Origin of the sequence: Thiofilum flexile DSM 14609 (genome assembly GCF_000380185.1) — a bacterium.
Lineage (GTDB): Bacteria > Pseudomonadota > Gammaproteobacteria > Thiotrichales > Thiotrichaceae > Thiofilum > Thiofilum flexile.
In genome coordinates, this window is record NZ_KB904769.1 from 167,345 (window position 1) to 217,439 (window position 50,095).

The following is a 50,095-nucleotide window of genomic DNA, read 5'->3' on the forward strand; positions in this document are numbered from 1 at the left end:
CTAGTGTGTTGCTGGTGTTGATTGTGGAATTATTAAACTCTGCGATTGAGGCTGTGGTGGATCGTATTGGTACAGAGCAGCATGAGTTAGCCGGGCGTGCTAAGGATATGGGATCAGCAGCGGTATTATTGACGATATTCTTGAGTATATTGATCTGGTTAGGGATTTTATTCACTTGATAAAAATCAAGAACAGTTCTGATAAATAAAAACTTGTCAAGTTTCACCCGATTAAGTTGGCATATTAAGATTCTCTTAAATGGGTTTTTGCTGTATCCTTAGGGATAGTTGTGTGTTTTCACACAGGTCATGCATAGGTTAAGGGTAATGCTGTTTTTACAGTAATTATATTTACCGCTAATTGTGTTTCCTACCCAATTCTGTTTTAAATTTTAAGTTAATGTTGAGGGCAAATGATGGCTCATAGTGCAGTAGCTCCATCCGAGCAATATAACTATGAAATCGTGAAGAAATTTGCGATTGCTGCGATTGTCTGGGCTTTGGCAGGTATGACTGCCGGTGTGTATATCGCGTCAGAGCTGGCTTGGCCACTTTTGAATTTCGATATCGCCCAGATTACCTTTGGACGTTTACGTCCAGTCCATACCAGCGGCGTTATTTTTGGATTTGGTGGTAATGCGTTGTTTGCAACGTCTTACTATGTCATCCAACGTACGTGTCAGGTTCGCCTAGCAGGTGGTAATTTCTGGCCTAACTTTACGTTTTGGGGTTGGAATCTGTCGTTAGTGGTGGCAGGTATCGGTTATATGTTTGGTGTTACGCAAGGGCGTGAGTATGCCGAGCCTGAGTGGTATGTTGATATTGCGATTGCAATCGTGTGGGTAACGTATTTCTTTATCTTCACCCTAACACTGATGCGCCGCAACCAACCGCATATCTATGTGGCTAACTGGTTCTATATGTCCTTTATTTTAGCCACAGCATTACTCCATATTTTCAATAACTTGACTATGCCAGTAAGCTTCTTTGGTACTAAATCCTATAGCTTATTCTCTGGTGTGCAAGATGCGATGACGCAATGGTGGTATGGTCACAATGCGGTAGGCTTCTTCTTAACCGCTGCCTTCTTAGGGATGATGTATTACTTCGTACCTAAGCAAGCAGGCCGTCCGGTTTACTCTTATCGTTTATCCATTGTGCATTTCTGGGCGTTAAGCTTTATGTATATGTGGGTAGGTACTCACCATCTCCATTGGACAGCGATCCCTGACTGGACTTCTTCACTTGCAGCAGCTTTCTCGATTCTATTATTAATGCCATCTTGGGGTGGGATGATTAATGGGATTATGACGCTATCGGGTGCTTGGGATAAATTACGTACTGATCCGATTATGCTGTTCTTAATCACTTCATTGTCTTTCTACGGTATGTCGACCTTTGAAGGCCCGATGATGTCCTTAAAAAGTGTGAATGCTTTATCTCACTACACTGACTGGACAGTCGGTCACGTACACTCTGGTGCTTTGGGTTGGGTAGCGATGGTATCGATTGGTTCGTTCTATCATATGATTCCGCGCCTATGGAATACCACGATTTACAGCATTAAACTGATTTATGTACATTTCTTCTTAGCCACTATTGGTACTATTTTATATATTACTGCGATGTGGGTGTCTGGTATTGGTCAAGGTTTAATGCTGCGTGCGTTTGATGAGTTTGGTAACTTGTCTTATTCCTTTATTGAAACGGTTGCCTTTATGCATGGCCCATTAGCTGCGCGTGCGATTGGTGGTATGTTCTTTGTAACCGGTATGATAGTGATGGCTTATAACGTCTATATGACGATTGCCCGCGCTAAACAAGAAGATTCTGTACCTGTTGCTGCTGCCGCTAAAGCCTAAGGAGGGCGATAATGTTTAAACACGAAAGTATTGAAACGAATTCCGGTTTACTTATTGTCCTAACCCTAGTTGCAATCAGTATTGGTGGTTTAGTTGAGATTGTACCGCTGCACTATATCAATGGTACGGTGGAAAAAGTACAAGACCCTCAAACCGGATTGGATATGGTACGCCCTTATACCCCCTTAGAGTTACGGGGACGGGATATTTATATTCGTGAGGGTTGCTATACCTGCCATTCGCAAATGATTCGTCCCTTCCGTGATGAAGATTTGCGTTATGGTCATTATTCTCTGGCAGCAGAGTCTAAATATGATCACCCCTTCCAATGGGGTTCTAAACGGACAGGGCCTGATTTGGCTCGTGTCGGTAAAAAGTACTCCAATGAATGGCATGTGCAGCATTTGATTGCACCTCGTTCAGTAGTACCTGAGTCCATTATGCCTAACTACCCTTGGCTTGCCGAAACGGAACTGGCTTATGACGATATTCAAGATCGAATGATCGCACTCAAGAAAGTGGGTGTACCTTATTCGCTCACTCAAGAAGAATATCAAGCCAATGTGAAGCAATTTGGTGAAGAAGTTGCCAAAAAGTTAAACATTAATGCCGCAGAGAAAACCTTGGTTGCGGATGCCGCTGCCGGTAACTTTGATGGTCAAGCCAACCGTGTGACTGAAATGGAAGCGCTCGTGGCTTACTTACAAGTACTCGGTACGATGGTGGACTTTACCAAGTTTGATGAAGATTATTTCATCCAATTCCGTTAATTAGGACAAGTTTGTGGTCAGTGTAACGACAAGGAGAAAGTAATGTTAACGAATGCTTGGTTATGGCTAATTGATTTAGGAAATAGCAAAGTACTCGCGCTATTAATTTTCTTCTTCACGTTTTTAGGAATTTTGTTTTATGTGTATGGTAGTCGCCGGCGTAGTGAGCGTTTAGAGTCGTATCGGTTCTTGCCACTACAAGATGATGACGCACCCGGAGTTCCTCACACTGAGCAACAACCCAAAGGTGAGAAATAAATTATGGCGAAACCCGTAAAAGATCCCTTGACTGGTGCGGAAACCACTGGTCATGTGTGGGATGAGACCTTACAAGAGTTTAATAATCCACTCCCTACTTGGTGGATATGGACATTCTACGGCACGATTATATTCGCATTAGTGTATTGGATTATTTACCCTAGCTGGCCTATTGCGAGTAGTTATACCAAAGGGATCGGTACCATTGAGTATAAAAATGCTCAAGGCCAAGAAGTCACTAGGCCTTGGAATATGCGCTCATTATTCGTGAAGGATATGCAAGAAAGCGAAAGCGCTCTGAAGCAAAAAGAGTATCTCGCTAAAGTATCAGCAGCCTCTTATGAGCAAATTGCCCAAGACAATAATATGACTGCTTTCGTGCGCTCTTATGGTAAAGGCGTGTTTGGTGATAACTGTGCCGCTTGCCATCAAACGGGTGCTAATGGTGTGGTCGGTTTATTCCCTAATCTAGTCGATGACGATTGGTTATGGGGTGGTAAAACGGAGCAAATTGAGGAGACTATTCGTCAAGGCCGCTTAGGCTTTATGCCCGCCTTTAAGGAAACCTTGAATGATGAGCAAACGACCGATGTTGCTGAGTATGTATTGAGCTTATCCGGTCTTGAGCATAATGCCGAGGCTGCTAAAAAGGGCGAGGTCATTTTCAATGGGCAGACAGGTGGTTGCTATTATTGCCATACTACCGAAGGTAAGGGGCTGTATTCACAAGGTTCGGCTAACTTAACAGATAAAGTGTGGACGATTGCCAATGTTCCTGCTGCGGCAGACACAGAGGCGAAGTTAAAAGCAGTGAAATCTGTGGTGTTAAATGGTGTGAATCGTCAAATGCCCTCTTTCAATCATCGTTTAGACGATACTGAAATTAAGGTATTGGTTGCTTATTTACGTGAGATGTCAGCTACGGATACCAAATAAGGGATTCGGTAGTTAGTCAACTGCAAAAAAGCCGGACTAGTTCCGGCTTTTTTATTTGGCCTTAGCACAAAATAATTCCCCCAACTTTGGAAATTATCATACTTATCATATTAGGAGATGTTAAAATTCCTCGTCCTTCTTCATAGGTTATCCTAGACCCTAATCTATCCAAGTACGACCTACCTCATTGGGAGCTAAGCATTTTTATGAGTAATGAGCAAATTATTCAGCCCCACTCACGAGTACAACCTCGCAGTGTTCATGGGCGCTTTAGAACGATTAAAACCGGCATTTTGATTTTCGCTTATGCCATGTTTTTTATTTTGCCGTGGTTGCGTTGGGAGAGGGCTTATGGTCCAGATCAACTAGTACTGTTTGATATTCCGGCTCGACGTTTTTATATGTTTGATTTAGTCATGCACGCACAAGACGTGTTTTGGCTGACGGCCTTATTGTTCTTAGCTGCGGTATTACTCTTCTTTGTGACGACGCTCTTTGGGCGGGTATTTTGTGGCTACTTTTGTTTTCAGACACTGTGGGTAGATGCCTTTCGCTTTATTGAGAGTAAAATTCAAGGGGATCGTGTTGCCCGTATTCGTCTAGAGCGGCAAGCTTGGAATGGTGAAAAAGTACTTAAAGTCGGCGGCACTCATGCGCTGTGGTTATTACTCTCCTTCTGGACGGGACTAACCTTTGCCTTATATTGGGGCGATGCTTATGAGCTAACAGCCCAATTCTTTACCGGACAAGCCCCCGCAGCCGCCTATGGCACCGCCTTTATTTTAATGGCAACTACTTATTTCGCAGCGGCTTGGATGCAGGAATATATCTGTATTCATATCTGCCCTTACTCTCGTTTTCAGAGTGTCATGTTTGATATTGATACCTTAATTGTGTCGTATGACAAAAAGCGCGGCGAGGGTAGCACGGGACGGGTGAAACCCATTAAGGATTTACGTGAGCACGACACCCGTCTAGCGCAAGGGCATGGGGATTGTATTGATTGCGGCTATTGTGTGCAGGTGTGCCCGACTGGTATTGATATTCGGGATGGTTTACAGATTAGCTGTATTCACTGTGCGCTATGTATTGATGCGTGCGATTCCATTATGGATAAGCAGGGTTGGGAGCGTGGCCTGATTCGTTATACCTCTGAAAATGAATTAGGCGGTAAGAAAACCCAATTCTTAAAATTACGTACCGTCGGCTACGGTATTGCTACTTTATTAGCTACAGCCTATCTCGTATGGATGGTTAGCTCGACTAAACAATTAGAGTTATCCATTGTGCAAGTACGTAATCCGTTATTTGTCACGCTATCCGATGGCAGTATTCGCAATAGCTATGAGATTAAGATTAATAATAAAACCATGTCCCCCGCGCGTTATAAACTGGAACTAGAGGGTTTGGAAGGCGCGAAATTAAGCCTTGGCAGTGAAGTAGGGGATCTGGTTGTGAAGCCTGATAGTAGCCTACGGGTCTTTGCACAGGTAAACTATATGCCCCCTAGTACGGGTATGATCAGCAAGAATCGTGAATTCACCTTTAAATTAACTCCGTTGGAAGGTGAGGTTCAAGAGCCTGAAGTAGTGGTTTCACACTTCATGTTACCTTAAGGTATTGGATAAAAAGGCATGGAAAATCAAAGTTTACTTTTAACCCTAACACTAGGAACAGTGATTTCTTTTGTACTGTTCTTTGTGTTTTATGCGGGTTTAAAGCTCAGTAGTAAATTGTCAGCTTTATTGACTATTTTGGCAGTTGAGATTGTATATATTCCGCTAGTGGCATTTAATTGGCCGGGTTTAGATGTCTTTGCCATTCACTTTGCCTTTTTTACCATGGTGCCTTATGGCCTAGGCATGATTACCAGTCAGCGGGATACCCAACAGCGCTATGATCAACGCCACGGTACGGATAAGCCCGTAGCAAAGTGGCGTTTTCATTGGGCACCCGCTACGATTGTAGGGTTTTTTATTGTCTTAGCCTGTGTCGACGGGCTAATTATTACGCTGGCTAATAAAGGCGCTGATGCGAGTTTTATGCAGCGCTTTTTACCCGAACCGCGCTCAGGTAATACCGCAGTCTCGGCCTTTCCCGGCGTCGTATCCCACGATTTTAAAGAGAAATATGATCAATTTAATAGCTATATTAATCAGCTAAAAGTGCAAAATGATCGCGGATGGAAGCTCACCGAAGGTTGGAAAGCTAAACCTATTGTAGGGCAGGATACCTTGTTTGAGGTAGCCTTAGCCGATCGTGATGGTAAGCCTATTACCCAAGGCCAAGCGACTATCCATTTCCTAAGACCCGCTAATCAAAAATTCGACCAACAGGTTCAGCTTTTAGAAACCGCTCCCGGACATTATGGTAATCAGATTAAATTATCTGAGCCGGGTCTATGGCAGATTGTGATTAAAATTCAACAAGATACTAATCTTCATGAAGTAAAAGGTACGACGTGGGTTCAGCCAGCCTCTTAACTACGGGGTGCTTCCATTGTGGTTTAACCCTGCCTGCGGGTGCCACTTATAGTGCTGAGGTATTGGGTGAGTCGCGTCAGTTTTGCTGTACCGGGTGTCAATCTGTGGCAGAGGCCATTGTCGCCAATGGCCTAGTCGATTTTTATCAGTTTCGCTCAGAAGTGAGCACTAAACCAGAAGCGTTAGTGCCGGATGCTTTGCGCCAATTATTTATCTACGACGAACCGGAACTGCAAAAAAGTTTTGTACAGGTGAAAGTTGGCGATGAGCGCGAAGCATCTCTCATGATGGAGGGCATTGTTTGTGCCGCTTGTGTGTGGCTAAACGAACATCACGTCAAGCAGATTCCCGGCGTGTTGGATTTTAGAGTGAATTACTCTACCCATCGAGCGACGTTGCGCTGGGATAATTCCCGTGTGGTCTTAAGCACGGTGCTTAAGGCTATTGCTGATATGGGGTATCTCGCACATCCCTTTGATCCGGGGCGGATGCAGACCCTGCAAAAGAAAGAAAAGTCTATTGCGCTCAGACGTATTGCTATCGCCGGTTTAGGCATGATGCAAGTCATGATGATTGCAGTAGCAATGTATGTGGGAAGCTATTCGGATATGACGGATAGCATGCGGAGCTTTCTGCGTTGGATTAGTCTGATTATGACTATTCCGGTGGTATTTTACTCGGCTAATGTATTTTTTATCTCCGCATGGCGCGATCTGCGGCGCGGCTACTTTGGCATGGATGTACCCGTTTCCATTGCGATTGGGGTGGCTTTTAGTGCGAGTGTTTGGGCCACTATTCATCACACAGGTGAAGTGTATTTTGACTCGGTCACCATGTTTACCTTCTTTTTACTGACTGGGCGTTTTCTAGAAATGCAGGCTCGGCATAAAGCCGGACAGGTAGCCGAGGCCTTAGTACGCCTTTTACCCGCTACGGCTACGCGTTTACGGGCAGGTCAGGTGGAGGTCGTGGCGGTGAGTGCTTTAGAAAAGCATGATCAGGTATTAATTAAGTCCGGTGAAATCGTGCCTGCGGATGGTATGGTGCTAGAGGGTATTAGTAGTATTAATGAGTCATTGCTGAGCGGCGAGAGTTTGCCTACTAGCAAACAGGTAGGGGATACCCTAGTTGGTGGAACGGTGAATTTAGAAAGTCCACTGGTAATGCAAGTAGAAAAAGTGGGCGATAGCACTGTATTAGCCGCAATTATTCGTTTATTAGAGCGTGCTCAGTCTGAAAAGCCTTACTTAGCACGTTTAGCAGAAAAAGTAGCCTCGCGCTTTGTGCCGCTGATTTTATTAACAGCCATCGCTGTATTTGGCTATTGGTATGCTCAGGGTTCCGAGCATGCATTTTGGATCGCCTTATCGGTATTAGTGATTACTTGCCCGTGTGCTTTTTCTTTGGCAACGCCGGTGGCTTTAACGGTGGCAACGGGTCAATTAACCTCACAGGGCGTACTCACCACACGAGGGCATGCTCTAGAAACCTTAGCTCAGGTAACTCATATTATCTTTGATAAAACAGGGACTTTAACTACCGGACAGCTCGCGTTAACAGCAACCCAACCTTTGAGCCATTTAAGTGCAGATGAGTGTTTAAATGTAGCCGCAGGGCTTGAGCGAGTATCCGAGCATCCTGTCGCGCGGGCATTATTAGCCGCTGCTACGAGTCCAGAGCCACTACAAACTATTCAAGCTTATTCGGGGCGGGGCTTAGAGGGACAGTGGAATAATGTAACGCTGAGGATTGGGGCTGCGGCATTCGTGGCGGAGTTAGTCGGGTCAGAAGTGCCATCACACAAGCTGTTAGCGGATCAGTCTGTAGTCTGGCTGGGGCAAGCGGGGCAGTGGTTGGCACTATTTTATGTACAAGATCATATCCGTCCTGATGCTCAGCATACTGTGCAGATGTTACATCAACAGGGCATTAAGGTCTCGCTACTCAGTGGTGATAATCCCGCCGTGGTGGCGAGTGTGGCGCAAGCCTTATCCATTCAGCAGGCTTTGGGTGCTCAATTGCCCGCTGATAAATTAGCCTATTTACAAGGTTTACAAGCACAGGGCGAGATTGTGGCAATGGTGGGAGATGGGGTGAATGATGCTCCCGTTCTCGCCGCTGCTCAGGTATCGCTGGCAATGGGCAGTGGTTCACAGCTAGCCCAAGCTAGTGCGGATATGGTGTTATTAAGTGAGCACTTAGAGCGTATCCCCTACGCGATCACCACAGCAAAACGCATGCAAACCATTATTAAGCAAAACTTTGCATGGACGATTGGCTATAATCTTATAGCGATTCCCTTGGCTGCCTTAGGTTGGGTTGCCCCTTGGTTAGCAGCGATTGGTATGTCTATGAGTTCGTTAATTGTTGTACTTAATGCCTTAAGGCTTAAGAATTAACGAATGCGCTAGATCCTTATAAATAGTGATAATTTTCACATAAAAAATTGAATAGTAACATTTCATTAATCTCAATTAGATGGTAAATTAATTCCTAACCACTCCTCATAATAAAAGAGTATGACCTATTATGGATGCCCTCTATATGTTGATTCCGATAGCTATTGGGGTCATGATTGTGATTGTGATTGCTTTTATTTATACGGTTAAAAGTGGTCAATATGATGATCTTGAAGGGCCTGCGCATCGTATTTTAATGGATGATGATGATCCACGTATCCCCCATCAGCCTACTAAACCCCAGCCCACTAACCCTTTAGATAAAGGGCAAGCGTAGGCATGATTTTTGTACACTAATGTTTATTTTTAAGCCTTTTGTCAAAAATCTTACTATCTATTACGCATAACTGACCGAGTTGTCCTATTCTCAGTGGTAGATTGTGTATAGAAAGAGTTTATTAATGTGTTGTTTTATCCGTAAACCAATGGTTTATATCCGGTAAGGGATGACTGGACAGCCATAACGTCGCACCATGGGCAGTATTAGGATAGGTGGTAGTGTGCTGGCTAAAAGTCTCAATAAGGAGAATTGTTTTTTATGTCAGATAGAAGGTTACAGGTCTTTCATGCTGTTGCAAGACTCTTAAGTTTCACTAAGGCTGCTGAAGTGTTGCATATGACACAGCCTGCCGTGACTTTCCAGATTCGTCAATTGGAGGACCAATTTGATACGCGATTATTTGATCGCACTCACAATCGTGTGACATTGACCGATGCTGGGCAAATTGTTTTTGAGTATGCCGAAAAGATTTTCGAGCAATATAATGAAATGGAAAATGCCATTCGTGAAATGACCGATGATATCAGTGGCTCACTGACTATTGGTGCAAGCACGACGATTTCAGAGTATATGTTGCCCGCTTTGCTCGGTGATTTTAAGTCTAAAAATACGGATGTAAAACTACGCCTGCGGGTATCTAATACCGAAGGCATTGTGTCAATGGTGGAAAATAACGTCATTGATCTGGGCGTGGTAGAAGGCCCCGTATCTAATAGAAATCTATTAGTGGAAGTCTGCCGTCATGATGAGTTGGTATTAATCGTGCCCCCAAATCACGCATTAGCTAGCTACGATACCGTCTCAGTGAAGGATATACTGAAATATCCTTTTATTTGTCGTGAAGAAGGCTCCGGTACGCGTGAAGTTACGTTAGAGTATATGAACTCACAAGGGGTTGATAAGCACTCTATGAGTAATTGCTTAGAGCTAGGCAGCCCTGAGGCCGTCAAAGGTGCAGTTGAAGCAGGTATGGGGGTATCGATTGTATCGAGTGCCTCGATTAGTAAAGAGCTGCGTTTAGGCAGTTTAGTCCCTGTTAAACTAGACCCACCGCTCGCGCGCGATTTTTCCTTTGTACGTCAGCGCCAAAAGTTCAAAGTGCCTGCTATGGAAGAACTCTTGGAGTTTGCCCGTAATTATTGCCAGAAAACTCAACAAGACGACGCTATTAATCCCACTCCTTTAGCGTAAGCTGAGGGAGTCGTGACAATAATAATGAGATTAAAGGCAGACGAAACTATCAAAGGCTGAATAGTTCTAAGATAATACGTGTGATTTTATTCTCTTTAAGTCGTCGAGATACATGTTATTAGGTTCCCCCCCATCAAAATCGCTCTCGGCTAGAGAGCGTGAGTTATTGGGTCTGTTTCAGACTCTAGAGGAAAGTCATCAAACCACTATCTTGGCGTTTGCGGCATTTTTAGTAAGTCGCCAAACCCCAGTGGTTGCTCCAACTCTACCAGCGCCTCAGTTACTACCAAGACCTGAGCAAGAAAGTGTGGTTAAAGCCCTCAAACGTCTTAAGGCTAGTTATCCTATGCTAGAAAATGAGGTATTACTACACGCATCGACTGCTCTCATGACGGAACATATTATGCAAGGTCGTCCTGCTCCAGAGGTCATTGATGATCTAGAGCAGCTTTTTGCTAATACTTATCAACAATCTATACTGAAATAGAGTGGAAACTGAGGTATGTTGTGCTTAAATTAATTAATGACTGGTATAACCAACATTTTTCTAACCCTCAGGTAGCCATATTAGTTTTAATATTACTGATCGGGTCGAGTGTTATTATTTTTGCCGGAGGTATTCTTACCCCCATTCTAGCAGCCGTAGTATTGGCTTATTTATTAGATGGTGGTGTGGAATGGCTCAGGCAGTTTAAAATCCCGCGTACTATTGCGGTATTAGTGGTTTTTAGTTTGTTTTTACTGTCCATTACTTTGTTATTATTAGTATTGGCTCCTATGCTATTAAAACAAGCCTCACAGTTTGTCGTCGCTGTGCCGAATATGATTTCTAATGGACAACAGGTGTTAATGCTCTTGCCAGAGAAGTATCCTAATATTATTTCTGAGGAAGTAGTATTGGAGATATTAAATTCTCTACGTACCCATGTAACACAAGCATCACAACAAGTATTAAGCTTTTCCATTGCCTCCGTATTTGACTTGATTGCTTTTATGGTTTATCTGGTAGTTGTTCCTTTATTAGTGTTTTTCTTTTTAAAGGATCGCAATAGTATTTTACAATGGTTTAGCAGCTTCCTACCGGCAGATCGTTCCTTAGTATCCAAAGTTTGGAAGGATTTAAATCTTAAAATTGCCGGCTATGTGCGAGGTAAGTTTCTAGAAATACTGATTGTTTGGGTAATTACCTTCGTGACCTTTTTGTTTTTTGGTCTGCAGTACTCAATGCTATTATCCTTTCTAGTCGGTGTTTCGGTTTTGATTCCTTTTGTTGGCGCGGTGATTGTTACTATTCCAGTGGTGGCGGTCGCTTATTTTCAATGGGGTTATACCAATGATTTTATTTATGTGATGATAGCCTTTGCAGTGATTCAATTCTTAGATGGTAATTTATTGGTTCCCTTATTATTCTCCGAAATGGTTAATCTCCATCCGGCGGCTATTATTATTGCGGTATTATTCTTTGGTGCTATTTGGGGGGTATGGGGTGTATTTTTTGCTATTCCCTTAGCCACTTTAATTCATGCCATTATTAATGCGTGGCCTGCGGATGATGCAATTAAGCCCCCTGCGCTAAAGGCTTAATTTGCAGAAACTCAGTGAGATATGGCACAGTCTACATTTGAAGCTTGAGGGACTGAGCATGTCTAATTCTTCGGTAAAAATACCCCTATCCATGCTGGATTTAGTGGCGGTGCGTGAGGGCGGATCGGTTGCAGAGGCATTACAAACCTGTGTAACTACTGCCCAGCATGCTGAAAGCCTTGGCTTTAAGCGCTACTGGTTAGCCGAGCACCATAATATGTCGGGTATTGCCAGCTCAGCGACAGCGGTATTGATTGGGCATATTGCCGGAAAAACTACCACTCTGCGTGTAGGGTCGGGTGGGATTATGCTGCCAAACCATGCGCCCTTGGTAGTGGCCGAGGCGTTCGGTACGCTCGCAGAGCTATACCCTAATCGGATTGATCTGGGGCTAGGGCGAGCGCCCGGAACGGATCAGGCTACCATGCGAGCGCTGCGCCGTCATCGTGCTGAGAGTGAGGCAGATTTTCCGCGTGAAGTCAGCGAGTTGCAGCAGCTACTATCAACCCCGCAACCCGGACAAAGTATTGTAGCAACCCCCGGAGCGGGGACTGAAGTGCCTATTTGGTTATTAGGCAGTAGTCTATTTTCTGCACAATTAGCCGCTGAGCGTGGCTTGCCCTATGCGTTTGCCTCGCATTTTGCCCCGCGTCTATTGTTACAAGCCTTGCAAGTGTATCGTCAAGGATTTAAACCTTCTGCTGTGTTAGCTAAACCCTATGTTATGATTGGGGTGCCACTGATTGCAGCCGAGCGCGATGATGAGGCTGAATTCCTCGCTAGTAGTATCTATCAACGAGTGTTAGGTATCCTAACCGGACAGCGCGGTAAATTGCCTCCGCCCGTGGCAAACTTTAAGCAAAATCTAGATCCACGCGCACAGGCGGCAATCAATGATTTTCTTGCTGCTGCTGTGATCGGTAGTCCTAGCACAGTGGCTAAGGGATTACAGGATTTGCAGGCGCTCACTCAGGCGGATGAGCTGATGTTGGTGTGCGATATATATGACCCTAAGCTCAGATTGCGTTCATTAGAGATTGCAGCACAAGTCGCCTAAATGTATTTATAACAAGGTAAGCGGGTATTTCTGGAGCAGTCTTGGTGGCAGGGATGCCGCCTTGTAGCGTACAGGGATGTATTCACAGCGACTGTGGAGGAAATACCCGCTTACTTTGGCTTAACCTAATCCATCCCAAACACCTGAGCACGCAGAGCGGCTATTTCATCACGCATTTTAGCTGCTTGCTCGAATTCTAAATTGCGAGCGTGAGTAAACATCTTATCTTCCAATAATTTAAGTTGTTTCAAGGCGCGTTCTGGTGATAGGGCACGATAGTCTGCTTGTGTGTCCGCTACCTTTTTATCACCTTTTTTATTGCGACTCGCATTGGCGTAGGCCCCTTCCATGACATCCGCAATCCGCTTTTTAATCGTGGTGGGGGTAATGCCATGTTGCTCATTGTAGGCTAGTTGTTTGTCACGACGGCGCTCGGTTTCGCGCAGCGCGGCTTGAATAGAATTGGTTATTTTATCGGCATATAAAATCGCTTTACCTTCTGAGTTACGTGCAGCCCGCCCAATGGTTTGAATGAGCGAGCGCTCAGAGCGTAGAAAGCCTTCTTTATCCGCATCCATAATCGCGACTAATGTAACTTCGGGTATATCCAGACCTTCCCGTAATAGGTTAATCCCTACTAATACATCAAATTCGCCTTTGCGTAGGTCACGAATAATTTCTACCCGCTCGACAGTATCAATATCCGAGTGTAAATAACGCACCCGAATATCATGCTCCATGAGGTATTCGGTTAAATCTTCAGCCATACGTTTAGTCAAGGTAGTCACCAGTACACGCTCATCCTTTTTAGCGCGTAGGGTAATTTCTGACATAACATCATCAACTTGCGAGGCGATAGGACGGATTTCTACTTGTGGATCGACTAACCCTGTGGGGCGTACTACTTGTTCGGCTACATTATCAGAGTGCTCCATCTCATAGTTTCCCGGAGTAGCCGAGACGTGAATCACTTGAGTGAGTAGCTTTTCAAACTCATCAAAACGTAAGGGGCGATTATCTAAGGCAGAGGGTAAGCGAAAGCCATATTCAACCAGGGTGGTTTTGCGCGAGCGATCACCTTTATACATGCCCCCAAATTGTGGGATCGTGACATGGGATTCGTCGACAAAAATAATGGCATTTTTGGGCAAATAGTCGAATAAGCAAGGCGGTGGCGCACCTTCGGTACGACGGGATAAATAACGCGAATAGTTTTCAATGCCCGCACAATAGCCTGTTTCGAGTATCATCTCCATATCATATTGAGTACGTTGCTCTAAGCGTTGAGCCTCGACTAAACGGTTTTCATTGCGTAGTTGGTCAAGGCGCTCTTTGAGTTCAACTTTAATATGTTCAACGGCATCGAGTAGGATTTCACGCGGTGTGACATAGAGCGTTTTGGGGTAAATGACCGCACGCGGGACTTTGCGGAGTATTTCGCCCGTGAGTGGATCAAAATAGCTAATATTTTCAATTTCATTATCAAATAATTCAACCCGAATCGCTTCACGGTCAGAGTCAGCCGGATGGATATCAATTACCTCGCCGCGCACCCGAAAAGTACCGCGCTGTAGGTCTAGATCATTACGGGTGTATTGCATTTCAGCTAAGCGCCTTAACATAGTACGTTGATCAATGTGATCACCACGCACTAAGATTAAGAGCATTTTCTGATACGACTCCGGATCACCTAAGCCGTAAATCGCTGAAACCGTCGCAACAATAATAGAGTCAGGGCGCTCCAGTAGAGCGCGTGTTGCCGCCATCCGCATTTGTTCAATATGCTCATTCACCGCCGCATCTTTTTCAATAAAGATATCTTTAGAGGGCACATAAGCCTCTGGCTGATAATAATCATAATAAGAGACAAAATACTCGACCGAGTTATTCGGAAAAAATGCTTTCATTTCCCCATAGAGTTGAGCGGCGAGGGTTTTATTATGTGCCAGAATAATCGCCGGGCGTTGGGTGGTCTGAATCACATTCGCCATGGTAAAGGTTTTACCAGAGCCAGTAACACCTAAGAGGGTCTGGTGAAAGAGACCTTGCTGTAGACCGTCTACTAGTGAGGCGATGGCGGTTGGTTGATCACCGGCGGGGGCGTATTGAGTCGCTAATGTGAATGCTTTTGACATAGGATGCACTTTTTCTTTCTATCTAAGGGAGGGTTGCAGTAAAATGCCTGCTGCTTGGCGATCCTTGAGATCAGGGGCAATTGTCACAGTATATCATTCATGTTATTCCCACCAATATTAAACGGTTGTAATAAGAAATTGGACATTCAATTAGCACAACGAGTAGGGCGCGTTAAACCCTCACCGACTCTCGCTATTACCGCATTAGCAGCACAATTAAAGGCACAAGGGCGTGATATTATTGGGCTAGGTGCAGGTGAACCTGATTTTGATACCCCTGATTATATCAAGCAAGCGGGTATTGAGGCGATTAACAAAGGGCAAACCCGCTATACGGCGGTGGATGGTATTCCCGCACTAAAGCAGGCGGTGGTCGATAAGTTTAAGCGTGATAATGGCTTAGACTATGTGACTAAACAGGTCTTAGTCTCCTCTGGCGGCAAGCAAAGTTTTTATAATTTATGCCAAGCTTTTTTAGATAGCGGTGATGAAGTCATTATTCCAGCGCCTTATTGGGTATCGTATCCCGATATGGTGTTATTAGCCGATGGTGTGCCCGTGATTGTGATTGCAGGCCAAGAGAGTCATTTCAAGCTCTCTCCAGAGCAATTAGAAGCGGCGATTACCCCACGCACTAAAATGTTTGTGATTAATAGCCCCTCTAACCCATCCGGTATGGCCTATACCACAACCGAATTAGCCGCGTTAGGTGAAGTATTACGTCGTCATCCGCAAGTGCTAATTGCCTCCGATGATATGTATGAGCATGTCCTGTTTGGCGGTAAGAAATTTGTCAATATTCTCAATGTCTGCCCCGATCTCTATGATCGTACTATCGTATTAAATGGGGTATCTAAAGCGTACTCTATGACCGGCTGGCGGATTGGCTATGCGGCAGGGCCTAAAGCCTTGATTGAAGCGATGACCACGATTCAGTCACAAAGTACCTCTAACCCGACTTCTATTTCTCAAGTGGCTGCGACCGTCGCACTCAATGGCAGTTTGGATTTTACCAATATGATGGTAGCCGAATTTGAGAAGCGCCATGCTTTTGTGTGTAAAGCCTTTAATGCTATGAAGGGCGTGGAGTGCTTACCAGCGGATGGTACCTTCTATAGCCTGCCGAATGTACTAGGCATGATGCAGCGTCTGGATATGAAAACCGATGCAGAACTTTCTAGTTACTTATTAGATAAAGTCGGAGTAGCGGTAGTACCCGGTTCGGCTTTTGGTTTGGATAATCATATTCGTATTTCTTTTGCGACTAGTATGAAAAATCTAGAAGGCGCTATGCAGCGTATTGCTTCGGTTTAATTAAGTAGGTATACCAAAGTAAACGGGTATTTCTGAAGCAGTCTTGGCGGAAGAAATACTCGATTATTTTGGCTCAAGTACTTACAGCATTCGTTTTCATTGATCGCTACCATAAAATAATTAACTACAAGTTTCTCATAGCCATTTTAAGATTAAAGTGGCTGTTTTATTCTTTATCAAAATAAGAGTGTAGTAATGGAGTTTTTATTAGATCCGACGCTGTGGGTTGGATTATTGACATTAGTCGTACTCGAAGTCATTTTGGGTATTGATAACCTAGTCTTTATTGCCATCCTGGCAGATAAATTACCACCTCAACAACGTGATAAAGCACGTGTCATAGGGCTATCCCTCGCTTTAGTCATGCGTTTGATTTTATTATCCATTATGTCTTGGATGATTAAACTCACCGAACCATTAGTGACTATAGGCTCTATTAGCTTATCGGGTCGAGATTTAATTCTAATAACAGGCGGTATCTTTCTTATTTATAAAGCGACAATGGAGTTGCATGAAAAATTAGAAGGGCATACTGAAGGCGAAGCTAAAAGTCGAGTTTATGCAGGATTTTGGGCGGTTGTTGCTCAAATAATTATTCTAGATGCAGTGTTTTCACTAGATGCCGTTATTACCGCTGTTGGTATGGTCGATAATATTTATATTATGATGGCAGCCGTCATTATTGCAATGACTATTATGGTGCTAGCTTCTAAGCCATTAACCCGTTTTGTCAATGCTCATTCTACAGTCGTTATTTTATGCTTAAGCTTTCTATTAATGATTGGCTTTAGCTTATTAACCGAAGGGTTTGGTTTACATCTGCCTAAAGGCTATTTATATGCGGCGATTGGTTTCTCTATTTTAATTGAAGCACTTAATCAATGGCGGATTCGTAATATCTCCAAATATGAAGCCATGCGCCCCCGTCGTGAACGTACAGCGGATGCCATTCTAAAACTCATGGGGGGCAAAGAGGTTCGTGCTCAAGATGAGGGAGAGACTGAGGAGAAGCCAGCAGAGACGTTTAATGAGGATGAGCGTTATATGGTGAGTGGGGTGCTGACTTTAAGTGAGCGCTCGATTAAAACGATTATGACCCCACGTTCTGATATTTCTTGGATTAACCTTAATGATGACCCCGAACATATCCGTCAACAGTTATTAGAAACACCTCATAGCCTATTTCCCGTGTGCCGCGATTATTTAGATCGAGTGGTGGGTGTATTACGCGCTAAAGATATTATTGATGCGTTAGATCATCAAATAGATTGGGCTATGCTATTAAAAGATAAGCGCCCTTTATTTGTGTCAGAAAATTTGCCAGTAATTAAGCTTATTAATATCCTGCGTCATTCCAAAGGGGGGATGGCAATTGTGACGAATGAGTTCGGCTCTATTCAAGGTTTAGTAACACCTTTAGATATATTTGAAGCGATTGCAGGTGAGTTTCCTGATGAGGATGAAACACCGGATATGGTCAAAGAAAATGAGCATACTTGGTTAGTGAAGGGAAGTGCGGATTTATATCAATTAGAATTAACCATGGGAACCAATCATCTTATGGGAGATGAGGGCTATATTACGGTAGCAGGGTTATTAATGAATGAGTTAGAGGGTGTGCCAGAGGTCGGTGCAATCGTCACCCGTGATTCAGTACGTTTTACCGTGCTGGAATTGCAGGGGCATCGGATTACCTTGGTTCGTGTCGAATTAATCGAAGATAGCCCAGAGGAACTAGCCTAAATCAATAATAGTGACTCATGGTTTGAGCAAAAGTCATCGGGTATTTCTGGAGCAGTCTTGGCGGCAAGGATGCCGCCTTGTAGCGTACAGGGCTGTATTATTCGGCGCGTCCTTGCGCCTCCCAAGCTGGCGTGAAAAATCGTTCCTGACGATTTTTTCACAGCGACTGCGGAAGAAATATCCGCTTACTTTGGTATATCTACTTACTTTTGTGGGGCTACTGATTCCATAGGCTAGCTATGCCTTAAATAGAGCGGGAATCAGTGACTCTTTTACGGCGTCGAATGGCGCTAAAAATATGCCAATGCCAAGCGCCTAAGGTTAATACATAGCCTAGGGAAGCTATTAAAAAAGCCTCGACTATTAAACCAAAGATGAGTACCCAAAAAGATTTGAAGTAAACATTATCACTCACCCCTCCCCAATCGGCGCTCAATACCTCGGTAAAAGAGAAAAAGACGGCTTTAATTTCTTCTATACTCAGCATAGGTACATTTAAAATACTAGAACCTAAAAAGTAGCCAAATAATAAAATAGGGATTAGGGTTAAAGGGTTAGAAAAAAAGGTTAATGCGACTGCCAGTGGTAAATTAATACGCCATAAAATCGCTCCCCCCGCAGCTAGTATGCTTTGCATAGGAAGGGGTAATAGGGCACAGAGTAAGCCCCAAAAAACCGATTTTGAGGCAGAGCGTCGGTTTAAATGCCATAAATTGGGGTCAGCTAGGCGTCTACCAATCAGACCAGGACCAAATAACATTTTGATTTTTTCAGGTGTCGGCAGATAACGGCGGATGAGTTGTTTAGGCATTGATACTCCCTGAATAATAGTGTACGAGCCTCTGTTTAGAGCATTATAGGTTAGTATAGTTCGATATCACATGAATACCTAGGTAGCAATGAGAGCAGCAAGATTATTAAACCGATTACCGGATGGCTGTAGCCACCGCTTATGGGGGCGTTGGCTAAATGTCAGTGGGCATGTATTAGGTTTACATGGGCGTGCATTATTTATTCCGCCGAGTTGTAGTGCTTCTAGCTCTGTAGCTAAGGCGTTAGTGTTGTTTATGGGCGGCTCAGCGGATAGTCGGCATAAGGTTATGCTGAATCAGGTATTTAAGCGCTATTATGCTCAATATCATAACCAACAAGCGATTGGCTATGGCACCTTTCATCAGGTAAAGACCTTGATGGAATACGCAAAAAAGGGTTATGAGCAGGGGCAGAAAATTATCTTAGTGGGGCATTCCTATGGCGGCTATGGTGCTATGAGTGTCACGCGCCAGCTCAATGATTTAGGTATTCCGGTTGAATTACTCATTACCCTCGATCCTGTAGCCTGCTCGATTGTGATTTATGATGCGGTATTGGGTGGTCCTGAAACCGCCAGAAATTGGCAGCCTGATCAGAGACTTAAAGAGTGGATTAATGTCTATGTGGATTATGATTATATTCAACAAAATCCCACCCAGATCGGACTCGCTAATGTAGTTGCCCTTAAAGGCGGGCCACTGCAAAGCTGCGTGCATGCCCATACGAATATGAAACTATCGCTAGAGTTATTGGGTCACCAGAGCTATTTAAACGACGCTCATCAGTGGGCAGATACAATGTTTTATGAGACCGGACTCGCTCAGCGAGTAGGCGGGGTTGGAGCTTGTTATGCCAACTATTCGTGAATATCCCATTCCGTCTGTAGCGAGTAAGCCGTTTGCATTGTTTCGTAGTGATCATCTGTTAAAGCAACACCCGACTTATAAAGCGGCTAAGGCTGGAGATGAGCAAGCCGCTTTTGTGCTGATTAAAGAGTTAGCCTTAGAGTTTTTGTATAGTCTGCGCTTACATATCCCTGTTAATGCGATTTTCGTAGCACCATTTGCTCGAGAGGCTAGCGGTGATAATGCTATCCCGCAGGTACTTGCTACTTTCTGTCAGTCTATCTTCAAGGGTGAGGCCGATCAGGATATTGTGCAAATCACGCGCGTCTTTCACACAGGGGCTGACCCGATGGAACGTTTAGCGATGCGTCCTGAGTTTGAGGGTATGGTGATTGCAAATCGTCCGTATGTGCTGGTAGATGATGTGACGAGTATGGGCGGTACATTGGCTGAACTAGCCAATTATATTCAAGGACAAGGCGGTACAATTACAGCTATAATTGTGTTAGTCAATGCGGGACGTTTGGATAATTTTACCGCTGATAAAAAAATCATTAAACTGCTGGAGCAGAGGTATTCTAATGACATCACTCAAATCTTCCATATCCGTCCAGCCGCCCTTACTGCCAACGAAGCCCAATATCTTATTGGTTTCAAGACGGCTGACGAAATCCGAAATCGACTTGCTAAGGCAAAAAAAGAAATCTATCTCCGCCTACGTTCTAAAGGAATTGGAATCACGGAAGATGATGAGTGAACTGGCAAAATATAAGTAAAATATTGCTACTAAAACCTACTCACTCCATTTCCGCTAATAACTCGCGCACTTTCTGCGGTTCAGCCCGGCGTATGCCCTTGCCTGTGATGGGGCTTAAGGCGGCATTGGCAAAGCGGGGATCATCCGGTATGACTAATAACTCCACCTCGATATTATCGACATAGAGGCGAAACAGGGGATAGTAATCCTGTCTCTTGCCATAATTCAGCCGCCGCTCTTGGGTTTGAAAGGGGATTTGGTGATCATCGAGGTGCATCATGACCTCTTCAGGCGCATTGGCTCGTAGCTGTAATGTGACCGCTGATAAGGGTCCCGAAGTGCCCTCTAACGCAGCACCGACTAATACAGGATGAAAAGCTTGCAGAAAATCCATGGCCTCAAGTGCAATTTCACGATGATGGCGCAAAATAGCAGGCTGGGTTTCCGATTCAAATAAGCGAATATGATCTTGTAAAGCCTGTTCAACCTCTTCATTGGTGGGTTGCAAGTAGGATTGTTGTTGCCCAAAGCGTTGGGCGGCTTTGGTTTTGGCTATCCTATAATCACGATAGCCTTCATCATAAATTAACCGAGCCGCTTCTTCTGCGATTTGACGGCGTAAATCTTGAGTAGGTGTATACATTTAGAATATTTGTTCAGGTATTTCGACAGCTTCCGAGCGTGGTTGAACTGGACGCGAGGGTCGAGTTGGGGCAGGTCTCGGACGCCCATTATCAACACTTGCACGCGGTGTGTAAACTGCTGGCGCAGAAGTAGGTGCTGCTTCTGTTAAATGTCGAGTATTTTTATACTCAAAACGTGGGGTCGGTGAGGGGCGGCTATTCGATTGTCCGGCATTGATCACCATTTTATCGGCTGCATTAGCGGGCACATCATCGGCAGTATCACGATTACTAGGTATAGGTTGAGCTAGCTTCATATTTTCGGGTTCTGCCCAAACTATATCCGGGCTATCACCTAAGACCCCAGCCATTAATTGAATCCAAACTGGTAGTGCGGCATTGGTTCCCGTTTCTCCATCGCCCAATTCTTTCATATTATCAAAGCCTATCCAGCTAACGGCACTGTAATCCGGTGTGACGCCACAAAACCAAGCATCTTTTTGGTCATTAGTTGTACCGGTTTTGCCACCTAGTGCCTTACGTTTCAGTACTTTAGAGGCACGGCTGGCAGTACCTTTTTGGACAACTTCTTGCAAGACCTGCATGGTAAAGTAATGCGTGCGCTCATCCATAATACGTTTTGCAGCCGGTTGTACACTTGCTACGAGTAAAGGATTGGTTTGCCCCGTATTCGTAATAGTGCAGTACTCCACATTATCACCACAGGCACGATCAGGACGCGCATTGAGTAATACCTCACCATTGCTATTGGTAATGCGCGTGATGAAATAGGGGTCAACTTTAAAACCCCCGTTGGCAAAAGTGGCGTAAGCGGTTGCCATTTGCAGAGGCGTTGTCATCACTGTACCTAAGGCTAAGGTATAATTATTTGGTAAATCTTGCGGAGCAAAACCAAAACGCATGGCGTAATCAAGCAAGGGTTGAATCCCAATGGTTTTCAATAGGCGCACGGAGACTAAGTTACGTGACTTAGCTAAGGCTTCGCGCAGGGTGGTAGGGCCAATATAACGGCGTCCATAGTTTTGTGGTGTCCAATTACCACTCGATGTTTGAATCGTAATGGGGGCATCGTTCACAATACTATTAGGTGTATACCCTTGGGTAAACGCGGTGGCATATAAAAAGGGTTTAAAGCTAGAGCCGGGTTGGCGACGCGCTTGAATCGCACGATTAAATTTAGATTGGTTATAATCAAATCCACCTACCATTGCCCGCATCGCCCCATCTTTAGCATCTAATAAGAGGGTAGCCCCGCTGACTTTGGGGACTTGACTGAGTTTGAAACTGCCATCCGCTTCAGTGCTGAGGCGGACTAAATCTCCCGCTTTTAAGACATCACTCACATATTTAGGTTTAGAACCACGTCGATCTACTGAAATATAGGGACGTGCCCATTCCACTTGCGGTAGGGTTAAGGTCACCTCATCGTCAGTACTCAGAAGTAGGCGAGCTTGTTGATGGTTGCTTTCTAAGACAATAGCGGGTTGTAAATCGCCTAAGGTCGGATAACTAGAGAGTTCGCTTAAGAGTGCATCATGGCTTTTAAAATCACTTAAATTCAGTTTAACCTCTGCCCCGCGATAGCCATGACGTTTGTCATAGGCGAGTAATTCTGTGCGTAAGGCTTGGGTGGCTTCATGCTGAGCTTTAGAGTCTAGGGTGGTGTAAACATGATAGCCTTGGTTATAAGCATCCTGTTGCCCAAAGCGTTCAATGACGGCTAAACGTACCATTTCCACAAAGTAAGACGCATCCGCATTCATTTCCGTACGGTGTACGGAGGCGGTATTGGGAAGGGCAATCGCCTCTTGATAGGCAGCCTCGGTAATATAGTTTTGTTGCAACATGCGTAATAAAATATAGTCACGTCGCTCCATAGCACGTTTAGGATTAACAATAGGATTATAGGCCGAGGGTGCTTTAGGTAGACCGGCAATCATTGCCATTTCAGCTAAATTTAGTTCCTGTACGGACTTACCATAATAAGTCTCAGCGGCGGCACCAATCCCATAGGCGCGATTACCGAGATAAATTTTATTGAGATAAATTTCTAAAATTTCTTGTTTAGAAAGATTTTCCTCAATCTTTAAAGCTAATAAGGTTTCTTTGAGCTTACGGTCGAAGGTTTTTTGACTATTTAAGAAAGCATTGCGCGCTAACTGCATCGTAATCGTACTCGCCCCTTGACTGGCATTACCCGTGGAGAGCACCCCCTTCATCGCACGGGCAACCCCTGTGAGATCAATGCCACGGTGTTCGTAAAAGCGCGAATCTTCAATCGCTATAAAGGCATTGATGAGCTGAGGCGGAATGGCATTAAAAGAAAGCGGGCGGCGCAATTCATCCCCATATTCTGCGAGTAATTGCTGATTTTGATCATAAATTCGCATCGGTACTTGTAGCTCAATCTGATGTAAGGCGGCTTTATCAGGTAAGCGCGGCGAATAATATAAATACAATAATACCAGACCTAATAGGCCAGTCATGAGGAGTGATAAAAGCGAGCCTAATCCTGCACTCACAAGAAAGGTTAGAAAACGACCGATTAGAATCATTATTATGCCGAGTCCCTATATTAAGAATGATGCCTTACTAGAGCAGTATGCCATGACAGGGGTTAACCGTTGTTGTACGACTGCCTATTCCCTGAGGCTAAAAGCCCACCCTAGGCCGATGACAGGGGATTTTTGGCGTGATTATTAGCCAGTCTGAAGTGGTTTGCTGGTTTCCCGCTCATCAGAAAGAGCGGAACGTTTAGTAGAGTCAAGGTAGACTTTAGTTCATAAACAGTCGCCCTAATTTAAGCTGGCTTACCTTAAAAGCGCTTAAGGCTAATTTTTAATAATAAGAGCGAGATAACCCGTGTTTTCTTTCTATCGTCGTAAAACAAACTTATTAGGCATCGATATCAGCTCCTCAGCCGTTAAGCTGGTTGAAATGAACCGTAAGGGGCGTGAATACCGTATCGAAAGCTATGCGGTAGCAGCCTTACCCGAAGGTGTCTGTAATGAAAAAGACATCGTCGAACCCGAACCGATTGGTGAGGCCATCCGTAAAGTGATTAAGGATAGCCGTACCCGTTTACGTCATTGTGCCCTAGCCATACCCACCTCCATGGCGATTAATAAAATTATCACTATGCCGGCGAGCATTCCTTTGGCTGAAATGGAGACCCAAATCTCCTTAGAAGCCGATCAGCATATTCCCTATGCGATGGAAGAGGTTAATTACGATTTTGAGGTCTTAGGCCCTTCTTTTAATAATCCTAATACGGTCGATGTATTACTCGCCGGCACTCGCACCGAGAATGTCGAGGTTAGAGTCGCAGCGGCTGAAATGGCAGGCTTAACCGTTGATCTTGTCGACACTGAAACCCACGCGCTAGAGCTAGTACTGCGTACCTTAACCGAAGAGCTGAATCAGTATGAGTCGGTCGCCGTGGTGGATTTCGGAGCTACTATGACGGGGATTACGGTGTTTGAAAAAGGCCGCTTAACCTTCTCGCGCGAGCAAGCCTTTGGGGGAAAACAACTGACTGAGCAGATTATGCATCGCTATGGTCTGACCTGGCACGAGGCGGGGTTAGCTAAAAAAGAAGGTAATTTACCCGAAAATTATATTTCTGAAGTATTAGAGCCTTTTAAAGAAAGTATGGTGCGTCATTTACATCGCTTTTTGCAGTTTTATTATGCCTCTAGTCAACGTGATAGCGTGAGCCAGATTTTAATTAGTGGGGGATGCTCACGTATTCCGGGGGTTGATGAACAAATTCAAACCGTTATTGGTACACCCGTTAAAATTGTCAATCCTTTTCAAAAGGTGGCTTTAAGCAGTAAGGTCAGTCCCATCCGTTTTACCAATGATATGCAAACTTTATTAATTGCTGCCGGATTATCCTTAAGAGGGATTGTATAAATGGCTAGTTTAAATTTACTCCCATGGCGTGAACGTGAGCGCGAACGTAAAAAAACCGAGTTTATTGCGCTCTTATTAGGCACACTAGGATTAGGTGCGGGTTTAATATTCTTAGCCAATATGTATATGGATAATGCTATTGCTAATCAAGAAGCCCGCAATAGCTTTTTGCAAAATCAAATCAGCGTATTAGATAAAAATATTGAGAAAATTAAAGCACTAGATGCTACACGTCAGGCTTTATTAGATCGCATGTCGATTATCGAAGATTTACAAGGTAAGCGCCCAGCTATTGTGCATTTATTTGATGAAGTAGCAACGGCTCTACCTCAAGGGATGTATTTAACTAGCCTAACGCAAACCGGTGATTTAATTCGTCTGACCGGCAAAGCAGAGTCTAATGCACGGGTTTCCAGCTATATGAATCGTTTAGATGAATCACAATGGCTCAGCTCCTCTAATTTGAATCTGATTAAAATTGAAAAAGAGCTACAAGATAAAAGTAATAATAGTAAATTACGTGATTTTAGCTTAGATGTGTCGCAAAAAAATCGCCGAGGTGATAAGTCATGAAATTACAAGACTTTAATTACCTAGTAGAAGATCCGGCTAGTGTTTCTTGGTCAGTAAAACTGATCGCTCTTTTGGTTGCTTTAGGTTTAATTTTGTTTGCGGGTTACCATTTTCTGATTGTAGATCGCGTTGAAAACTTAAAAACGGTGGTGGCTAAAGAAGGAGAGCTTAAACAAACCTTAGAGTCACGCCAGCGCCGCGCTAGCCAGCTTGCAAGCTACGAGAAGCAGCTTGAGGAGATGCAGAATTCTTTTGGTAATCTAATTCAACAGTTACCGAGTGATACAGAAATTCCGGCCTTGATTGTCGATATTTCTGAAAAAGGTATTTCTAATGGTTTGGAGATTGAGCTATTTGAACCTACGTCTGAGGTTAAAAAGGAGTTCTATGCAGAAAAACCTATTAAATTAATTGCTTTAGGTAATTACCGTGAATTAGCTATGTTTGTGAGTGATATTTCTGGTTTGCCACGTATTGTCACTATTCATGATATTAAGCTGAGTTTTGCAGAAGATCCTGATAAAGCTAAAGAAAAGAAATCTAGAGGATTGGTACGCTTAGGAGCGGATGAGCAAGCTATGACCCGTTTGAGAATGGAAGCTGTGATTAAGACTTATCGCTATCTAGAAGAAAGTGTTAAGCAAAAGGCTGAAAAGCCTAGTAATGCAAAAAAGGGGTAAGGTGATAATCATGCTTATTAAACATTATCATAAAGGCGCTATTATCTTATTAGCTCTCTTAGCGTTAACAGGATGTTCCAATGATCTGGGAGATTTGGAGTCTTATGTCGAAAAAGTTAAAATGCGTGAACCTGCTCCTATTGAGCCAATACCCACGATAAAACCTTATGTGCGTTTTATTTACCCCAACCATGAAAGTGATCCTTTCAGTATGGCAAATGTAGCACGTGAGGTAGTAGAGCCTACAGCAACAGTAGCAGCAGTTAGTTCGGTTAAAATAGATGAGAATCGTACACCAGAGTTTTTAGAAAGCTATCCCCTTGATGCTTTAAAAATGGTGGGTACGGTACGTCAAAATAATGAGCTGTGGGCCTTAGTACAAATTCCGGGTGGAACTATTCATAGGGTACATCGCGGAAATTATTTAGGTTTAAATCGTGGTAAAATTTTAAGTATCGAAGAGGCGAGAATTAACCTACTAGAGATTGTCGATAATGGTTCTGGTGGTTTTAAAGAGCAAGAAAACTCAATCGCCCTATTTGACCCCAAAAATAAAGGCTAAGAGTGCCGTATAATAAAGGTTAGCTAATAATGAAAACAATAAAGCAACTTTACTTGGTTGCCGTCATGGCGGCAGTACTTGGTTCCACTAGCCCAGTGTTAGCTGCTGCCAACCAGTTGCAAGCAGTGCAGGCCAGTTTAGCCGGTGGCAAGACCGAATTGAGCTTACAATTTAATACCCCAATAAATACCCCTCAAGGATTTATGATGGATAATCCACCGCGCTTAGTCTTTGACTTTGCGGGGGTTGATGTGAATCCTGTGGTGCGCCGTAATCAGGTTAGAGCAGGTGTGGTGCGTAATATTAAGGCGGTTAATAGCAAAGGCCAAACACGGGTTGTTATTGAGCTAGATCATTTTGCTGAGTATAGCGTTAATATGCAGTCAGCTAATCGATTACTGCTAACCTTTAACGGTGGTGGTAATGCACAGGCAGAGACTAGTCGGCGTTTTAGAGCGCCTGATGCGCTACCAGAGGTTCCTTTAGCGGTTGCGGATAATGGTTATTATCAAGATGCGAGCCAATCTGCTCAATTAGCTAGCCAACAATACAGTCAAGACTATTATAATCAGTCAGCACAACAAGCGGCGAGCCAGCAAGCTGCACAACAAACGCAAAGACAGCAAGCCGCACAAGCAGCAAGACAACAGGCCTTAAGGCAGCAAGCCGCAAGACAACAAGCCTTAGCGCGGCAGCGGCAAGCACAATATCGTAATTTGCCACCCACTCAGTCTAGGAATCAATTTCAGCCCTATGCTGCTGCCCCTCAGCCTTATCCCGTCGCGCAAAATGGGCGTTTTGCAACTACACCCACGCTACGTGGTATGGACTTTAGACGTTCACCGAATGGTGGGGCGCGTTTAATCCTCGATTTGCCGAGTGCAGATACTAGAATTCAAGAGGATAAAAGCGGTTCATCACTAACCTTGCGTTTAGATGGTAGTAATATACCTGGAAATTTACGTAATCGCTTAGATGTGACCGATTTTGCGACACCCGTCTCTTATATTCAGGTGAAACAAGAAGGTGATACGGGGGTTATTAGCCTAAATACTAATGGCACTCCTTATACTTACCGTATGGATCGTCAAGGTGCGCGGGTGACGGTACATATTGAGCCGACTCGTAATACACAAGCAACCACCACTGAGATTCAGTTGGATGGGAATGATATTACTAACCCAACACCTGCAACGGCTAAGAAAAAGAAAGAATTCAATGGCGAGAAACTTTCTTTAAACTTCCAAGATATTGAAGTACGAGCCGTCTTACAGTTATTGGCTGACTTTACCGATAAAAATATTGTGGTCAGTGATTCGGTCACCGGCAATATTACTGTGCGCTTGAAAGACGTACCTTGGGATCAAGCCTTAGATATTGTATTAGAAACCAAAAATCTAGGTATGCGTGAAAATGGTAATGTGATCTGGATTGCTCCTCAATCGGAGATGGAAACTAAAGAAGAAAAAGTATTACAGGTCGCTAAGCGTAAAGTGGAATTAGAGCCGTTAACGACAGAATATATTCCGATTAACTTTGCTAAAGCCGCCGATTTAGCTAATTTAATCCAAAAACGTTCTAGTGATAAAAACCACTCCTTATTATCGGATCGCGGTAATGTGTCGGTAGATGACCGTACCAACACCTTATTGATTCAAGATACGGCTACCCGTGTACGTGATATTCGTGAGTTGATTAAAGCCCTTGATATTCCAGTGCAACAGGTTCTGATTGAGTCGCGCATTGTGACGGCAACCGATGAATTTGGTAAGCAGCTTGGCGCTAAATTTGGGGTCAACCCACAGTGGAAAAATAAGGATAGTATGGGTCTAGGTTCGGGTAATCTCAATGCGACCGTGAGTAAAGCCAATGGTGAGAAAATCGCTTTAAATGATTTATTAAGCGTCAATATGCCTGTGACGGGAGCTGCCGGTAGCTATGGCTTTGCCATTTTAGCTAAAGACTTTATGTTGGAGCTAGAACTCTCCGCCTTACAAGCTGAGAGCAAAGGTGAAGTGATTGCAACACCGCGTGTAATTACCTCAAACCAAACTAAAGCCGTGATTGAGCAAGGGGTGGAAATTCCTTACTTACAAGACTCTTCAAGTGGTGCGACTAACGTAGCCTTTAAGAAAGCGGTGTTAAGTTTAGAGGTAACGCCGCAGATTACACCGGATGAACATATCTCGATGGATTTAAAAGTCAATCAGGATACTGTTGGCACGGTTTACGAAAATATTCCTAGTATCAATACCCGTGAAATCCAAACCCGTGTCATGGTCAGTAATGGTCAAACCGTGGTGTTAGGTGGCGTGCATGAGGATATACGCTTGAATACGGTGAATAAGGTGCCAGTGTTTGGTGATCTACCCGTGGTTGGTCAGTTGTTCCGTAAGACCGATAATAGTAGCGAAAAGCGTGAGTTATTGATTTTCGTAACTCCAAAAATCATCGATTCGAGTAAAACCACGGCGATGAGTAGGCGTTAATAGCGACAAGGACTTGATTCCCGCGCCCACTGCTGGCATAACTCCACCATGCAAGAGAATATTATTCTGGTGGGGTTGATGGGCGCGGGTAAGTCCACCATAGGTAAACAATTAGCGCGCCGGTTAAAGCTAGAGTTTTTTGATTCTGATCGCTATTTGGAAGAAAAAACTGGCGTTAGCATTGCCACTATTTTTTCAATTGAAGGAGAAAATGGTTTTCGAGATCGTGAAGAGGAAGTGATTGCCGAACTGACCGCTAAACAAGGTATTGTATTAGCAACTGGCGGTGGTTCTATTTTGCGCGACATCAATCGACAGCGCCTGATGAATAATGGTGTTGTCATTTATCTCAAAGCCAGCCCCGAACAGCTTTACGAACGCATCAAACACGATACCGCACGCCCATTGATGCAAACCGATAACCCCCTCCAAACCCTACGCCACTTATTAAAAGTGCGTGATCCCTTTTATTGTGAAGTCGCTGATTTAATTATTACCTCAGGGCGGCAACGTCTCTCTTGGGTATTGCGTGATATTCAGACAAAACTCCCACTCATTGCAACGCATAAAGGACATACGCATGCAAACTTTGCAGGTTGATTTAGGGGAGCGTAGTTACCCTATTTATATTGGTCAGAACCTATTGAGTCAGAGCGAACTGATTCGTCCTGCTATTCGAGGTAAACGAGTCGCTGTCATTTCCAATACCACGGTTGCACCTTTATATCTGGAGTCGTTAGAGAGTACTTTAACGGATTTAAATAGATCAGCCGCTATTATGCCCGATGGTGAGGAATATAAAACACTCGATACCTGTAATACCCTTTTCACCCATTTGCTCGAAAACAAAGCCGATCGCAAAACAACCTTGATTGCTCTAGGCGGTGGGGTGGTGGGTGATATGGTAGGTTTTGCCGCAGCCACCTATCAACGGGGTGTCAATTTTATTCAAGTCCCGACCACCTTATTGTCGATGGTCGATTCCTCCGTAGGGGGTAAGACAGGAGTTAATCATCCTTTAGGTAAAAATATGATTGGGGCGTTTCATCAGCCGCAATGTGTGATTATTGATACCAATACCTTAAATACCTTGCCTGCGCGTGAGTTGAGTGCGGGGATTGCTGAGGTGATTAAATACGGCCTGATTCGTGATACGGCGTTTTTAGCATGGCTTGATACCCATATGGAGCAATTAATTGCGCGTGATCCAGATATCCTAGCCGAGGCTATTTTCCGTTCTTGCCAGCATAAAGCTGAAGTGGTTGCCGCCGATGAGCGTGAAGAGGGCGAGCGTGCCTTATTAAATCTGGGGCATACTTTTGGGCATGCGATTGAAGCGGCGATGGGCTATGGGAATTGGTTACATGGTGAAGCCGTAGCAGCGGGTATGGTGATGGCTGCCGAGCATTCTATGCTCATGGGCTGGATTAGTGCTGCTGAGGTGCAATGGATTCGGGATTTATTACTACGGGCTAAATTACCCATTGAGCCACCCTCTACCATGACAGGTAGTGATTTTATGCGCTATATGTCAGTGGATAAAAAAGTGCTAGATGGCTCCTTGCGCTTAATCCTATTGCAAAAAATGGGCAAAGGTATCGTGACAAATGATTTTGATCAGGGCGCTCTACAGCGTGTCCTTAACCGTGAGCTTTAAATCATGACGGCTAATTATGCGGCTAAACCAGAATCTAGTCGGGGGCGTCGATTTCAAGAGTCGGCACCGCTCTATCGCAGCGAGTTTCAGCGTGATCGGGATCGGATTATTCACTCTAAGGCCTTTCGCCGCTTAGAGTATAAAACGCAGGTATTTGTGAATCATGAGGGTGATTTATATCGCACCCGCTTGACGCATTCGTTGGAGGTTGCACAAGTAGCCTGTGCGGTGGCACGCAATATGGGCTTGAATGAGGATTTAACCGAAGCGATAGCCCTCGCGCATGATTTAGGGCATACCCCGTTTGGACATGCAGGGCAGGATGCGCTGAATGCGTGTATGAAATTATTCGGTGGCTTTGAGCATAATTTGCAATCTCTGCGCGTAGTCGATCAATTAGAAACCTCCTATGCTGATTTTGATGGGCTAAATCTGACCTTTGAAACCCGCGAAGGTATTTTAAAACACTGTTCTGTCAAAAATGCTGCTGCCCTAGGTGAGATAGGGGAGCGTTTTATCAATAAAACACAGCCGAGTTTAGAGGCACAACTCGCTAATCTGGCGGATGAAATTGCTTATAATAATCATGATATGGATGACGGAGTGCGTTCGGGATTAATCAGCATTAAGCAACTTTGCGAGGTGCCCTTATTTGCAACCGTTTATACCGAGGTGATTCAACGCTATCCACAATTAGAAGAGCGGCGTTTAATGCACGAAATTGTACGGCGCTTAATTGGTAAAATGGTGATTGATTTAACCGAAACTAGTACGGCTATGCTGCAACAAGCAGGGGTCAATAGTATTGAGCAAGTACGCCAACATACTAGTCCATTAATTCGTTATAGTCCTGAATTATTAGCACAAAAAAATGAATTAAAAAGCTTTCTCTATCAAAACCTTTATATGCACCCCACGGTGTATCGCATGACCTGGAAAGCCCAAAAAATTATTAGTACTTTATTTGCTATTTATATGCAGGATATAAAATTACTACCTGCTAAATATCAGAATTTTATTAAAACTAAGCCGGATGATGAAACCTATAAAGCTCGCGTGATTGCCGATTATATTGCAGGCATGACCGACCGCTATGCAATGAAAGAGTATGGGCAATTTCATGATTTGAGTCGATTGCACTAAGTTGTTACGGCTACTCAAGTGCAAATGTTATTTCGCAATTTAATTATTACAGTAATGGGCTACACTCCTGTGATTTGATTGCTGATTGACTAAAGGACTATAAATGACCCAAGCACCCGCGCGTTATCATCCCTTACTAGTAACACTACATTGGCTATTAGCGCTGATGTTGGTAGTAGCTTTAGTAATGGGAGCTGTTGTCTTAGACAAGACCCCGAATAGTGACCCTGAGAAAATTAATGCATTACGCGGGCATATGATCGCAGGTGGGGTCATTTTAATTTTAACTTTAGTGCGTATTTTTGTGCGCTTTACAACAACAGCCCCTGTTCATGCTACAACGGGTAATGTACTGTTAGATAAACTAGGCGCTTTAGTGCATGTGTTACTCAATTTATTAGTGATTGTGATGGCAGGAAGTGGTATCGCCTTAGCAGCTAGTGCAGGATTACCCGACATCGTATTCGGCGGCTCAGGGCAAGCCTTACCGGAGAGCTTCGGTGCCTTTCCAGCCCGAGCCGCACATGGAATTATAGCTAAGTTATTAATGGCTACTATTGTGCTGCATATAGTGGGTGCTATCTACCATCAGGTTATATTAAAAGATGGATTGATGAAAAGAGTATGGTTTGGTAAGCGTTAATTCTATCTTGTACTATTACTGTTACCCACACAAGACCGCTTTTCCTCTATCACATATTCACTCAACCTCTTACCGATTCATCACCGTTTGAATCGGTAGGGGATTGGTCTTGTTATTCAACGCAGATCACGACTGTGTTATCTATCATGTTTAAATATGTAGTAAACCTCTTGCGTGTGAAATTATCTCACATGTGGTTGAAGTTTCAAAACCTATAGTTGATACCAAGAGAGTAAAAATCTACATCAGTATCTAATGTACGCCAAGTAGAGGTTCCTTCATCTAACATATTGCCAGTCTCACCCACATTAAAATAGCGATCCCAGCCTAGGCGTAAACTCCAGTTTTTAGACAGTGCGTACTCCGTACCTACTCCTACTAGAGCATCTGTGCCTGCTTCTTTACGTGATGTGGATGCTCCAAAACCTGTAACACTAGGTGAAAAGCTGGCATCAGCTTTGCTAATCCAGTGAAATACCCCTACTTTGCCATACAAGGATAGGTATGAGTTAGCTTTAATTTTTCCTAAAACTGACAGACCTACTCCATTAGTTTTTTGTGAGTATTGATCATTTACCCCACCTTGATTAACTGAGCCATTTATTATTTTTCCTAGATCAGTATATTCAGCTTCGATAGCCCAGTTTTTATTAAGGGGATAACCAAAGTAGATTTTTGCACCCTGATCAGTTGTATCTGCCCTACAAGCCCCACCCGCTGTAGCACAGCGATTAGGATTGGTAACTAGGTTACTAGTATTGGCTTTATTTTTAGTAGCGCCAATATCTATGCCCGTATATAAGCCTTTTGATAGGCCACCAGCAAAGGCCTGACTTTTTAATAATACTATTATAAACAATAATATGATTTTTAATTTCATGACTAAGTTCCTTAATGTGAAAATAGATTCATTAGTAGAGGGGGAGATCCCTTATTAAAATCTCCCCTTCAATTTACTTATGCTATTTTCTTTTGAAAAAGCGTAACAGCATTAAGAAAAATAGCCCGAAAACTGCTAAGAGATCGGTGCTACCGCCACCACCTGAGCTACTACCACTACCATCACCTCGACTGCTAGCCTGAACAGTAATAGTTACCTGAGCCGTAGCTGTACCACCCTTACCATCAGAAACAGTGTAGTTGAATGAGTCACTCCCTACAAAATCTGTTTTAGGGGTATAGGTAAATGTGCCATTGCCATTATTGACTACTTTGCCTCCTTGCGCAGAGGTAGCATCGAAGGTGCTAACGGTTAAAGTATCCCCATCAGTATCTGTATCGTTTGACAGTACATTACTTGTGATAACCGCTATATTCTGTTTAGTGGTAGCACTATCAGCTTTTGCTATTGGATAAGTATTTGCCTTTTCAACGGTAATACTAACCGTAGCTGTAGCTGTTCCCCCCCTATCATCGGAAATGGTGTAGTTGAATGAGTCATTCCCTACAAAATCTGTTTTAGGAGTATAGGTAAGTGTGCCATCGCTATTACTAACTACTTTACCTCCTTGAGTAGAGCTTGTATCAAAAGTAGTAATAGTTAGAGAGTCATTATCAGCATCTGTATCATTAGCTAGGATATTAGAAATAGTGACAGGAGTATTTGTATGAGTGCTAATACTATCATTTTGTGCTACAGGAGTATGATTATTAACATCGAAAGTGTGTACTTTAAACTCAGCAGTCTGACCACCTATATTAACTAGGGTTGATTTAAAGGCACCTGCTGTTGTAGAGGATTGTAGTCTCACAACTATTGTTTGACCGGATTTTATTTCGCCGGGTAGTTTAGTAAATTCACCACCATCTATAGAATACTCACCTTGTAGAATGTAAATAGGGACATTTATCGATGGGCCAGTTATGGTAACAGCATCAGACTCAACCAATGTATCTGGGTCGTTATTAAATTTAGTAGGAATAGTAAAAGAATTTACTATTGTAGTATCTGCTACTAAGGGATTGGGATCAAAACCATCTAATAATCCATCGCCATCGGTATCGGGGTTATTAGGGTCAGTTTTAATAGCTGATTCTGCATCATTATCTAGTCTATCGCCGTCGCTATCTATAGGGGCAGAGTTAGTTAATGTAATCCAGACCTCTTTTGAGTCAACGGTTTCATAAGCTCGCCCTTTTGCTTTAAAGGTTATATGGTCAGTGTCATTCTCCAAAGCTGTAGCGGGTGCTGTAATTTCGAGGGTTACTAACTTTGACTCGCCGGGGGCTAGATTTAAAACACTATCGCCTAGTAAATTAACTGTAAAACCTTTATCAGACCATGTATTAAGATCATAAGTATCAGCGAGTAGTCCCATATTAGTTACAGTAAATTGATGCAATATTTTATCATTAGTACTATTTAATGATCTTTCAAAGTCTTTAGTAGATACGCTTACATTATAGGATTGAGTATAATGTAGTTCTTCAATACTAGGCTCTTGATTTTTCTCTTCAATTGCATAAGAATCAGAAAAATCTGGTTTATCAATACCAGGAATTAAACCAATTCCATTGCCTATAGTACCATACTGGTAGGCAATTTCAGGCCAATCACTATAACTACCTAAAATTTTATCTCTCTCATGATCAGAATTATGATCACTATTTAAAATGTTATAGCAGTATTCATCCTTATTATTAAATGAATAAACAACTTGGTCAGATTTGTAGTTAGCAATATCATTTTTTTGAACTAAAAAAGCAGGTTGCTTTCCCTTTCCCTTTCCCTCTTCACTGTCATCACTGTCAGTATAACCACACGCTATATTAGTACCATATACAATGCTTTTCATGGCCTCAGGTACAATAGGTCCATGAGTGATATCTGTAAACCAACGCTTACTCACATCATTATCGGTACCATTTGTGAATAAAACTGTATTCTCATTAATATCGCCTATATTGAATGAGGCATAGTCAAATTTATAATCCTCCTTGCCTACATTTAACCCTGAAAATTGAAAGGCATAATTCATGATACTTAAGTAATTTGGTTTATTATTAAAGGAATTGACATCATCAAAATTATCTTTATATTTCGGTGTGCCATTATTCTCAACAACTATGACACCATTGGTAAATTTAAACCATGGGCCACCATGACCCAACCCCAAATTATGTCCTAATTCATGCATTAAAGTGCCAGCTTGCATTGATTCACTCCAGAGATTTATACCGGCAGATATAAAAATAGCATTATTTTCAGAAAGTGCTATTCCAGACCATGGTAGAGCTGTAGTTTTATCATAAAATTTTGCTCCTACTAATGCATAATGATAAATACTATCACGGGTATTTTCTTGATTGGGGGTTTTTAAGCTACTAAAACCAAACTTCTCTTTGTATTCTTTTAAGCCCGCTTTAATATTATCGTTTATGGTAATATTATCAGGATCCAATACGTTAGGAGTATTATCTGAAAGAAAGGCCGATCTACTTAAGCCAGATTCTTGTAATCTTGATAATGTAACTCGATTTACATAAACATGGAGATTTACACCATGAAGAGCAAAAGCTTTTTGCACCCTCCTAATAGCTTGATCTGAAAATGGAGTATAGGCGTACTGATCTACTCCATCTTTAGTGATAATAGGTGGTGGTAAGATATCTACCCACAAGTACACATCTTTTCTATTAACATCTGGTAAACCATTGTTGGGATTCTCTCCAAAGCTTGCTTCATTCCAATTCATTCCACCGATTGAAGCAAGTTTTTCCCACTCATCAGGAAGTGCATCACCATCAGTATCAACAATCCCCCCTACATTTTTAAAAGCAAATATAAAAGTATTGGGAGTCCCGTCGGTTGGTAAACTACTACTAGGCTGCCCTAAAGAATAAGTCTGTACCGCATCTACCGTATCAAGTGCCACCAAGGCTGAAGTTTCATCAGGTGTAGCTCCATAGTAAATAGTAAATGTTTTAGATTGACTTGCAGCTAGCTTACCAAAGTTAAAATCGAATAAAGCGCCATAATCAGCAGGCCCTGCATCAGTAAATTCTCCTGTGTAACCAATATCACTAGGTCCAGCTAATGGATTGCTAGAAGCAAATCCATTATTACTAGTGAACACTACATTAGGTAGCTTATTAGTTTTTACAGTGACGTATTCATTAAAAGCAGTTGGCTCAACATCCCAATCCATATTGCGCCGATACAAAACCTCCACCTCACTAGCACTAATATTCTCAATAGTTACTTTGACCTCATACAAGTTAGGTGTAAGAGATGTTGGGGAGTATTCATGGGTAACCCTAAATGTACTGCCTATTGTAACAACGGAGGTAGCTGTTGTTCCAGTAGATGTAAACGACTCTACAGTTAGTCCATCCGTTCCCGCATCTTGATTGGCATAACCCGTTACACCACTAACTTTATCGGCAACACCCCACCCTTCACATAAGCAGCCAGGTGATGTGGAGTCATTATTAGTAGGTACATAGCGCAATCCTACATAAGGCGTACCTCCAGCCGAGACTGCACCAGGTACATTTAGGTTACCTGTATTATTAACTCCTAATTGTATTGTGCCATTGCTAATGATTGCATAATCAGTTCCTGCAGTGGCAGCAGCAGCTCTAAAAGTAGGCGTTGAGGAGTGCTTAGGAGGTAACTCTAGATTCTTTGGGTTGACTTCAGCTAAGGCTTTTGGAACCAATAATATTGCGCATATAGTAACTAATGCCGAGGAGGCTAAATTAGTTTTAGGGTTTTTGGAATAGGAGTCCATAATAGTATACCTAAAAATAAGGGACAGATTAAGAATTTTTATGGAAAATACTGACACGTAGCTTTTACTAAATTATCTGTTAATACTTAGTGGAAGTCTAGGTGGAAAATTCCCAAGTCTAAGGATATCTGGGCTATTCGAGGTATATGGCACAAATCACTCGTAATCTAAATAGATATATTATATGGAATAAATTGATATTTTTTATTAATAAGAAATTGCCGAAGAGCACTTAAAATGGTTTTTTATTAGGTAAATAAAAAAGCCAGACTTTAAAATCTGGCTTTTTTATTTAAAGCTATAGAGCTTGATTATTTAGGAATATCGCCTTCCACACCTTCAACATACCAATCCATTTTGGCTAGATCAGCAATACTCATACTAGAGCCTTCTGGGACTTTCACTTCACCTTTTTGATCTTTAATCGGGCCTGTGAAAGGATTATAGCCGCCTTTAATCTCATCAATTATTTTAGTGGCTTCAGCTTTTAGCTCCTCAGATAGGGCTGGATTAAAATTATTAGAGGTCACAACACCTTCAGCCATGCCACCCCAGAAATCACCTGATTTCCAAGTACCATCCATAACTGATTTAACGACACCTGTGTAATAATCTTCCCAGTTTTGCACCACAGACACTAAATGCGCTTTTTCACCAAAGCGTGACATATCAGAGTCTTGGCCTACACCATACACGCCACCCCGACGTTCAGCCGCTTGCATTGCTGCAGGGCTATCGGTGTGCTGGAGAATCACATCTGCGCCTTGATCCATTAAAGTATTCGCCGCATCGGCTTCTTTACCCGGATCAAACCACGTATTAACCCACACAATTTTTAATTTAGCTTTAGGGTTATAACGATTTAAGGCTAATTGCACGGCATTAATATCACGAATAACTTCTGGAATAGGGAAGGAGGCGATATAGCCAATGGTATTACTCTTAGTCATTTTCGCCGCTAAGAAACCCGCGACATAACGACCTTCAAAACTTTTAGCAATATAAGTGCCGAGGTTTTTTTCCTGTTTATAACCTGTGGCATGCATAAAGGTGACATCAGGGTATTTTTTGGCGACTTTAGCCGTAGGATTCATATAACCGAAAGAGGTCGTGAAAATGAGTTTATTACCATCTTTAACCAAGTTAGTAATCGCACGCTCAGCATCAGCACCTTCGGGAACACTTTCGATATAAGTGGTTTTGACTTTATCGCCCAGATTTTTTTCGACGGCTTTACGGCCTAAGTCATGTTGATAACTCCAACCATTATCACCAACCGGCCCTACATAAATAAAACCCACTTTAAAAGGGTCTTCTGCCTGAGCACCTAAACTGGCTAGCGTTAAACTAGCGCCTGTTAATAAGGCCGCTAACCATTGTTTGACACGAAATGTGCGCATGTATTAATCCTCATGGGGGTAAAATCTGTTGCAATTAAGCGCGGGCTTTTTGGGCTAAGCGTCGCGCAGCGGCTTGGTGACGTTGCATTAATTCCTTTATATCGATGTGTATGGGAGCACCCTCCACGACAGTCCATTGTCCGGCAATCATCACACGGTAGGCGCGTTGTGCTCCACCTAATAACAGTGCCGCTAATGGGTCATGATGACCGGAAAAACGTAGCTCGTCTAGCTTAAATAATGCTAAATCAGCCTGATAGCCTGTCGCAATGCGCCCAATATCCCTGCGTCCTAGTACCTTAGCCGAACCACTCGTGGCAAAACGATACGCATCCAAATGGGTCATCCGTGCCGCACCATAACGTAACCGTTGCAAATATAATGCCTGTCGGACTTCGCTGATTAAATTAGAGTGATCATTAGAGGCTGATCCATCTACTCCAAGTCCTACCGGACTGCCAGCTTGTTCAAGTTCTAAGGTACGACAAATACCGGAGGCTAACATCATATTGGAATTAGGGCAGTGACAAATACCGACTCCAGCCTTGCCAAGTCGCTGAATTTCTTCATCATTAAAATGAATGCCGTGCGCTAACCATGTCCGATTATACAACCAACCCACACGGTCTAAATAGTCAACCGTTCTGAGGCCAAAGCGTTTGAGACAAAACGCTTCCTCGTCTAGGGTTTCGGCTAAATGAGTATGAAGCGATACCTGATAGGTTTGAGCCAGTTGAGCACTAGCTTGCATCAGTTCAGTCGTGACCGAAAAAGGGGAGCAGGGAGCCAGGGCGATTTGTACCATTGCACCTTCATGAGGCTGATGATAGGTACGAATCAGGCGCTCACTATCGTCTAAAATCACCAGCTCGGTTTGTACCGTCGATTGAGGAGGTAAGCCACCTTGATCTTTACCCAAACTCATAGAGCCGCGCGTGAGTGTGACGCGCATACCCACTTTTTTTGCCGCTTCCACCTGCGTATCAATAGCGTATTCTAAACCAGTAGGGAAGAGGTAATGGTGATCCGCAGCAGTCGTACAGCCAGAGAGCATGAGTTCGGTCAAAGCCAATTCAGTTGCAACAGCTAGCATCTCCGGCTCTAAGCCTGCCCAGACTGGATAGAGGGTTTTTAACCACGGAAACAGCTCTTTATTCAAAGCCTCCGGATAAGCACGGGTCAGCGTTTGGTAAAAATGATGATGAGTATTGATTAGCCCCGGCAGTATAACGTATTCACTCGCATCAAAGGTTTGATCAATGGGAGTACTTGGCGTTTGCTGTGCGTCCAATACCTCAATAATGCGCTGATCTTGAATCACAATACCCGCACTAGGACGCTCTATTAAGCCATCAAATAAGGCTAAGGGATTACGTAACCATAAGGTAGTCATAGGGGTATGCTCTCATTAGGTTGCGGGTAATTAATCAGTGCGGGTAGGAAAAACTCACTGACTACCAAGGGATGTAAGGCACCCGTAAATAACGTCTGGCGACCCCAAAGCTGCGGAGTGCTTTTAGCCATGGGTGGAATATTCGCAAAAAAGGCCAGTTCACTAGGAAGTTCAGCGTAATACATGAGCGCACGTTTTAACACTGGCTCGGCGAAAATCCAATGACCGAGGGGGCGAGCGCCCAGTTCACGCAGTTCAGCATAATGATCCACCAATGCGGCTTCAGGTAACACAGAACTAGCGAATACTAGCGGTGTATCGCCATCACAAAGCAACACTTCACGTTGTAGGACGGAGCTGAAAGGGTGCAGCCCTAATGCTTTACTCATTAACTCCGAGCAGGGGGTAAACTCGTGTTTGAGAACTTGTACTTGAAAGGTGTATTGGCAGATAGTTTGGAGTTGTGTAGTCAATGACCCCGCCACCCCTAACCACGCTTGCAGCCATGGGGGGGTGGGTTGAGGGGGTATATCCGTATGAAAAGGGTGCCAAGCCATACCAATCAGAGAATCCATGAACTACCTAAAAGTTAATAATAGCGGCGCAGTAGTGTAGTGCTATGGCGAGAATTTGGTAAGTGCTAATTGCTAGCGGGGGTTGGCAGTTCTTGGGATGAAAGCGGATATTATACGGAGGTTAAACACGAATAATGGGTTAGTAACAAGCAGATATGAATAGACCACCTCTATATCGACAAGAAAATTTTTTGGAGCGTCCCGATGTATTATTTGTCACTTTACGGGATACCGTGCATTGGGATGAGCGCATGAAGGCTAGAAAGACAGCAAGCTTTGGCGTTTCATATGACTACTCGCAGATGGCGTATCCACAAACGGAAATGTTGCCGGTACTCGATGAAATCTGTAAAGCGCTTGAGAGGGAGTTAGGGTTTTACCCCAACAACTGCCTTCTTAATTATTATCAGGATGGCAATGCTTCTATGGGGTTTCATTCTGATTCAAGTGAAGCATTAGCGCCCGGAACGGGGGTTGCGATTATATCATTAGGCGCTGTGCGTAGCATTGTGTATCGCAATAAAGCCAACTTACAGGAGTTTTCTTATCCCTTACCAGAAGGTTCACTGCTTTATATGTCGCAAGAAATGCAAGAAACTTGGTGGCATGCAATACCGAAGGCTAAAAACGCAGGTGAGCGTATTAGCTTAACGTTTAGAAAAATCATTAAATAAAACCCATATAGTCTCCACAACCTTATGTTTGAACTGTTGCTAATAGGTGACATAGAGGGGCATTGGTTGTTTGGAGTTATACCTTCTCAGGAGGGGATTAGGCTTGCTATCTGCCATCACACCCACCATAATTAATGGTCTTACCATTAATCTTACTTGAGGTTTCGACTATGATGGCAGCAACGGTCAGACTCTCCAGCAAAGGACAGATTGTTATACCCAAAGAAGTGAGAGATTCCTTGCACTGGGGGATTGGTGTTGAGTTAATGCTGGTAACAACCGAGTATGGGGTAATACTACAGACTAAACCTACTCAGCAGCCTAAATTTTCAGCAAAATCCTTACGAGGATTTTTACAGCATAAGGGTGAACCTGTCTCCACTGAAGCACTTTGCAAACCAGTTGAGTATACGGATGATCGCGTTTGATACTAATTTATTGGTGCGCCTTGCGGTTAATGATGACCAATATCAAGCGAATATTGCCGAACAACTGATTAATAACAGCGAAGTTTTCATCTCAAGAACGGTTTTACTGGAGAGCGAGTGGGTACTCCGCTCCATTTATAAAATATCTCGGAGTGATATAGCCTCATTTTTCGAGCATGTGCTGATAACTGAGAACATCCTAGTAGAAAACCTAATAGAAGTTAGGCAGGCTCTTGAGTGGTATAAATTAGGCGCTGATTTTGCAGATACCCTGCACCTGTGTATGTGCGGTGATAGTTTGATGCATACCTTTGATAAGGAGTTTTGCAAAGCGGCTAGCAAAGCTGGGCTAACGCCAGCATTCACGGTTTTGAAATAATTTTGTCGTATTTATTTTCTGTCATGTTACGGGCTAAATACTGAATGGATCACACCCTTCTTCGGCTAGTGTTGATGTTTAGTGCTAAAGCACCGACAATCGTTACTAGTATATCCATCTAAGACGAGGGGAGAGTCATTATGATAAAGGTAGCGGCAATCCAAATGGCGTCGGGGCCGCAAGTACAGGCTAACCTAATGGAGGCATCGCGTCTGGTTAAGGATGCGGCGGAAAGAGGGGCACAACTGGTGACTCTGCCAGAAACGTTCGCAATTATGGGATTACGTGATCAAGATCGGGTCACATTGACAGAAACCTATGGGGCAGGCCCTATTCAAGACACGCTCAGTCGTCTTGCTAAAAAACATAAAGTGTGGATTGTAGGTGGCACCATTCCGCTCGCTTCGGATAAACCTGAGCGTCCTTATGCGGCTTCACTGTTATTTAATGATGCGGGTGAGTGTGTGGCGCGTTATGACAAAATGCACCTCTTCGATGTCATGTTAGATGATGAGATTGAAATTTATGCCGAGAGTGACACCAATCTAGCCGGAAAAAATCCCGTTGTGGTCGATACCCCTTTCGGTAAGCTAGGTCTCTCGGTTTGCTATGATGTCCGTTTTCCAGAGCTATATCGCTATTTAGCCGCACAGGGTGCTCAGATTATGGTAGTTCCCTCCGCTTTTACTGATGTAACCGGCAAAGCACACTGGGAAGTATTACTGCGAGCGAGAGCCATAGAAAACCTCGCCTATGTGATTGCACCGGCTCAAGGGGGCTATCATGTGAATGGGCGAACAACCTATGGGCATAGTATGATTGTTGACTACTGGGGTAGAATCTGTGCAACCTTACAAAAAGGCTCAGGTATTGCCATGGCTGAATTGGATTTAGAGGAGTTAGAACGCACCCGCCGTCACTTTCCTGTACTCACTCACCGTTGTGCGCCTGATGTAGATATAATCTAATGGGCTAGTATTTGCCTAGCCTGTCCCCATAATAGTGTGATATTCAGATCATTAAGTGGGTAGGGACAGTAGAAAGTATGCTTAGTTTGGGTGGAGGCTGTTAATACATTTTTTTGCATGCTTCAGACCACTATCTATGCCGACAAGACCGCTCTAAAAAGATACACTGACCTTACCTAGATACTTAATATAAAAAGCAAAGGATTCTTATGAAACAGGCAATTGATAATGCTATTGATATTTTTTTGACTAGCAGTGGCTTAACTCATGCTCATTTAGATCAGGTATTTTCTGCACTACTCACCCGTGAAACTACATTGGCGGATTTATACTTTCAATCGTCCCGCTATGAGAGCTGGAGTCTAGAAGAAGGTATTGTTAAAAGCGGTAGTTTTAGTATTGATCGTGGTGTGGGGGTACGTTCGGTCTGTGGTGAAAAAACCGGATTTGCCTATAGTGGTGAGATTAGCTTAGCCGCCTTATTGGATTCAGCTAAAGCAGCTCGTGCTATTAGCCAAGCACCCGTCGGTACTTTACCCAAAGGTTTTCAAGTACGTAGCACCGAGCGCCCACTCTATGGCACACAAGATCCTCTATTGTCGCTGTCAGAAAATGAAAAAATCGAGTTACTCAAACAGATTGATATTCATGCACGCGCGATGAGTCCTTATGTCAAGCAAGTCATGGCAAATATGGTCGCGGTACACGAAACCATTTTGATTATTGACGAACAAGGACGCATGACCGCCGATATTCGTCCCTTAGTGCGCACCAATGTCTCGGTGATTGTCGAGCGTGAAGGGCAATCTGAAAGTGCTAGCGCCGGTGGTGGTGGTCGTTTTGACTTAGATTTCTTTGTCAATAATAACCGTGCGCTACATTACGCTGAAGAAGCGGTGCGCAAAGCCTTAATTAATTTAGATGCGAAAGCGGCTCCTGCGGGCAGTATGACCGTAGTATTAGGTTCTGGTTGGCCTGGAGTATTGCTGCATGAGGCGATTGGTCATGGTTTAGAAGGTGATTTTAACCGTAAAGGCACCTCAGCCTTTAGCGGTAAAATTGGGCAGCAAGTCGCCTCTAAAGGTATTACCGTAGTGGATGATGGCTCGTTAGAGCTACGCCGTGGTTCTCTGACCGTAGATGATGAAGGCACCCCCACTCAATGCACCACCTTGATTGAGGATGGTATGTTAGTAGGCTATATCCAAGATCGGCAAAATGCCTTACTAATGGGACAAAAACCAACCGGCAATGGGCGGCGTCAATCGTATGCACATCTTCCTATGCCACGTATGACCAATACCTATATGCGTTCTGGACAATATGCCCCTGAAGAGATTATTGCCTCGGTAGAGAAAGGTGTGTATGCGGTGAATTTCTCCGGTGGGCAAGTAGATATTACTTCGGGCAAGTTTGTGTTTTCGACCTCTGAAGCCTATATGATCGAAAATGGCAAAGTCACCTATCCGATTAAAAATGCCACCTTGATTGGTAATGGTCCCGATGTGCTCACCCGCGTCAGTATGGTGGGCAATGATATGAATCTCGACGATGGTGTAGGGGTTTGTGGTAAGGATGGGCAAAGCGTTCCAGTAGGAGTAGGGCAGCCGACTCTGCGGGTGGATGGTTTAACCGTAGGCGGTACAGCGAGCTAAAGGATAAGATAGATATGATTGAATTAGATAATAAAGATGCCCTGACGGCTCAACTACAAGACTTAGCCACACAAATCTTAGCGGTTGCTAAACAACGCGGCGCTACAGCGGCTGAGGTAAATATTGATAAAGGTACGGGTCTTTCTACCGAGGTACGTATGGGTGCGGTGGAAAAGCTAGAGTATCACCGTGATCAAGGTGCGGGGATTACCATTTATTTTGGTAATCGTAAGGGCTATTCCTCCTGTGGTGATTTATCCGTACAAGCCTTGACTGATGCGGTTGATGCCGCCTGCCGTATTGCTAAATATACGGCTGAAGATGAGTTTAATGGCTTGGCTGATGCCAGTTTAATGGCTAAAAGCTGGCCTGATTTAGACCTCTATCATCCGTGGGATTTAAATGCTGAAACCGCGATTCGTCGTGCACAGGAAACCGAGGCGATTGCACGGGAGAGTGATGCACGGATTAGCAATAGCGATGGTTCGAGTGTCGAGAGCTATGCCGGTTTGAGCTTATACGCTAATTCACACGGTTTTAGCGGTGCGGTACATAGTACGCATCATTCTGCTTCGTGCGTATTAGTCGGGCAAGATGGCGAGTCCATGCAACGCGATTACTGGTATAGCGTTGCTCGCGCTCCCTCTGAATTAGAAAGCCCAGCAGTCATTGGACAAAAAGCAGCAGAACGTACAGTGCGCCGTTTAAACGCTCGCACCTTGAGCACCTGTGAAGTGCCGGTATTATTTCCAGCCACCTTAGCACGGGGCTTGATTGGTAGCTTAGTATCGGCAGTCAGTGGTGGCTCACAATATCGCAAAGCAACCTTCTTACCCGACTCGATTGGGCAGAAGCTTTTCCCCGATTTCGTGCAATTACGTGAAGACCCGTTCATTCCACGCGCACTCGGCAGTCGTGGTTTTGATGGTGAAGGTGTCGCTACCCAAGCGCGTGATATTCTAGTCGATGGAAGATTGCAAGGTTATTTCCTGAGTACCTACTCCGCTAAGAAACTAGGCATGGTGACCACAGGTAATGCTGGTGGGAATCATAATCTGATCCTGCAAAGCACCGGGCATAGTTATGAGGATTTACTGCAACAATTAGGCACCGGGCTACTGCTGAATGAATTATTCGGTGGGGGCGTGAATGGCATGACGGGGGATTACTCGCGGGGTGCTGTGGGTTTTTGGGTAGAAAATGGTGTTATTCAATATCCTGTTGAAGAGATCACCATTGCTGGTAATCTCAAAGACATGTACCACAATATCCAAGCCATCGGGAATGATGTGGATATTCGCGGTAATATTCGCTCTGGCTCGATTCTAATTAATCGCATGACCATTGCCGGATCGAACTCATAGTATCCAAGTAGGCTGCTGGGTTTTCTGCCAAGCAGTCTAAGTCAGTCAGCTATACTCTCTAAGCAGAGAGTGTAGCTGTAGGGGTTGCTAGCTGAGCATCACAACGCTCAAACCATTGTTGCAATGTGGCGTTATTACTCAATACACCTGACCAAAACGGCATCTTAGCTCCCGATTTAAGTACTCCATACACGACCGCATCAACTAATCCTAGTTGTGCCCCCGCATAATACATTTGACCCTTCAAACCTTGTTGCACCCAATGCTGTAACGCACGCTCAAACTCTTGTTGTGGGTGGCTAATATTATGTTTCGCCTGCATTTTACGCGCTACCCTCGGCATGACTAACGCGCCTGCGACTCTCACACCCCACTGTTTCAGCGGCTTAAACTGGTTGGGGAGCATAATATGGGCAAAATTTTGATACGAAGTACGTATATTGGGATGAATTAAGGGTGGTAAATAATGTACAAGTGTTTGATCTACCCACTGCAGCCAGTCGTAATCTTGTTGGGTAGGCGGCGATAACTGGCTATAATGTTCTCTGATATAGAGCACAATCCGCTCAGATTCTAGGATAATTTCATTATTATCGCGTAATACCGGAACCTTTTTATGAGTCGTGAAGTCTAGTTCTGGCATACCAAACGGTGTTACTTCTATCACTTGATAGGGGGTATGAGTGAGATGGAGCATCGCCTTCACCTTCCAACAAAAGGGACAGGCATTGAACTGATATAGGGTTAGCATACTGTTGAAAACTCATTTGGTATAAAGAGCGCTGATTCTAAGGCTAATCATTAAAACTCAAAAGCTTTTTATAAAAATAAGCGCTATTAAAAAATAATATTAATAAGTTTATTCGCTAGGCTAGTAGGGTTATTAACTAAAGTAATTATTTTTATAAGATAACAGTAATATCATTATTGAACACAGTTCAGAGGGCTTTGCAATGGAGCATGGAACGGATTTATTACACATCGTCTTGGTTCTGCTATTATTATCAGTCAGTGCTGTTGCAGCCGTACGTATTTTTAATTTGCCTCCTATCTTAGGTTATTTAGTCGTTGGTACATTAACGAGCGAGCATGCTTTGCGTATATTGCCTACTAATGAATCCATCGCTTTTATGGGTGAAATAGGGGTGGTGTTTTTATTATTTGCTATTGGCCTAGAGTTTTCAGTTCAGCAATTATTGGCGATGCGTAGAACTGTTTTAGGTTTAGGAGGGGCGCAAGTTATTTTATCTACGATAAGTGGATTTGTTTTATTATATTATGCAGGGCTTAATTGGCAGGGGGCTTTAATTGCGGCAGGAGCTTTAGCGATGTCATCGACAGCCATTGTGGTGAAGCAATTAACGGATCAGGGAGAAATGCGTGTCAAGCATGGGCAATTAGCCTTAGGTATTTTGCTGTTTCAGGATATCGCTGTTGTTCCTTTTTTAATTATTATCCCCTTATTAGCTGTTGGTTCTACTCATACCTTAGAGCTTAGCCATTTAGCTTTAGAAGTGTTTATTAGTATTGGTGCTTTAGGTCTGGCTTTAGTGCTGGGGCATTATGCTTTACGTCCGCTGTTTCATTATATTGCCCGTGCTCAATCGGTAGAGTTATTTAATATTACCATTCTTTTAGTCGCACTCACTGCCGCGTGGACGACTCAATCACTGGGTTTATCCTTAGCGTTAGGAGCTTTTTTAGCCGGCATGATGCTTTCGGAGACAGAGTATAAGCATCAGATTGAAAGCGAGGTGCGCCCCTATCGTGATATTTTAATGGGGTTATTTTTTATTACGGTAGGCGCAAAACTAGATCTAACCGTTTTACCTAGTTTATGGCTGCCCATTATTACTTTAGTATTAGGTATTACCTTAGGCAAAGCATTATTGATTAATGCCTTAGCCCGCTTTTTTGGAGCAGATAATGGGACTTCATTAAGAACGGGTCTAGTATTAGCTCAAGGGGGTGAGTTTGGTTTTGCTCTATTGGCATTAGCTTTAAGCAATAAGCTATTGAATACCGAAGAGGTTCAAGCCGTTCTAGCTGCCATTGTGATTAGCATGGCAATAGCCCCTATTATTATTCGCTATAATGATAAAGTGACTAAAAAACTATTTGCCGATACTTATTTACGTCAGCGTTATAAAGAGGCGCATGATTTTAGTCGTGAAGTAAAAGAAATTGAAGAGCATGTATTAATCTGCGGTTATCGACGGGTAGGGCAAAGCATTGGACGTTTATTGCATGAACAAAATATTCCTTATATTGCCTTGGATTTAGATTCCCGTATTGTGCAAGAGGCTTGGGAAGCGGGTGAGACGGTTTATTATGCCGATGCGGCACGCACCGAGATTTTAATTGCAGCAGGTTTATATCGTGCGAAGGTAGTGATTGTGACGGTAAGCGATATGGAAACAGCCGGGCTTATTGTAGATGCAGTACGCAAGAAACATGATGATATCCCTATTCTAGTACGCGCCCGCGATGATAGTTATATGGAAGAGCTAGAGGCTAAGGGAGCTGAGGTATTGCCCGAATCATTAGAGGCGAGTCTCATGATTACGGAGCGAGTATTAAGTAAAATGGGTATTTCTGCTGCAGAGATTTTATTTTTAACCGAAAAAATTCGAGCCGATGGTTATCGTGCCTTACAGAGCTTTTTCCATGGGGTAGGTACTAAGGTAGCCACTCCAACCCAAACCTTTTTATACAGTGTGGTGTTAACAGAGGCTGCCTATGCGGTGAATCAGACCTTACAAGCCTTAGAATTAGATGATTTTAATATCAGTGTAAAATCGATTCGCCGTTCAGGTATTCGGGGAGATAGCCCAAGTCCGAGTACTTTATTGCAAGTAGGCGATGTTTTAGTGCTAGAGGGTAAGGCGGCAAACTTTCAGGCAGTAGAAAAGTATCTAAAGCAAGGGCCGAAAGCATCTCGTAAAAATCCAATTGATGCAAATATAGCCAATCCATTGTCTAGTGATAATTAATTAATCAAAAGAATTCTAACGAATAGCTTGTATTTGCTCATTAATTAAACTTAAGCTAAATTTTAGTAGCTTATTATGTCATCATTGATTGTAATAAGGACTCTTCTGGTAAAGAGGTTTGGATTGATTAAAAATTTAGCTTTTCACCTTCATTCTTATCTTTTTACTTAGCTGTTGGCAAAGATGCTTTTGAGGAGATAGCGTGTTTTTTATACAGTATAGGTCACAAACGATCAGTCCCCTTTATGAGAGTTTTTTAAGCTTATTGTCTATTTAATTGATCAATGATTGAGCTATCCGTTTTTTGTGAACTTTGTCACGCAATTTTATGAATACAAATTGAGCAAAAATTAGGTATAGTTGAGCAAATAGCCTAGTCATTCTGATGCTTTGATAACAAATACTTACATAAAGTTAATTTTTATCAAGGATAGGCGGTGCTAATGTGAAAATACTTTTTATTAGTCCGTCTTCTAAGGTTAAAACCACCGTCTTTAGACGGTCAGATTTATCTGCGATACTCACCCAATAGAAGTCAAGCAGAGGACTGGAGAAATGGAGTATCGGTATGGCAGTCATACAGTATACCGAATCGAGTACCACTTTGTATTTGTGACGAAATATCGTTATCCGATTCTAAAGGGCGATGTGGGCTTGCGGGTACGGGAGCTGATCCGTCAAACCTGCCAAGCCTTTGAGATAGAGATTGTGAAAGGGGTGGTGAGTAAGGATCATGTGCAT

44 protein-coding genes (1 of these 44 only partly in view) are annotated in these 50,095 nt (G+C 43.5%); 34 read left to right on the forward strand and 10 right to left on the reverse strand.

Going from position 1 to position 50,095, the window contains the following annotated elements:
- The 13 genes from A3IK_RS0110580 to A3IK_RS0110640 form a co-directional block, all read left to right on the forward strand.
- Nucleotides 1-179: the 3' end of a diacylglycerol kinase gene (locus tag A3IK_RS0110580; protein WP_020559951.1), read on the forward strand. 181 nt of this gene lie to the left of the window's left edge; the window shows 179 of its 360 coding nt (coding positions 182-360); its start codon lies off the left edge, out of view; the stop codon is at nucleotides 177-179.
- Nucleotides 180-415: 236 nt separating this feature from the next.
- Complete coding sequence (ccoN, locus tag A3IK_RS19190) at nucleotides 416-1,861, forward strand: cytochrome-c oxidase, cbb3-type subunit I (protein ID WP_020559952.1); 1,446 nt, start codon at nucleotides 416-418, stop codon at nucleotides 1,859-1,861.
- Nucleotides 1,862-1,872: 11 nt separating this feature from the next.
- Nucleotides 1,873-2,631, forward strand: a complete 759-nt coding sequence (gene ccoO, locus A3IK_RS0110590) for a cytochrome-c oxidase, cbb3-type subunit II (protein ID WP_020559953.1) — start codon at nucleotides 1,873-1,875, stop codon at nucleotides 2,629-2,631.
- A gap of 42 nt (nucleotides 2,632-2,673) precedes the next feature.
- Nucleotides 2,674-2,889, forward strand: a complete 216-nt coding sequence (locus tag A3IK_RS0110595) for a cbb3-type cytochrome oxidase subunit 3 (protein WP_020559954.1) — start codon at nucleotides 2,674-2,676, stop codon at nucleotides 2,887-2,889.
- 3 nt (nucleotides 2,890-2,892) lie between these two features.
- On the forward strand, nucleotides 2,893-3,825 hold the full coding sequence (ccoP, locus tag A3IK_RS0110600; protein WP_020559955.1) for a cytochrome-c oxidase, cbb3-type subunit III: 933 nt from the start codon (nucleotides 2,893-2,895) through the stop codon (nucleotides 3,823-3,825).
- Nucleotides 3,826-4,031: 206 nt separating this feature from the next.
- Nucleotides 4,032-5,441, forward strand: a complete 1,410-nt coding sequence (ccoG, locus tag A3IK_RS0110605) for a cytochrome c oxidase accessory protein CcoG (protein WP_020559956.1) — start codon at nucleotides 4,032-4,034, stop codon at nucleotides 5,439-5,441.
- Nucleotides 5,442-5,459: 18 nt separating this feature from the next.
- Nucleotides 5,460-6,308, forward strand: a complete 849-nt coding sequence (locus A3IK_RS0110610) for a FixH family protein (RefSeq protein WP_020559957.1) — start codon at nucleotides 5,460-5,462, stop codon at nucleotides 6,306-6,308.
- On the forward strand, nucleotides 6,287-8,707 hold the full coding sequence (locus A3IK_RS0110615) for a heavy metal translocating P-type ATPase (RefSeq protein WP_020559958.1): 2,421 nt from the start codon (nucleotides 6,287-6,289) through the stop codon (nucleotides 8,705-8,707). Before A3IK_RS0110610 ends, A3IK_RS0110615 begins: the two co-directional genes overlap by 22 nt.
- A gap of 130 nt (nucleotides 8,708-8,837) precedes the next feature.
- A complete protein-coding gene (gene ccoS / locus A3IK_RS0110620) occupies nucleotides 8,838-9,044 on the forward strand; it encodes a cbb3-type cytochrome oxidase assembly protein CcoS (RefSeq protein ID WP_020559959.1) in 207 nt (68 codons plus the stop codon).
- A gap of 261 nt (nucleotides 9,045-9,305) precedes the next feature.
- Complete coding sequence (locus A3IK_RS0110625; RefSeq protein ID WP_020559960.1) at nucleotides 9,306-10,238, forward strand: LysR family transcriptional regulator; 933 nt, start codon at nucleotides 9,306-9,308, stop codon at nucleotides 10,236-10,238.
- A 112-nt stretch (nucleotides 10,239-10,350) separates the two neighbouring features.
- On the forward strand, nucleotides 10,351-10,725 hold the full coding sequence (locus tag A3IK_RS0110630) for a hypothetical protein (RefSeq protein ID WP_020559961.1): 375 nt from the start codon (nucleotides 10,351-10,353) through the stop codon (nucleotides 10,723-10,725).
- A gap of 20 nt (nucleotides 10,726-10,745) precedes the next feature.
- Nucleotides 10,746-11,822 carry an AI-2E family transporter gene (locus tag A3IK_RS0110635; RefSeq protein WP_020559962.1) on the forward strand — a complete coding sequence of 359 codons (1,077 nt, stop codon included), beginning with the start codon at nucleotides 10,746-10,748 and terminating at the stop codon, nucleotides 11,820-11,822.
- A gap of 58 nt (nucleotides 11,823-11,880) precedes the next feature.
- Complete coding sequence (locus A3IK_RS0110640; protein WP_020559963.1) at nucleotides 11,881-12,879, forward strand: LLM class flavin-dependent oxidoreductase; 999 nt, start codon at nucleotides 11,881-11,883, stop codon at nucleotides 12,877-12,879.
- 125 nt (nucleotides 12,880-13,004) lie between these two features.
- Here A3IK_RS0110640 and uvrB read toward each other — a convergent pair whose 3' ends face one another.
- Nucleotides 13,005-15,014: an excinuclease ABC subunit UvrB gene (uvrB, locus tag A3IK_RS0110645; protein ID WP_020559964.1), complete on the reverse strand. Its 2,010-nt coding sequence runs from the start codon at nucleotides 15,012-15,014 to the stop codon at nucleotides 13,005-13,007.
- Between the two features lie 99 nt (nucleotides 15,015-15,113).
- On the opposite strand from uvrB, the gene A3IK_RS0110650 reads away from it, so the two are divergent.
- Together A3IK_RS0110650 and A3IK_RS0110655 are read left to right on the forward strand one after the other, a co-directional pair.
- Nucleotides 15,114-16,328 (forward strand): pyridoxal phosphate-dependent aminotransferase, encoded by a 1,215-nt coding sequence (locus tag A3IK_RS0110650; protein ID WP_020559965.1) that lies wholly within the window; start codon nucleotides 15,114-15,116, stop codon nucleotides 16,326-16,328.
- 195 nt (nucleotides 16,329-16,523) lie between these two features.
- A complete protein-coding gene (locus tag A3IK_RS0110655) occupies nucleotides 16,524-18,071 on the forward strand; it encodes a TerC family protein (RefSeq protein WP_020559966.1) in 1,548 nt (515 codons plus the stop codon).
- A gap of 244 nt (nucleotides 18,072-18,315) precedes the next feature.
- Here A3IK_RS0110655 and A3IK_RS19195 read toward each other — a convergent pair whose 3' ends face one another.
- Nucleotides 18,316-18,882 carry a DUF2062 domain-containing protein gene (locus A3IK_RS19195; protein ID WP_020559967.1) on the reverse strand — a complete coding sequence of 189 codons (567 nt, stop codon included), beginning with the start codon at nucleotides 18,880-18,882 and terminating at the stop codon, nucleotides 18,316-18,318.
- Nucleotides 18,883-18,970: 88 nt separating this feature from the next.
- Between A3IK_RS19195 and A3IK_RS0110665 the strand changes: the two genes are divergently transcribed.
- Nucleotides 18,971-19,750, forward strand: coding sequence for an alpha/beta hydrolase family protein (locus A3IK_RS0110665; protein WP_020559968.1), 780 nt, complete (start codon nucleotides 18,971-18,973; stop codon nucleotides 19,748-19,750).
- Nucleotides 19,734-20,486: a phosphoribosyltransferase gene (locus A3IK_RS0110670; protein WP_020559969.1), complete on the forward strand. Its 753-nt coding sequence runs from the start codon at nucleotides 19,734-19,736 to the stop codon at nucleotides 20,484-20,486. Before A3IK_RS0110665 ends, A3IK_RS0110670 begins: the two co-directional genes overlap by 17 nt.
- Nucleotides 20,487-20,526: 40 nt before the next feature.
- Here the strand turns inward: A3IK_RS0110670 and A3IK_RS0110675 are convergent, their stop codons facing one another.
- Complete coding sequence (locus A3IK_RS0110675) at nucleotides 20,527-21,129, reverse strand: hypothetical protein (protein WP_020559970.1); 603 nt, start codon at nucleotides 21,127-21,129, stop codon at nucleotides 20,527-20,529.
- Complete coding sequence (locus tag A3IK_RS0110680) at nucleotides 21,130-23,685, reverse strand: penicillin-binding protein 1A (RefSeq protein ID WP_020559971.1); 2,556 nt, start codon at nucleotides 23,683-23,685, stop codon at nucleotides 21,130-21,132.
- 307 nt (nucleotides 23,686-23,992) lie between these two features.
- Between A3IK_RS0110680 and pilM the strand changes: the two genes are divergently transcribed.
- The 9 genes from pilM to A3IK_RS0110725 all read left to right on the forward strand — a co-directional run bounded on the left by pilM (nucleotide 23,993) and on the right by A3IK_RS0110725 (nucleotide 32,792).
- Nucleotides 23,993-25,045, forward strand: coding sequence for a type IV pilus assembly protein PilM (gene pilM, locus A3IK_RS0110685; RefSeq protein WP_020559972.1), 1,053 nt, complete (start codon nucleotides 23,993-23,995; stop codon nucleotides 25,043-25,045).
- The gene (locus A3IK_RS0110690) at nucleotides 25,046-25,618 is read left to right on the forward strand and encodes a PilN domain-containing protein (protein ID WP_020559973.1); all 573 of its coding nucleotides are present in this window, start codon (nucleotides 25,046-25,048) and stop codon (nucleotides 25,616-25,618) included.
- Nucleotides 25,615-26,298, forward strand: coding sequence for a type IV pilus inner membrane component PilO (locus tag A3IK_RS19200; RefSeq protein ID WP_020559974.1), 684 nt, complete (start codon nucleotides 25,615-25,617; stop codon nucleotides 26,296-26,298). Before A3IK_RS0110690 ends, A3IK_RS19200 begins: the two co-directional genes overlap by 4 nt.
- A 10-nt stretch (nucleotides 26,299-26,308) precedes the next feature.
- On the forward strand, nucleotides 26,309-26,860 hold the full coding sequence (locus A3IK_RS0110700; RefSeq protein WP_020559975.1) for a pilus assembly protein PilP: 552 nt from the start codon (nucleotides 26,309-26,311) through the stop codon (nucleotides 26,858-26,860).
- A 29-nt stretch (nucleotides 26,861-26,889) separates the two neighbouring features.
- On the forward strand, nucleotides 26,890-29,349 hold the full coding sequence (locus A3IK_RS0110705) for a type IV pilus secretin PilQ (RefSeq protein WP_020559976.1): 2,460 nt from the start codon (nucleotides 26,890-26,892) through the stop codon (nucleotides 29,347-29,349).
- A 48-nt stretch (nucleotides 29,350-29,397) separates the two neighbouring features.
- Nucleotides 29,398-29,949 (forward strand): shikimate kinase AroK, encoded by a 552-nt coding sequence (gene aroK / locus A3IK_RS0110710; protein WP_020559977.1) that lies wholly within the window; start codon nucleotides 29,398-29,400, stop codon nucleotides 29,947-29,949.
- Complete coding sequence (gene aroB / locus A3IK_RS0110715; RefSeq protein ID WP_020559978.1) at nucleotides 29,930-31,006, forward strand: 3-dehydroquinate synthase; 1,077 nt, start codon at nucleotides 29,930-29,932, stop codon at nucleotides 31,004-31,006. Before aroK ends, aroB begins: the two co-directional genes overlap by 20 nt.
- 3 nt (nucleotides 31,007-31,009) lie before the next feature.
- The gene (locus A3IK_RS0110720; protein ID WP_020559979.1) at nucleotides 31,010-32,149 is read left to right on the forward strand and encodes a deoxyguanosinetriphosphate triphosphohydrolase; all 1,140 of its coding nucleotides are present in this window, start codon (nucleotides 31,010-31,012) and stop codon (nucleotides 32,147-32,149) included.
- Nucleotides 32,150-32,252: 103 nt separating this feature from the next.
- Nucleotides 32,253-32,792, forward strand: coding sequence for a cytochrome b (locus A3IK_RS0110725; protein ID WP_020559980.1), 540 nt, complete (start codon nucleotides 32,253-32,255; stop codon nucleotides 32,790-32,792).
- 205 nt (nucleotides 32,793-32,997) lie between these two features.
- Here the strand turns inward: A3IK_RS0110725 and A3IK_RS0110730 are convergent, their stop codons facing one another.
- The 5 genes from A3IK_RS0110730 to A3IK_RS0110750 form a co-directional block, all read right to left on the reverse strand.
- Nucleotides 32,998-33,672: an outer membrane beta-barrel protein gene (locus A3IK_RS0110730; protein WP_020559981.1), complete on the reverse strand. Its 675-nt coding sequence runs from the start codon at nucleotides 33,670-33,672 to the stop codon at nucleotides 32,998-33,000.
- 82 nt (nucleotides 33,673-33,754) lie between these two features.
- Entirely contained in the window at nucleotides 33,755-37,525 is a 3,771-nt protein-coding gene (locus tag A3IK_RS20360) for a cadherin-like domain-containing protein (protein ID WP_020559982.1), read from the reverse strand.
- A gap of 311 nt (nucleotides 37,526-37,836) precedes the next feature.
- Nucleotides 37,837-38,925: a BMP family ABC transporter substrate-binding protein gene (locus tag A3IK_RS0110740; protein WP_020559983.1), complete on the reverse strand. Its 1,089-nt coding sequence runs from the start codon at nucleotides 38,923-38,925 to the stop codon at nucleotides 37,837-37,839.
- A 34-nt stretch (nucleotides 38,926-38,959) separates the two neighbouring features.
- A complete protein-coding gene (locus A3IK_RS0110745) occupies nucleotides 38,960-40,318 on the reverse strand; it encodes an 8-oxoguanine deaminase (RefSeq protein WP_020559984.1) in 1,359 nt (452 codons plus the stop codon).
- Entirely contained in the window at nucleotides 40,315-40,893 is a 579-nt protein-coding gene (locus tag A3IK_RS0110750) for a chorismate--pyruvate lyase family protein (protein WP_020559985.1), read from the reverse strand. The genes A3IK_RS0110745 and A3IK_RS0110750 overlap by 4 nt, the downstream gene beginning before the upstream one ends.
- Before the next feature lie 155 nt (nucleotides 40,894-41,048).
- On the opposite strand from A3IK_RS0110750, the gene A3IK_RS0110755 reads away from it, so the two are divergent.
- The 6 genes from A3IK_RS0110755 to pmbA all read left to right on the forward strand — a co-directional run bounded on the left by A3IK_RS0110755 (nucleotide 41,049) and on the right by pmbA (nucleotide 46,361).
- Entirely contained in the window at nucleotides 41,049-41,567 is a 519-nt protein-coding gene (locus A3IK_RS0110755) for an alpha-ketoglutarate-dependent dioxygenase AlkB (protein WP_020559986.1), read from the forward strand.
- A gap of 170 nt (nucleotides 41,568-41,737) precedes the next feature.
- Entirely contained in the window at nucleotides 41,738-41,995 is a 258-nt protein-coding gene (locus A3IK_RS0110760) for an AbrB/MazE/SpoVT family DNA-binding domain-containing protein (RefSeq protein WP_020559987.1), read from the forward strand.
- Nucleotides 41,982-42,374, forward strand: coding sequence for a type II toxin-antitoxin system VapC family toxin (locus A3IK_RS0110765; RefSeq protein ID WP_020559988.1), 393 nt, complete (start codon nucleotides 41,982-41,984; stop codon nucleotides 42,372-42,374). The genes A3IK_RS0110760 and A3IK_RS0110765 overlap by 14 nt, the downstream gene beginning before the upstream one ends.
- A 140-nt stretch (nucleotides 42,375-42,514) precedes the next feature.
- Nucleotides 42,515-43,342, forward strand: coding sequence for a carbon-nitrogen hydrolase family protein (locus A3IK_RS0110770; protein WP_020559989.1), 828 nt, complete (start codon nucleotides 42,515-42,517; stop codon nucleotides 43,340-43,342).
- 209 nt (nucleotides 43,343-43,551) lie between these two features.
- Complete coding sequence (tldD, locus tag A3IK_RS0110775) at nucleotides 43,552-44,997, forward strand: metalloprotease TldD (protein WP_020559990.1); 1,446 nt, start codon at nucleotides 43,552-43,554, stop codon at nucleotides 44,995-44,997.
- A 14-nt stretch (nucleotides 44,998-45,011) separates the two neighbouring features.
- Nucleotides 45,012-46,361 carry a metalloprotease PmbA gene (pmbA, locus tag A3IK_RS0110780; protein WP_020559991.1) on the forward strand — a complete coding sequence of 450 codons (1,350 nt, stop codon included), beginning with the start codon at nucleotides 45,012-45,014 and terminating at the stop codon, nucleotides 46,359-46,361.
- Nucleotides 46,362-46,419: 58 nt separating this feature from the next.
- Here pmbA and A3IK_RS0110785 read toward each other — a convergent pair whose 3' ends face one another.
- Nucleotides 46,420-47,112: a glutathione S-transferase N-terminal domain-containing protein gene (locus tag A3IK_RS0110785; RefSeq protein WP_083915717.1), complete on the reverse strand. Its 693-nt coding sequence runs from the start codon at nucleotides 47,110-47,112 to the stop codon at nucleotides 46,420-46,422.
- Between the two features lie 202 nt (nucleotides 47,113-47,314).
- On the opposite strand from A3IK_RS0110785, the gene A3IK_RS19210 reads away from it, so the two are divergent.
- A complete protein-coding gene (locus tag A3IK_RS19210) occupies nucleotides 47,315-49,354 on the forward strand; it encodes a monovalent cation:proton antiporter family protein (RefSeq protein ID WP_020559993.1) in 2,040 nt (679 codons plus the stop codon).
- Nucleotides 49,355-49,909: 555 nt separating this feature from the next.
- A partial coding sequence (gene tnpA, locus A3IK_RS20845; RefSeq protein WP_020559763.1) for an IS200/IS605 family transposase occupies nucleotides 49,910-50,095 on the forward strand: 186 nt, incomplete at its 3' end.

What these genes read in the sequence shown, in the direction of transcription:
- ccoN (WP_020559952.1), top strand. Translation starts at nt 416, where the DNA reads ATGGCTCATAGTGCAGTAGCTCCATCCGAGCAATATAACTATGAAATC.
- ccoO (WP_020559953.1), top strand. Translation starts at nt 1,873, where the DNA reads ATGTTTAAACACGAAAGTATTGAAACGAATTCCGGTTTACTTATTGTC.
- A3IK_RS0110595 (WP_020559954.1), top strand. Translation starts at nt 2,674, where the DNA reads ATGTTAACGAATGCTTGGTTATGGCTAATTGATTTAGGAAATAGCAAA.
- ccoP (WP_020559955.1), top strand. Translation starts at nt 2,893, where the DNA reads ATGGCGAAACCCGTAAAAGATCCCTTGACTGGTGCGGAAACCACTGGT.
- ccoG (WP_020559956.1), top strand. Translation starts at nt 4,032, where the DNA reads ATGAGTAATGAGCAAATTATTCAGCCCCACTCACGAGTACAACCTCGC.
- A3IK_RS0110610 (WP_020559957.1), top strand. Translation starts at nt 5,460, where the DNA reads ATGGAAAATCAAAGTTTACTTTTAACCCTAACACTAGGAACAGTGATT.
- ccoS (WP_020559959.1), top strand. Translation starts at nt 8,838, where the DNA reads ATGGATGCCCTCTATATGTTGATTCCGATAGCTATTGGGGTCATGATT.
- A3IK_RS0110625 (WP_020559960.1), top strand. Translation starts at nt 9,306, where the DNA reads ATGTCAGATAGAAGGTTACAGGTCTTTCATGCTGTTGCAAGACTCTTA.
- A3IK_RS0110630 (WP_020559961.1), top strand. Translation starts at nt 10,351, where the DNA reads ATGTTATTAGGTTCCCCCCCATCAAAATCGCTCTCGGCTAGAGAGCGT.
- A3IK_RS0110640 (WP_020559963.1), top strand. Translation starts at nt 11,881, where the DNA reads ATGTCTAATTCTTCGGTAAAAATACCCCTATCCATGCTGGATTTAGTG.
- uvrB (WP_020559964.1), bottom strand. Translation starts at nt 15,014, where the DNA reads ATGTCAAAAGCATTCACATTAGCGACTCAATACGCCCCCGCCGGTGAT.
- A3IK_RS0110650 (WP_020559965.1), top strand. Translation starts at nt 15,114, where the DNA reads ATGTTATTCCCACCAATATTAAACGGTTGTAATAAGAAATTGGACATT.
- A3IK_RS0110655 (WP_020559966.1), top strand. Translation starts at nt 16,524, where the DNA reads ATGGAGTTTTTATTAGATCCGACGCTGTGGGTTGGATTATTGACATTA.
- A3IK_RS19195 (WP_020559967.1), bottom strand. Translation starts at nt 18,882, where the DNA reads ATGCCTAAACAACTCATCCGCCGTTATCTGCCGACACCTGAAAAAATC.
- A3IK_RS0110665 (WP_020559968.1), top strand. Translation starts at nt 18,971, where the DNA reads ATGAGAGCAGCAAGATTATTAAACCGATTACCGGATGGCTGTAGCCAC.
- A3IK_RS0110670 (WP_020559969.1), top strand. Translation starts at nt 19,734, where the DNA reads ATGCCAACTATTCGTGAATATCCCATTCCGTCTGTAGCGAGTAAGCCG.
- A3IK_RS0110675 (WP_020559970.1), bottom strand. Translation starts at nt 21,129, where the DNA reads ATGTATACACCTACTCAAGATTTACGCCGTCAAATCGCAGAAGAAGCG.
- A3IK_RS0110680 (WP_020559971.1), bottom strand. Translation starts at nt 23,685, where the DNA reads ATGATTCTAATCGGTCGTTTTCTAACCTTTCTTGTGAGTGCAGGATTA.
- A3IK_RS0110690 (WP_020559973.1), top strand. Translation starts at nt 25,046, where the DNA reads ATGGCTAGTTTAAATTTACTCCCATGGCGTGAACGTGAGCGCGAACGT.
- A3IK_RS19200 (WP_020559974.1), top strand. Translation starts at nt 25,615, where the DNA reads ATGAAATTACAAGACTTTAATTACCTAGTAGAAGATCCGGCTAGTGTT.
- A3IK_RS0110700 (WP_020559975.1), top strand. Translation starts at nt 26,309, where the DNA reads ATGCTTATTAAACATTATCATAAAGGCGCTATTATCTTATTAGCTCTC.
- A3IK_RS0110705 (WP_020559976.1), top strand. Translation starts at nt 26,890, where the DNA reads ATGAAAACAATAAAGCAACTTTACTTGGTTGCCGTCATGGCGGCAGTA.
- aroK (WP_020559977.1), top strand. Translation starts at nt 29,398, where the DNA reads ATGCAAGAGAATATTATTCTGGTGGGGTTGATGGGCGCGGGTAAGTCC.
- aroB (WP_020559978.1), top strand. Translation starts at nt 29,930, where the DNA reads ATGCAAACTTTGCAGGTTGATTTAGGGGAGCGTAGTTACCCTATTTAT.
- A3IK_RS0110720 (WP_020559979.1), top strand. Translation starts at nt 31,010, where the DNA reads ATGACGGCTAATTATGCGGCTAAACCAGAATCTAGTCGGGGGCGTCGA.
- A3IK_RS0110725 (WP_020559980.1), top strand. Translation starts at nt 32,253, where the DNA reads ATGACCCAAGCACCCGCGCGTTATCATCCCTTACTAGTAACACTACAT.
- A3IK_RS0110730 (WP_020559981.1), bottom strand. Translation starts at nt 33,672, where the DNA reads ATGAAATTAAAAATCATATTATTGTTTATAATAGTATTATTAAAAAGT.
- A3IK_RS20360 (WP_020559982.1), bottom strand. Translation starts at nt 37,525, where the DNA reads ATGGACTCCTATTCCAAAAACCCTAAAACTAATTTAGCCTCCTCGGCA.
- A3IK_RS0110740 (WP_020559983.1), bottom strand. Translation starts at nt 38,925, where the DNA reads ATGCGCACATTTCGTGTCAAACAATGGTTAGCGGCCTTATTAACAGGC.
- A3IK_RS0110745 (WP_020559984.1), bottom strand. Translation starts at nt 40,318, where the DNA reads ATGACTACCTTATGGTTACGTAATCCCTTAGCCTTATTTGATGGCTTA.
- A3IK_RS0110750 (WP_020559985.1), bottom strand. Translation starts at nt 40,893, where the DNA reads ATGGATTCTCTGATTGGTATGGCTTGGCACCCTTTTCATACGGATATA.
- A3IK_RS0110755 (WP_020559986.1), top strand. Translation starts at nt 41,049, where the DNA reads ATGAATAGACCACCTCTATATCGACAAGAAAATTTTTTGGAGCGTCCC.
- A3IK_RS0110760 (WP_020559987.1), top strand. Translation starts at nt 41,738, where the DNA reads ATGATGGCAGCAACGGTCAGACTCTCCAGCAAAGGACAGATTGTTATA.
- A3IK_RS0110765 (WP_020559988.1), top strand. Translation starts at nt 41,982, where the DNA reads ATGATCGCGTTTGATACTAATTTATTGGTGCGCCTTGCGGTTAATGAT.
- A3IK_RS0110770 (WP_020559989.1), top strand. Translation starts at nt 42,515, where the DNA reads ATGATAAAGGTAGCGGCAATCCAAATGGCGTCGGGGCCGCAAGTACAG.
- tldD (WP_020559990.1), top strand. Translation starts at nt 43,552, where the DNA reads ATGAAACAGGCAATTGATAATGCTATTGATATTTTTTTGACTAGCAGT.
- pmbA (WP_020559991.1), top strand. Translation starts at nt 45,012, where the DNA reads ATGATTGAATTAGATAATAAAGATGCCCTGACGGCTCAACTACAAGAC.
- A3IK_RS0110785 (WP_083915717.1), bottom strand. Translation starts at nt 47,112, where the DNA reads ATGCTAACCCTATATCAGTTCAATGCCTGTCCCTTTTGTTGGAAGGTG.
- A3IK_RS19210 (WP_020559993.1), top strand. Translation starts at nt 47,315, where the DNA reads ATGGAGCATGGAACGGATTTATTACACATCGTCTTGGTTCTGCTATTA.